This is a genomic window from Leptospira adleri, from assembly GCF_002811985.1.
Taxonomy (GTDB): domain Bacteria; phylum Spirochaetota; class Leptospiria; order Leptospirales; family Leptospiraceae; genus Leptospira; species Leptospira adleri.
Genome location: NZ_NPDU01000029.1, coordinates 1 through 54992, shown reverse-complemented (window position 1 = coordinate 54992; position 54992 = coordinate 1). Strand labels below are relative to the sequence as shown.

The window sequence follows — 54992 nt, the reverse complement described above, 5'->3', positions numbered from 1 at the left end:
GGAACTAAAAAGTATGTTGACATGGAGAAATTAAAAGAGTTAAAAACTTTAAAGCTCATGGCTTGATCGTGTGAGGAGAGCTCTTCTCAAGTTCTCATTTGTGCGAAACTTTAAGGACACTATCTATTTTAAACTTAGAACAAGTAACCTTTGTTTCCTTATTCCTGTATTCTTTTGGTGTCATTATTTTATTGGTTTTACAGAAGGTCAGATGAATAGACATTATATGAAATTAAAGGCCGTCGAATTGAAAGAGAGCGATTTAGATGAGCATGAGAAATTATTTGGAATCGAACTTACCCCTTTAGATAGAGAAGCAATTCTAAAATATTCAGGCTACAGAACTGCCCTTCGATTTGTTAGTAGTAGGAATTCATTTTCAAGAACGCCCGTAGATGTTGGGACTATACTCTCGAAAGAAGATTAAAATGGCTTTTTCGGGATCCCGTATGACCTCTCCACTAAAACCGAATTGTGAGAGAGCCATTCCTTTTCGGATTCTAAAGATTTGATAAATCCATTTTAAAGAAATATTTTTCAATCTTTTTTCTTTTTAGGATCCGAAAGTTTTAAAACTTCCTTTATCTGAGATAAATCCTTACTTTCGACTCGATTGATAGTAAATCATACAATCCGTAGACTCTCTTAGTACCGAAACGCAAGCATCTCGGCAACTTCCTCTGGAAATATAATTACCCCTTTGCTTGTCGAGAATTGATCATTACAATCCGAAAAACAATTATCCATTTCCGTATAGCATAAGCGTAATTTTCGGTCTTCTTGGCTAACAACGACTCTATGAGACAGTCTTTCTAAATCCATTCTCTTTGGGTTCGCGTTATATTTAGTTGCCCTGCAATAAAATGAAAAACATATCAGCAAGGTGACGAGTGTAAGATTGTATCTCATTCCACAGGCACTATCAACTTTCAAAGACGATCCTTATTCTATTGAAGTTGGATTTGAATATCCGTCGGCGCTGAGGCCGTACTGTCCGGATACTGAAAAAGAATCGTAAGTGGTCCGGAAGCAGTGGAAGAAAACCAGCTTATTTGATTAACTGAAACTGCATTGATCGTAAGGGGAATGTCTTTAATGGAAGTCGGGAAACAAGGATCACTTCCAGGAACCGCCAGCGGATTAAAATTTCCAAGATTAGTCGTTGTCGAGGTCAGAGTAATTTGCTGATTCGGAACGTAATTATCGATCTTTACAATCGCTATGGAGGTGGCACCCTCGAAATCAAAAGGCATTGGCTTTATTGTTCCATTTGCAATGACGGGCGTTTTACAAATTGCCTTAGAATCCAGTGAGATCGAAATATCCGTAGGGAAAACTTTTGGACTAAACTTTGAGGAACTCATGACCATTAAATTCCCAGTCAGTGGAGTAACCGTTGTGTTAATGTTGGTCCCCCTTGCTAAGAAGTAACGATAGGAAGTTACATAGTTATAATAATTTTGGGGAACATCACAAGGACTAGTTGCTTTATAGAAAAGCGGGGAATATTTAGTTGGATCCGAGGTGGTCATTTTTAAATTCACCCTCCTGCCAAATTCTAAATTTTCTACAAACGCCAGCCCACCGACATAAGGTGTTGTTAAAATGGAAAATGATATAAACTTCAAGGGCAAATCGGAAGTCGTTATTTTTGGGGTTGCACAACCCGCGACGTAATTCGATGTAAATAGCAAAGCCAAAAGAGATGTCTTATCATCTCCGTGATTAGGTTTGCAATTTTGAAGACCAACAGAATTCAAAATGCACAGAATGAGGAGAATCTTATTTCTTTTCATAAGCATAAATAGAAACGAAAATGGCTGTATTTGAGCTCATAAAATCAGTTTCTCTTTCTTCAGCACGATACTCGCTTTAAAGTAATTCCTATATCCGATTTGATTTAATATAAACCGGAGCATCACATTTATTTTTATAATCAAGCATACAATAATCTCTGCACCTACTTTGACGGAAATCCCTCCAATGAGGATATTTCCGAAGGCAATCAGATAAACATTGATCCAATTTGTTATTACAAACTTTTGATTTCTCTATGCTTTCAAAATCGACTATTGGCTCATTTGATTTTTTTCCTTTAACTTCCTTTGCAATTATCCAGCTACATGCAAAAAACAAAATAAATAGGATTAGAAATTTTATTAAATTAGAAAAATGGATTAAATGACTAATTTGAGCACCCCAAAACGTAAACTGGCCAGCACGCATCGTAGTAATCCTTTCCATTCGGGAGGGGATTGACTGCAATCCTTCTCTCAACGCACTCAATAAAACATTTTCTGTGTTTGTAATCATCCCCCCTTCCATCGGTTTTTTGATGGATATCAGTAACAATATTACAGTAACTCAATGTAAGGACTAAAAAGAGAAATTTGAAAAATGTAAACTGTTTCATACCTATACCTATTTTTGCGTATTATCGCTATAACTTGGAGTATCGTTTCCAGAATTATGGTAATAAAGCCCATCAAATTCTACACTACCGTCTGCACCAAACCCAGTAAAATTTACTCCGACTTGAGCATCGTTAACTAATTTACTATTCCATCGTCTAGCTTTGTCTGCATAATCTTTAAATGCCCAACCTTGTATTAAAGCACAAGCCAAATCATTTTGAGTTTTACAGATTAAATTCACCCAATATGTTTTTACTTGTTTTCTAACCCAATCTTCTTCATAAGTTACCGGTTCCTGACTATAATTATCTTGAGCTTCGGAAGTGGCATTATTATTTGCTTTAATTACTGGATCTGTTTGCTTCTTAATCCAGTCGAATATTCCTTTCCGCCCTATTGTAGTATCAAAGAAAGTTCCCAATTTTAAATGGTATCGCCCTTTTGGTACGAACGTGGCATTATGGAAAAATCGATTTCCCCCAGTTGAGATACCGTTGGCGGAAAGCTTTTTGTCATTACCTTTGGAATTAAAATCCTTTCCCATTGCATGACCAACGATCCGGTTAAACATGTGGATCAACCCCGGTAGACCAACGTGCCCTGAGGGATCTCTAAACTTCGCAGGATTTCCATCCACATACATATAGCGATTGAGACCATTGACTGCGTTAGGCATCACTTGACTGTCCGCTTGCAAGAATCGTCCCAAAGTCGGCTCGTAATATCTTGCTTTGTAAAAATAAAGCCCAGATTCTTTGTCTTCTATTTGACCCGTGTATTTGTATCGAAAGATATCGGGACCATAAGAATCATTTCTGTTGATGGATCCGTAAGGTTCATACGAAACATAACTCACGCCCGGTTCTGGTCCTGATGCTGGATTTCCATACCCGTCCGTTATCATCGTCACTGATCCCAAATGATCCGGATGATAGAAATACATTCCATTAACGGGAGTTCCTCCGTTAATTCCTCCCCCGGATGCGCCTGAGTTTCCGTTCTGAATACTCGGAACACTTGGGTTTACGTTAGCTCCCATCGCAAGAACCCAAGGCGGGTCGCCTTGCCCACCACCTCCCGGCAATATTCCGCAACCAGGAAGAGAAGTAATCACGAACATTGCAAGAATCAAAGCGGGAGTTCCCACTCCTTTCCAAGACAATTCTTGCAGAAGAGCGTTTCCTCTCAGAAAGTAAGGGTATGCGAGGTAAAGAACTCCCAGCAAGATTAAGAAGTAGAGCGCGTTGTAAAGCTTAGTAGGAATTCCTTCTTGAAAAAAGGAAGAATATCCCAAGAACGAATAAATTTGTTTTCCAATTCGATTCTTCCAATAAATTCCACAATCCGAAGTCACATCTTTGCAAAATGGTTTTGTGAGAGTTCCCACAATCGAAGTTGCAACGTGATTTTCACCTTCTAAGGTCGAATCTGCCAATTGCAAAGTCGCGTCTTCCCTCGTCCACTGAGCGACAATTTCACCTTCTAACCCTTTGACATAGATTGTGTGCTTTTCGGGCAAACCGGAAGACCTTACGATTTCGTAACTGTCTCCAAACGAATACGTCGTTGTAAGTGCGGTGTCGGATACCGTCTTGATTCGACTTCCTGAATAGTCGTAGTTGTAATTGATCGAAGCGGTTCCACCGTTCGGTGTGATTTCGATCAGTTTTCCAAAACTGTCATAACGAAGAACATCGCCATTTCTGGAAACCATGTTCCCACTCGCGTCGTAAGAGTAGTTCATCGTCCCCGTGCTCGAACTGGTAGCCGTCGTCACTGCGTTTGCGTGGCTTCCGTCTCCGTAGTTGAGTGTGAAGTTGCCTTTTTGCAAAAGATTCCCATTTGCAGAGTAAGAGTAATTCTGCGTTCCGTATCTTCCCGTCGCAGAAATCACTCGATCCAGATTGTCCAACGTGAAAGTTTGCGTCCTTCCCGGATTCAATCTGTCGTCAATCCTTGTAATATTTCTTTTTCCGTCATACGTATATTCCGTATTTCCGATCACGCTTCCATCCGGTTTCTTCGTTACGATCGCGATTGGTTTTCTTTCGATCGGTTCGTATGCGATTTCCATCGTCACACCGTTCCCGGTTACTCGCTTGATCGATGGGTTGCCGTTCGTATCCAGATACGGGCCCTGATAGCTCACAACAGAGTGGCCAATGCTCGTTCCGTCCGCTGAATCCATCGTAATATTCCCGATCGTTCCGCTGATCGTGTATTGGTTGTGAGTTTTCGTTCCATCCGGAAAGGTTTTTGTTAGCGGTCGACTAAGTGAATCATAGTCGGCTTTGAATATAGCGATGATATCATCGATGTATTTTTTCTGCTGAATCACCTCTCCTTTTTGGCTGTAAAAGAATTCCGCCTTCCCCGTCCCGTCCGTCACCTGCGTTATGCGTCCTTTTGAAAACGGAACACTCCCGTCGTCATACACATACTGGATCGGAGCTTCCGGGCCGTTTGTGCTTTGTGTGAGAATTCTTCCCAAACCGTCGTATGTAAAACTGATCGTCTTTCCTCTTGCGTCGGTTTGACTTGCAATTCTCCAATTGGAATCATAGGAAAGCGTAATAGTTCCCGAATTCGGATCTTGGGTCGAAACTTTTCGTCCCAGCGAATCGTATCCGAACGTCGTGGTCAATCCACCCGGATCGGTGATGCTTGCAATCCCTCCAAAGGGAGAATAAGAATACTGAGTGGTTCTTCCCTGATTCGTTCGACTTACCACTTGACCTATTTCGTTTTTTGTCTCACTCAAAGTAGAAGTCAAGCCGTCAGGACACAATATCGATTTCGTTTCCGTAAATCCTGAACGGGTAATATTCGTTTGAATCGTTCCGTTTGCGCTCGGCTCTAAGATCGTAGTCAAATTCCCGTCAGGGTCATTGTATTGATATCTCGTTTGTTGCGGAGTTTGAATACTCAGATAAGAATTGGATTGTTGAATCAAATGGCCTTGCGTATAATCATAAATGCTGTCCTGAATTTGATTCACACCGGAAAGAGATGTATTGCTCACAGACCGAATTACATTTCCCATCGGATCTTCGAAGGTTTGGGTGGTGCTCGTATTCCCGCTCACTGAATCCGTGATGTTCTTCGTAACCGACTCGTTGTTCGACAAATTGTTGAGATCAAAAAGACCTGTGTTCAAATAGGAATACGTTTCATTCGGACTGCTATTCCCCGGATACGTGACACTCAAAATTCTACCATAAGCGTCATACGTCATCGTAGTCGTCGCACCGTTCGGATCCGTTTTGGTTAATTCCAATCCGAGTTCTGGATCATAGACACAAGTGGAACTGTGGCCCAGAGCGTTTGTCTTCGTAATTGGAAAAAGATTCAAAGAAGAATCGTAAACGATCGAACTCACACCACCGCTCGGATCTGTAACCGAAGTCACATTTCCAAAAGAATCATAACCGAAAGTTGAAGTCAAAGGAGACGCACTCGAAGGAAATTGAGTTTGTGTAAGAATCTTGTCTCCCGAATAGCTCAGTTGCGTATCGGAAACCCAGGTTCCATCTACATTCTTCCTGGTTCGGAGAACTCTTCCAATTCTCCAAGAAGTCGTATCATGAATATATTGAGTGGTGTTTGTAACCGTATGCGACCCTAAGGAATCCGCTTCGCTTGTCGCAAAACCAAAGGAATCGTAAGTGATTGATTTCAAAGAAGTAGTGACCAAGCTTCCGTTTTGGTAAACGTTCGAAGTAACTGCACCCGCGACTGCAATCTCCGTTCCAAACGGATTTGGAAAACTAAAAGAAGAATTACTGGAAGAACTGAGGAGATTATTCAGAGCGTTGTAACTTCTCGTGGTTTGCGGAACTCCTGCCAATCGATAGTCGTTTTGAAAATAATCCGTGATGGAATAAAATCCTGTATCCACATCGGTTTCTTTTACCGAAGCAAATCCCAAACCTCTACCGATTCCTCTCACGCCTAGGAAAACTCGATCATTTGAATATTGATAATTGGTTCTTTTGACGATTCCAGCCGAAAGCTCTTGCGTTGTTTGAACTGCGAGATAGCTCGGAGAAGTATTCGGAAGATTCGGATAATTCCCGGAACCCGAAACGACCGCGCCGGTATGCAAATTTGCAAGTCCGTATTGAACCAAGGATCTCTGACCACCGGAGTTATTCGAAACCACTTGGAGCATATCCTCCCCGGAATTTCGAGCCGCGTTGTAACGATAGGAAACCTGTCCAACGGTTTTGTCCGCTGAAATATACGCAACACTCAAGTCAGAGATCCCGTCGTTATTCATATCTTGAAGCCAGATTTGATATGAGTCCGAACGTTTAATTCCGGCAGGATCGTTGAATTCATTAAAGGAAAAACTTCCGAAAGAATAGGAAGAATTCAGTACAAAACTTCCATCACCTTTAGAAAGATACGTTTCGTATTGATTGTTTCCTAAGTTCATCAAAACCAGATCCGGAAAACCGTCCCCGTTCACTTCTCCGAAGTTAAACTGAATTAGTTTTGTAGGATCTCCTGAGTTTAAGGAAGTATAGATCGGACTGGAAAATCCGTTTCCAGTAAAAAGAGAAACGACTGCTTGCGTCCCTGAGAAACTAACGAAGTCAAGATTTCCGTCTCCGTTTGCATCCGTAAGCGTGCTCTTAAAAGGATCAATCGAACCACTGAGCGGATACGTTCTTACTTGAGAAGTTCCGTTATTTGTATTAAAGGACCGAACTTGAATTGCATACGTCGCGGTTCCTGCTGTCCCTGCGGCAAGGATCGCTCCAATCTGAGTTCCTATCGTCTGGCTTTGTTGTGCGATAGGACCGATTTCATTTGCTACGATGTTTTGAAGATCATTGGTAAGGCTTGCGGCATTGGCAGGAGTTAAAGTCGTTCCTCCACTGGAACCTTGCAAAGCCGCAACAGTTAAAACGCATCCAAAACCACAGTGAATGTTAAAGTAGTCGATCAGGTATTGAAATTCAGTTGGATTGATGGAAGCCGCATTGCCGGAACCGATCAAGTCTACAACATCCTGCGCCCTTTGATTTTGTTGTTGAAGAATGCTCATCTGATTATTCAGAGCATCTCTTTGTGCACTGAGTCCGATTAAAACCGAGTTGTCAAAAGATTGAACCAACTGTATGTGATCCGCCTTTCCGTCTCCGGTCATGTCAATCATCGCGTTGATAAAAAAGTCAGAAGAACCGGAGACAGAAATCGGGTTATCAAAATAGGTTTTACGGTTGATATAGATTTGGAATGATCCACCAGAGTAGTGTGCAAAATCAGCCAATCCGTCTCCATTAAAATCTGCAAAATAATCTTTTAACGCTCTGTCGTTTGTAACCGGTGTTGGGTTCTGAGGAGAGTATTGATATTGATATTCATACGGACTGAAAACCGTCATATTCCGAACGGCCCCGTCCATGTTTACATTGCTAAACTGAGTCGGAGAGGAAAAAGAATTCCCATTCGAATAAATGACCCAGAGATTTCCGTTGTATTCGTATGCGAAATCAGTCTTACCATCTCCGTTTAAATCGACGGCTTGGTAGAATGTGTTGTAATAGATCGGAAGATTTGCGCTATCAGCAAAAGCAACGGAAGTTCCATTTGCTTGAATCAAATTTCCGGATAGATGAATGCTCCCGTTATTTTGATCCCCGTTTAAGGTTGCAAAATCGCTGATATTATCCCCGTTTACGTCCATCGACACCCAAGCAACCAAAGCCGAATCGATACCGTTCAAGCATCCATTCACCCCACCCCATCCTTGGAAGGCCGCGCAATTTGTGGCTACATAATTGAAGAATGCAGGATTACCGCCGGTACACATGGGAATGATTGCACACAAACAAGAAGCAAGACCCGCGTTACAAGCATTCCGATCGGGAACCGGCATCTTGACTATAAACTGCATAGCAAGATCTACATTGGAATCTAAGTAGGAAGGATGATACGGAAGCTCTTGGTTAAAAAATACATTCGCTATATCCAATAAAAAGTCCGGAACAAACACAGGCATCGTACCAAGATTCGAGCGATTTGCGGTTCCAACTCCAATAATAGAAAACTGCCCCGCGTGATCGGAATAGGAAAATGTAAGATCATCATAGTTTTCCACTCCGAAGTTATTACTTCCCGACCGTTTCAGGGTTTGCAAAATCGAACGACCAGTTACGGGACCGGTGGTATAATCCAGATCGTATTTTCTAAAAGAACTTCCTGCAATAAAAACCTCGATCGTATCGAGTCTCTTTTGCATTTTTACAATCGAGCCTTGCGAATAATTTGGAAACTTGTCGGTTCGATTTTCATACGAAAACTGAATCTGACGATTGTTGTAAGAAATCGTAGAAGGATAATAGTCTCCGTTTGTATTGTCCATCGGAGTATAAGTTACGTTATATCCGTTTCCGAAAGAATCTTCTTCCCGACTGAGAGCCCATTCTCGAATCGAACCGGCGGCTCTTCCAATCGCTCCGATTCTTGAGTCTGGAGTACCGCCAAAAGTAAACTTCTTTCCATCTTTGTCAGTGGCGACCCAAGAACAAGGTCCGTCCCCACAACTTCCTTGGGGAACAAATTGGATCCAAGATTCTTTCCGAGAGTGAAAAGCAGATCGATTTCCGCTAACATCGATTAGTTCTCCAGCTAACGAGGAAGAGTAAGAATCGGTACCGTTGTAATTAATTCCAAAAGAAGGATTTCTGGAAATTGTGTGAATACCTGAAAGATCCCAGCCTACCCCGACCACTCCATTCCCACCTCGTGAGTTGTAGGAAAGGGCAAGGGACGGAATCACTCCCTTCGTTCCTTGAGGAACTTCTATCGAAATCGATGTGGAAGCAGAACCATCGTGATTTGCTTCAATGACTGGAAGTTTTTGTGGAATTCCTGTTGTGACAGCCGCGGCCATCGAGCTAAAAAAATTTCTAACGGATCGAATCAGAGAAAAATTAAGAACAAAAAGGATAACAAAACTTAAAGTAATAATGCGAAGTCCGCGTGATTTCATCCAAAAACTCCAGTTCTATTTGTATCAAAGGAACCATTTCACTAAGAATTCTCCAAAAACAGAATCGCCTAGGCAATGATACTATTTTGACACTTTTTAAAACTTCCGACAAACTAGGAAATATTTTTTGTATTTCCGCTCTCTAAAGAAAATTTTGAATTATAAAAAACCTAGTAATAAGGAACAAGCGACAACCCTTAGTACAATAAATCTTCACTGTGATTTATTGTACTAAGGGTAAATGTCTTGAAACAAAATCGTTAATTAATTTACAAAAATGATGCACTTCCAACTTGCTGATCGAAGGAAAAATTGGCAAAGTCACAGTGAAAATTTTTAGATACGTTATTGTCTCCTTACACTTGTTAGCAACTCCGCTATTCTCTTCCGAACTTCTTCTCAAATCAGGCAACGCATTCTTAGTGGATGAAATCAACGAAAGCGCGGATACCGTTAGTCTCCGTTGGAAAGGAAGATTGTACAGGATTCCAAAGTCTGAGATTCAAAGAATCGACTACGCAAGAAAAGGCCCGGAATCCTCCTATCAGTATTCTGAATTTCAACTAACGGATGGAAGCACGGTTCGCGGAATCATCGTAGAGCGAAAGAAAGACCGACTAACCTTTAAAACAGAGCTCGGTTTTGTAGAAATCGAAAAAGCGAAGATTCAAAATTCAAATTCCAAATCTTTAGAATCGGATAACGAAAACCCTGATTTACCTGACAAATATCTTTCAGGCCGATCGGGCGAAAATCAGCTCTTTGTGGGTGGAAGTTTTTTTACACAAGCAAATCACGGAGCTTGGTTTCATACAAATCCAGTTACCGGCGGAGCTGGACTTTTTTTAGAAAAAGGATTTCTAAGCCGTCCTCTTTGGTTTTTTGGATTTCTCTCGGAATATGCTACCGCCCCTTCCACAACGCAAGGTTCTGTGAACCTTTGGAATCAATCCTTCTATCTCGGAAAACAATTCGGATCCTCTGCACCCTACTTTCTCTTTGGCGGAGGTGTTACTGCGATCCAGTGGAAGAGCAATTCCAGATCCGTAAACGGAACCGATCCGGAATTGTTAAGCGAAGTCGGTTGGGCCTGGGACCTAAACAACGGTTCTCGACTTAGGCTTGGTGTTCGTTCACAATGCACGATAGAATCCGGTGATTCTCTTTGTAGAACTGGTTTAAGAATCTCTTGGGGTCTTCTTTTATGAAACATTCTTTCAAAATTACTTTCATCTTGTTACTTTCCTTTTTCCAGAATTGCCAAAATTCTCCTCTTTCAAATATTCATGAGGCAGAGACCGCAAAAGTCACGCTTGTCCTTGTCACACAACTGGGTCCAAGATCAGCTACGATAAGCTGGGAATGTTCTTCCTCTCAACCTGGATCCGTTGTTTATGGACGAGGTGGAATTGAATCGGCGAGTATCAGTTTAGAAAATGCAAAGATTCATTCCATGACTCTTCAAAACCTAGAATCAAACACCGATTATATCGCTTCTGTCTTTTGTTCTTCGGATATTAGCAACCTCCAAGGGGTTCCGATTGCGTTCAAAACTTGGGTAAGCGATTTTCCAAATAGAACCCGTGGACTTTGGGTCGTAGGCGGGATTGGAGCTGATGCAAATCCCGTTTCGCAGATTGATTTCTATGATCCGGTAACTTCCACTTGGTTTCCAGCCGCAACTTCGATTCCAACTCCCCGCGCATTTGCAAACGTAGTCTCCCACAAAGAAAAAATCTATGTAATCGGTGGTTTAGAAAAACAAGCCGGTGTGTATGTGGCTTCCAAGAAAACCGAAGTCTACGATCCTTATTTGGATCAGTGGAAAACGTTAGCCGACATGCCTACCGCAAATCAAGGCGGGGTCATCGCTTCCGTAGGCGAAGAAATCTTTATCATTGCAGGAACGACAACGACCGACATGACAACGGGTACCGTTTTGAATACGGTTTCCAGATTCTTTCCCGGAATCGGACCAAGCGGCGTTTGGCAAAGTTATGTGTCACTCACAGCAATCTTTGCAAGAGTCGATATGTCCGGTTGCGGATTAAACGGTTCAATACTATTCACGGGCGGAAGATTCAACGCAGATGGTTCGGCTCAAGTCACTTCGGATGGATATGTTCCCTCTGTAAATTCAACCACAAGTGCGGGAGAACCTTCTATCAACCTCGCAAGACATGGCTCCGGTTCTGCATGCGTAAAACCTTTGAACTCGGATTTGTTTCCGACGGATCCGGAATGGTTTGCGGTTATCGGTGGCTCCACTGGAACAAGCACCTTACAACCGGTTGGCTCCATTACTCCTTCCAACAGAACTGACTTCTCTCAAATTGGATCGGGAGCGTTTACCATTGGCCCTATTCTTCCTACTTCCGTTTATTATCCAGGAACTCAAGCATCGTATGAAACAAGAAAGTTATTTGTTTTTGGTGGTGCTACAGCTTTGAATATTCCAAGCGATGTCGTTTATTCGATCGGTCTACAAAATCCGATCGCAAGTACATGGACGACGGAAACTCAGAAGATGCCAAGAGCGCGTTATGCTCACAAAGTCATTCGAATCGACAGGTAACTTTAATGAAATCGATCTTTCAAATCATTCTCTATACCCTACTCTTTCTCTCGTTCGGCTTATTTTCCGAGGAAAACGTAATGGCCGGAAGCCATGAAGACGGCGAACGTCTCCTCGAAGAAAGTCAATACTCGAAAGCGGAGAGTCTCGCAATCTCTCTTCTCACAAACAATCCATCAGATCCAAAAGCAGAGTTCATTCTTACAAGAGCCTGGATCGGAATCGCACGAGAAGAAAAGAAGCGGGGGAATTACGACAGAGCAAAACAGTTCTTTCAAAAGGCATATCTCAAATGGCCTTTGAACCAAGAACTGAAATCGGAAATTGAGAATCTACGAAAAATGCCAAGCCAGAGAGGATTTGGGCAGGCTTCCTTGGGAAAAGGTTCAGGATCGAATACAGTGATTCTTTTGGACTCTGAGATATATCGTTCGGTGGCGGATATTAAAGAAGAGCTGAATTCGATTCTATTGCAAACGAGGACCTACCATCAAGAAAACGAAAAGGTCAATTCGAAAGAAAAATACTATCAAGCGGCCCTTGTTACGCTCGCGATCATTTCTTTTTTGAATTTCATACTCACGATTTTTATCTGGAGAAAAAAATGACCAAGACAATTAAATTCTCCGTAATCGGAATCATGTTTATTTCTTTCGGGATAATCGCAGAAAACAAAAGAGGTCCGCTCTTCTTCGAAGCCACCTATGGAGAAGGACTTAAATATTTGAATGCGACCCCAAATAAAATCGACGGTAGCTCTATGGACCGGGAAGTAAAATACGACAATATCGAAATCATCGGGCCTTATGCGAATGAACTTGGAACACCAGGAGACAAGATTGCGAGTGTTTATGCTTTCGACAAAGCTCCGAAACCTAAAGTGGCCGGGCAAAATGCTTCCTTTCTTTTTGAATATTTAATTCAATCCAAATTTGGATTAGGCTTCAGCTTGAACAACGCTCAGTTTCAAGCCTCTAATCTTTCCTATCCAAAACTTGACTATCTCTTTGGTATCGGGATTCTTCGATACGCTTCTCCGGAATCTCAAAATATACCCACTGATTCACTCATCAAGTTAGAAAATGCTCTACCCTATATTACCTACCACGATAATTCATTTCTACGAATTCGAACTTTTAACTTTCATCTCTCGTATCACTTTCTTGAAAACTCAATATTTGATCCATATATTCGCCTTTCCGTCGGTTACGGGAGAGAAGCGATTTACAACACCAAAATAGTTCAATCGAGTATTATCATCGGTTCACGTTTCTTTATCAGCGAAAAAGTCTATTTATTAGGAGAAGCAGTCGGGAACAATTACGACGCTTATGCTGAAACAACCGGAAGCTTTCATAATTTACTCGATGTTAAACAAAGACATATCTGGTCGTTTCAGGAATATTCTGCAAAGTTTGGAATTGGATTTAATCTTTAATAAAATAGTTGGTTATAGCTTTTTGAATAGTTGGACAAATATAAAAATGATTAGGATGGCAATTGTATTCCTCGTCTGTTCGCAACTAAATTGCTTCTACCGCTATCAACACGAAAAACTTGAGAATATCGAGTTGCGCGAGAAGAAAGAATTAAAAACAATAAGCCTCAAATTTGAAAAGAATCCGGATGATTCCTTCCGAATCAATGCGATGTTTCTTGCGTTTCTCCCCCTTGTTTTATCAGCACCAAATGAAAATTATTCTCCTTTCGATGATGTTGGCGAGGAACGAATCCCGGCTGAAACCTTGCTAAAAAAACACTTAAAGATTAACTTGAAAAAACGATTCAATATAAATGAAATCAATGATTCCGATCCAGGGAAAGATTTTAGCTCGGATTTACTAATTACCGGCAAAACGAAACACTATTTTTGTCAAGAAACCCTGCATACATTTGCCATAAGCTTTGCGGCTCTGTTTTTAGGGTTTTTCGGAGTTCCTTTGATTCATCAAAAATGCACCGTAGAAGTGAATTTTAGCATCAGGGAAAACAAATCCAATACGGAAATTTTTCAAAAAGATTATTTCGGGTATTTTTCAATTCATAGAGGATTGTATTACAATAATTCCAATGAGGAGGTTTTACGAATTCACAATCGTATGATCATAAAACTCGTTAGAAGGTTTATCTTAGATTCGGAAAACTACTTAATTAAGAATTAATTCGGAATTGATATTAATTTCGCGAAACGTATTAAAGTTCTATCTCGATTTGGCCTCTGCTCTATCCCTCATTTCAAAATTCGATAAAGCCCTAAATTTTTCTCAAGTATAAAAATCAAATGAGATTGTACCATTTATATATAAAAAAAGAAGCCTCAGAGAAGGCATAAAATAGAAATTGTGAATCGGCGAAAAATGTTAATATAAAGAGGATTTCGGAATAGATCTTTTACAAAAAATCTAGAATCGAATACCGCAAAACCCTAGTGCCTTAAAATCTGTCGTTTAATGAACGAAATATTTAAAAGAACACAGTTCCAATTTACCTACAATCAAAGGCGAACAACGTAGAAAACAAGCCTTTAAATTGCAGAATTTACCAAATAGCATTGATTTTTATCGAGGCCATTTCTCTTTAGAAATTAATCATGAATTTTTTAATTTGGAGAAGGATGTGAACTGGAAAGAATTTCAAAACGAATCCCCGACAATAAAGTCAGGGGAACAGATTTTACTGCGCTCAATCTCGGGTGAATTTTTTGTAGGAGAGGTTACGGAAGACGGAATTATTAAGCGACCTGGAACAGGCTACAGATATTCCATTCGTGACGCCACTCTTTCACATTGGTGCGAAATTCTAAATCCAGGTATTTTTGAATTTTCAAAGAATCTCAATTAGTCCAAGTTATAGCGATACACCCTACGACAAAACTACATTAAGTTTCTATTAAATTCATAGTTTGCTCTATTTTTATTCAAAATATCCCGTTTTAGAATATTTGATTTTCCCCCTGTAGAACATACAGGGAAGAGCAAACCACCCCGATTGAGGCGACTTTTTCTATCAATCGCTTCTTTGTATTATGATTTTGATAATTTTTCACGATAATCTTTGCATTCAGAAAGTGAAAGCTCTTTCGTCATTTCGCATAAACGAGAATATACTCTTCCTTCGGCTTGGCTTTTGAAAGTTAATAAAGGAAAGTTAGAAGTAATGATTGTTACTCGGCTTTGTTCGTAACGAGCGTCGATCAAATCGTACAACTTCGAATTTGTCCAATCAGTATCTTTTTGGACTCCGAAATCATCTAAAACGAGTATTGGTACGCTTGCAAACTCCGTTTCGATTGATTTCTCCTTCCCATGTATATCGGATCCCTTTTGATATGAGTCTTTAATCCTATCAAAGAAATCTCTATTTATTTTAGCGTATTTGCAACTTTCCTGATGTCGAAATATCATCTCGTTAATTATCCCACATGCTAACAAAGTTTTTCCGGTGCCTGGATTCCCCCAAAGATACAATCCTTCATTTTCTATATTCGGATTGTTCCAATTTTTTACAAGTTCCGAACTCCAGTCGTGGGCTATCGTAAATTGGATTCCTATGCTTGAATCTTGGTCCATTTGATCGAATGTTCGAAATTTATATTTAGGCGGAACTCCCGACTTGTTAAACAAAGTTTCAAATTTTCCGAGTTCCATCCTTGCGCCGTGACAAACACAAGATATCATCTTTCTCTGTGCTGAATCAAATACCATCCAAGGCTGTTTTCCATCGCAGGGACAATTTTCGGAAATGCACGTACAAAGTGTTAAAACACTAAATGAATCTCTTGCTGTTTTTTCAGTTAAATAAAATCCGACTCCTCTACAAATGGGGCAGTCGGTTTTTCCTTCCCGTTTCGAAATAATTTTATCTAAAACCATTTTCTTATCTCAAAAACATCTCTAAATGAAGCCTTGTAAATCCGACTCTTCTTATCGACCTCATGGTTCTTTAACCTTTGAAGGAGGCCTGAGAATGGTTCTCGTTCCCCGTTGATTCATTCACTCTATGCCGCTGTATGAAAATGGATTATATTTTCAACAAAGACTGGCACGATTACCGTTTTTGTTTTATTTAGAAAATAGTCTCTAATGTGATTTTTGAGTTTTCCGGGAATCGAATCAAAAAACGTGATCTTTTCCAAATCATACCATATCCTAACGTTTCTTAAAGTTTCCAGATCTTGCTTTTCTAACTTTAAGTTCGAATAGTCTAAAAAGCCTCTGATTGCTTCGTCTCGGAATCGGATATTGTAGAAATATTCATGTTCCATTTTTATCTCCGAAATTGATTTCTGTGGAACAATTGTTGTAACAGAATTTTTCTTATCTTCGATTTGAGTATCAGGAACAGATGGCTGTTCTATTTTCTTTCCCAACTCAATATTGGAATCCACTTCCTCCCCTACCAAAGTATCCTGAGTTTGAATTTTAACCGTAAGATTTAGATTTACTTCCTGACTAAAATATTTCGTAATTAAATTTAAAAGTGAACTTGAAACTTCTTTTGAAAGCGTAATTGTTTTACCGTCCGAGTTTACTTTTAACCCATGCAAGGCTTCTTTACTGCTTTTTGTTAGCCTTTCATCTGAATATGATAAGAAGTTTTTCCATATATCTCCATTTTCATCAAATGTAAGATGTACAGAAGTTGGTACAGAAGTCTCTAGGGAAGTACAACGAGAAGGTGACTGGGTGTACGGGTCTGCTCCGTACGCTTTTCCGGGGGGGCGGTTAGCTTTTGAGCTAGGTGTGTTGGGCTGACTAGGATTTATGTACGAGCCGTTCTTTTTATTTGCCTGCTCTACTCTCCAGGCTTTTTCATCCATAAGTTTAGCATACAATTCATCCGAAATCCTCAGGATTCTATAATGCCCATGGAATTCAGTTTGAGTTACTAGGCCGTCTTTTTTAAACTCTCTGATATATTTTGAAACTGTCGTTTCAGCTAGTCTCACGTATATTCCGAGATCCCTGTTCTTAGTAATGCAACCGCCGTATTTTTGCCTTCCGTTGATATCCAACTCTGCAATTTTAGCGAGAAGGATTTGTTTGCTTCTCGCATACGGCATGTCGTCTATTACCCCTGGACAAAATTTGCCAGGGTTCCTATTCAAAGGAGCTTCCATTGCTACGCTCTTTTTTACCGATGCGGACATACTTCGGGCTCGCATGGTAAATTGTATTACCCTACTCTATTCAAAACGGGGAGCATAGATTAGGCATGGAGCCTTTTGGATGGTCCTCGATTCGAGATCGTTTTCGGCCGTTAGTCAGAGGGGCCGTATCTTAGTTATGTCTCCTAAGATGGGTACAGATATAGATAAAGATTATGAAACCTGTCAAGCTATTTAAAGAGACATAGTAAAATTATTTGATAAAAACACAAGAAGAGTGGTAGAAAACCTTTGGGGCCTCTGACCTCCCCGCAGGTTATTGATCTCGAATCTCGGGTTAGGAGATATGCTGGTACGATAATATACCCGTACGGTTTTTGGTACTACTTTTTTATTTAGAGCATTAAAAAATTTTGGGCAGTTAATATAAATGCCCAAAGAGAGCATAAATCTACTTTTTGGGCATTTTTTCAAGCTGGTCTTTTAACTCTTTTTTCTTCTTTTTAAGAGTAGAAATTTTTTTATCAATAACTTCGATTTCGGCCAGAATCTCTTCACTGTTAGCAAAAGAATGCTTCTTTTTCTCTATAAAGGCTTCCTTGGGCTTAAAGGTTTTTGCAAATTGACGTGCCTCGGATTGTTTGGGGAGATCTCCGCTTTCAATTTTAGGTAGCAACCAATCAAAAACTTCTTTGCTGTTTGTCTTCAATACAGGAAGGATCTCCATAAGCAAGGAGGTAGGTATTTTTCCTAAAAGATTGGTCTCTTCAGGGGTTTCTGATTCAGTCAGATCATTGATAGCGGAAGCGTGCATTAATTTTTGCTTCACCCATGATAGTGATTTGTGAAATTTTTCGGCTAACTGCGCGGCTGATAGGTCATTTCTTATTTTTATAACTGTAATACTGAGGGCAATTTCAAGATCACTTAAGTCTTCTCGCTGAATGTTCTCAATAAGTTTATATTCAGGAATCAATTCAGGATCGATCTGATTGACGTTTTTTACGATAGCTGTAATGTATTCTTCGCCATTAATTTTTACTGCGCGAAACCTTCTTTCGCCAGCGATAAGGTGATATTCGTTCCCTTTTTTTCGCACCGTAATTGGTTGAATTAGTCCATATTTCTTTATGCTTTCCGCTAATTCATTGAGTGATTTTTCGTCAAAATTGGTTCTTGGATTCCCTTCGCTAATAATTTGGCTTACTGGAATATTTTCCAGTCCCGAAGCGATTGCAGGTTGCCTCCCCCGAGCGGCAAGTTCTCGCAGAAGGGCGCTACTCTGATTGACTCCACCTGTTTCCATCTTGGGGGTAGTTGATGATTTTCCGAAAGAATCCTTTACGCTAAATAATTTTTTGGGATTTGCCTTGGTGGACATCGCTATTCCTTATATCTAATTATTACTAAACAAACAAATAGTTCAGTTGACTGAACTATTTGTTTGTGATAACCGCTCCGGTTTTTTCAATTATAAGATCGGCTAATAAATCATACGCCAACCATCCTTCTGTCCCTTCTTTTAACGGCTCACCGAATTCGGTCCTGTCTCTAATTGTACTGGATTGTGGAATGGGAGGAAGTATAATAGGGACGGGTACTTTCTCAAAACCAATCTCCGTTGACTGAAGGAACTTCAATAATTGCGGGATCTGTTGCAATTGGTCAAAAATTTGTTCGCTACGACCAGATTTCCCCCAGATTGTGGGAAGGATACTAACAGAGGTTAGATGAGAACCAGGGAAGTTGCAAGCTTCGTTAATTTTTCGAAAAACTTTCTTAATTGTTCGGACTGCCCATTTTGAAGGATTGACGGGAATGATAACAGCGTCTGTAGCTAAAAGCGCCGAAAGCATTTCTGAAGAGCCGGAGCCAGGGGTGTCTATTACAACGAAATCATATTCGGACTTTCTTAAGACTTCATTCAATCTTGTGACAAGTGATACATCCTTTCCAACGTAGTATTGAAAATCCTCAAGCTCCAAGGCTGAAAGCAGAAGATCTACGCCGTATTTACTTTTAATTGCTTCTTTTAATGTGCTTTCGGATCTGATTACAGTAAATGTATTAGCTTGGTCAAAAAATTCAGGGGATTCATCAGGGAAGAAGACATCTGACATATCTGCTTGGGGGTCATGATCAACACCAAGTGTCTTTCCTCGACGAGCTAGCGCCATTGATAGATGGGAGGCGCTAGTAGATTTCGAAACCCCACCCTTTACGTTTGCAAAAGTGTAAACTTTCATAATTCTTATTCTTTCAGTATATTTTTTAAGGAAAGCCGATTTTAAACTTTCTATATATTTTTTGAATTTTTAGGTTAGAAAGAGCTATCCGAAAATAAACTGGATAATCGACAAGCTTGTTGACGAAAGTTCTTGTAGTTTTTGGAATGGTTTGCTTAACATATATATAGTTCTTAAATGAAAAAAACTAAAGGTTTTAAAATTGAAAACTTAACTTTCCTAAAAACTCCAAAATCCTCTCTTTTCCGATATTTCTCCCTGTGCTACCTACAGGAAGTCGATAGGGGGGAGGAGAAATTTCACTTTTTGCAAGTTCATTAGTCCGATTGAAAATTTTGAATCAAAACAAATGTCGAAAAAATATTAACTCAGAGTTCTTTTTAAGAACTGTGATAAGAATTGAACCTTTAAATATACCTGGCTTTCGTTAAAATAAATTCGCATTATCATGTCTGATCCCTGAAACCGAAAGAATAGAATAAAGGTCGAATCGGGATGAGACGCGAAATTTGAGATTGCAAATCTCTCCTAGTCCTTAAGAAAATTTGGTTTTTTAAGCCATAAGGAAAATGCTGAATTGACTCTGTAGACCGATAGAATTTAAGACGGTTAAAAATGGGTGCAGTGTGAACGACGAAAATTTGAAGAATGAACTCGTGTTAGTATTGCGGAAAATGGTTGGAGCGATTAACAAGGGGGGGCCTTCTGATTTAGTCGCCCAAAATACAGCGAAAGAATTGCTCGCTACTTTTCATCGTCAGAAAGACGAGAGAGAAAAAAGCGAAGAAATTCTTGAAGAGTCGTCTTCTTTGATTTGGGAAGGTTCGCGGGTAAGGACTCAAGGTAAGTCAAAATTCCAAAGGACTCTAGCTTCTTAACTAATTTTATCTTTTTGTCTAATTCGCTAAATTCATTAGTGATATACTTCTCGCCTTTTCCTTCCTTAATCCATTCTCTGCGGACATTAAATTTAGATTCAATTTTGTCCAGCCTGTGTTCCGGAATTTCAAGCTCCCCCTTCTTGTAAGAATAATACTGCCTTCTAGACGATCCAATTTCATTTGCAAACTGGTCGTGTGTTAGGTCGTTTTCCTTTTCAATGCTCTCGAGGCGTTCTTTTATATTCATATTTAAAAAAGTGCATAACCCGCAATTTATTTTGTTTACAATGTGCGGCATCCGCACAGAATGAGACAAGCCATTTCGTTCCGATTAAACGAATCTGGGGAGAAAATTTTTGGAGTTACTCCATGACGATGGGACAAGCAGCCACTTTTCAGCCTTACCGCGATGCGGTTTGCACGGACAGCCGAATCATTTCTCGTATTTTGGGCATGGATCATTTTAAAATTCTCAACCTACTACGCTCCCACCCTGAATTTAAAAACGTATGGTTCGAGGGAGAAAGACGGAAGGACTCCGAATCCAATGTGAGTAACTCGGAATATAGTGAGATGTATGCGATGCTTACGATAAGGCAAGCATATATTTTAGCGGAACAAATACCTTTAAGGGAAAGGGATTTTAATTCCGTACATAGTTTTCTTGAAGAACTTAGATTGGAATTAGAAAAACAAGAGAACCTAAATCGGAAGCCTGAATATAATCCGGAAAGGAATTTTAATCCCGCCTTTCAGTCGGAAATAAAACCAAACAATAAAGAATATGAAAGGTTACTTAAATCGGAAGGAGATCTCACCCTCCAAGAGGCATCCGCGATTTTGGCGATTCCGAGGCTCGGAAGAAATAACCTTTTACGACTTTTGAGAGAAAGAGGAATTTTTGGAAAAAACAATATTCCCGGAAGGTATCATGTGGAAAGAGGAAGGTTTCGAGTCGTCCAGGTTCCGTATGAAACCACTCTCCATGGTAAACCTGTAAATCGTTATTATAAAGAGACGGTCGTAACTCAGAAAGGGATGAAATTTCTTCTTAAAGAACTCACCCAGTGTGATTTCGAAAACGACAAACTAATTCAAAATGAACAAAATCTTGAGGCCGATCGAGCAGTATAGATTTCGTGAAGTCGAGAACCAAGAAAATGGAATTATCTACTTTGAAGTATATGATCGATATACGGATGAAGTCGTATTTCAAGACGAATCCTTTGCTTGGTGTATCCATTGGATTATCGAAGAAGAGGTCGGATATGAAACAAGACCGAACTCTAAAGATAAAGAACCTAAACTGTAATAAAAAACCTAATTTCTGGAATCTTCGTCTAAATCGAATTTCAGACCAAAATCAAAAAGGATTCGAGTCAAGGAGGTCTGGAAAATGGGAACAATCATAATTGTAGTTTGCGTTTTTCTTCTGATCGCGGGGATAGGGGGCATTGTATTTCAATATCTACCCCGTAAGCGAACAGACGAAGACATTTTACGAAGCTTAAATAAGATATATTTCAAAAAATAGAATCTCCACAAGGAATCAACACTTGGAAAATTTCTTTTCTTTTTCTTCTTCCGCGTTGAGTGAAAACAAAAACACGGATTCTTCTCCCTTAGAAAATCTCCTAAACGAATATCGTTTTCTAAAAAGCCCACTTTCTCCATCCGTCTACAAATGTTCTTTTATTCCGGGACTTAGTGTGGAAGTAGGGGAGGTCGTATTATTTAAAGAGCGGGACTTGCTCTTTTACTTCACGGACTCTCTTGAGATTGTCGAGAAAGTTTTGGCGACTCTTTTAGACGCTTGGGAGAGGCGACTTGAATGCGACAAACAAAGTCCTCTCTCTTGCTTTGATTCAGTCTCGGAAATGTTTCAAAACGAAAGGGAATTGGAAGTATGATTCTGTTTTCCAAAGAACAAAGGATCTTCCACGCAGAAAGACCCGAACGAGATTTTACGATCGTAACAAACGTTTGGATACGGGATTCAAGGCTTAGCTGGAAGGCGCGGGGTATTTTGATATTTCTTTTACAACTTCCTCCGGATTGGGCGGTAAATAGTGAAGAATTGCAAACTCATGCTTCGGACAAAAAAGAAAGCACCATAGCAGGTCTACGGGAACTTGTCCATTTCGGATATGCGGAGCTTGTTCGCGAGAGAGATCCGGAAACCGGAAGGATCAAACAGGTTTGGAACTTTTTTGAGACCTCGAGAAAACCTTTTGTCATGGCGGCAAAGGTAAGTAATAAAAAAGCTAAATCTCAAGACATACAACCAACCCTTTTTGATTCAATTTCTGGAGGAGTGGAGAATTCACCAGGACTGGATTTTCCGGTCCCGGTGGATCCGGCCTCGGCTTCCCCGGAGCTGGAAATCCCGGCCCCGGTAAAAAAGCCTCTACTAAGTACTAAAGACAAAGTACGAATGGACCAATTCCTAAAAAACCAAATACTAAATACTTCTAGAGAGAAGGAGCCACCTGAACGCTCACCGAAAGAAAACCGGAACCGGGAAAACCAAAATTGGAACTTTCCGGTTCTTTGGCTTGAATCCTTTCAAAAGGTGTATAACGAAGAGCACGGTATTGCAATGGGTAAGCCGCTTTCAGAACTGAAAAGTCTAGAATGGATATACAATACGACAAACGGAGATTGGAGCCAAGTTCATATTAAATTGCAGATTTTAATGCAATTGAGAAACGAAGATTCAAAGTTTTGGGGAAGGCAAGCGGTTAGCCCTGAAACTCTTTCAAAATTCTGGGCGCGTCTTTTCCCGCAAGACCGCACAAAGCAAATTTCAAAAGAGAAAATTCAGAATAAAGAAAAAATTAGGAAAGAGAGCTTTAAAAAAGAAAATCAAACTTCTAATCCTCCGACCACAGTTTTTAAAACAAGTCGAACGCTTCCTAAAAGCCGACATGAATGTTTTTTGCTTTGGGCAAAGGAAAATAAACTTCATAGCGCATCAATCCAGTTCTATCAAGAAAACTTGGATCCTCAAACCTATACTGGCGGTAAAAAGATTCTTTATGAAAAATTCTTTAATGAAGTTGCGCCAACTCTATACGAAGATTTTGAGGATAGAGTAGAGGAGTTGTATCAGAAGGAAGATCCTCATTACGGCGCGGGTCGTAAAACGACATGTGTCGTTTTACATTCCAATAAAGATGCAAAAATTGAAAAATTTCCATTAAAGGATCGGTCTTACTCAAAATGCAATAATGAAAACGGACTCGTTTTAGTGAAACAGCAAGAAGGTGTATCATGAACGGAATTTTGAAAGAAGAGTTTCATATTTACAAGCACTTACCTCCGACTTCTCAAACACCCAGGCTTTGGGGTGCAATCGGGAAGTGGTTTGATGGACCTGAGGGTGCGAAAATTGCAATATCAACTGCCGCCTTACTGCAAACATCGGCTCCCGAAGGGGTGGAATATTCGGTTCAAAGATACGAATACGGAATCCATCGAAAAAATAGACCGAGCAAAACCATGATCTGGCGAAACGGAAGATTGATCGATGTATAAGGTTCGAAACAAAAAGAGCAAATAAAATGAAAGAAGGTCTTCGAATCGTTTTTTTGGATCTGGAGACAACGGGTCTGGATATTTCTCGGGACCGAATTGTTGAAATTGGGATGATTGTCCTTTTGTGGGACGGATGGGGCTTTAGAATTTCAAAAATCTTTACTTCACTTGTAAATCCAGAGATGCCGATCCCTCTTTCTGCTACAAAAATTCATGGAATTACTGACGTTATGGTCAAGAACGCTCCAAGGCTTTCAGATATTCAGGACAAAATTACAAATACAATTTCAGACTTACCATTGAGCGGATATAATATTATCAAGTATGATATTCCACTTTTGAAAAACGAATTCGCTAGAATTGGAGCTTTGTGTCCTTTGTCTTCACAAGAGATCATCGATCCGTACAGAATTTTCAAGAAACGTGAATCCGGAAAACACGATTTAAGTTCCGCGGTCCGGTTTTATGCGAGTACTAAGCCAAGAAAAGTTCATCGAGCCATCTACGACTGTACTAGCGCGATTCGAGTATTTAAAGCCCAATTCCTTTTCTATGATGAATTTCATTTAGCCAAGGATCCGTTTCAAGCGATGGTAGAAGCGTCCGGAGTAGAATTTTAACCATGTTTAGACCTTGGAGAGTGGAAAGACGGGGGAGGAGTCGCCTCCCGCGAGAATCTAAAGAAAAATTTGCAAAAGGAAACAAGAGTGAATTTGAAATCCTTGTTAAAAAACTCATCGAACAGTTTAGATTGTCTCAAGTTTCAGAGAGTTTTCCTGCGGATCACTGGGAAGAATACAATATAGTAAAAGAGCAACTTCCGAATTTGCAGTTAAAACGTATGTGGAAGAGATTAGAAAACGACTTCTACTTTGCAGACCTTTTAAAATTTGAAGCAGAATGGAAAAAATATAAAACCTTAAATTCTTAAAAAATCGGCCTCTTTTCCGATACTTTAATCTTCGTTACATTCTTCCTTGCGTGATTTCGCAAGTTTAAAGAATGGAAGAAAATCTAAGAAACAAGATTTTTATAGGGGATGCTTTAGAGCGTCTTCGAACATTCCCATCTGATTATTTCCATACAGTAATAAGCTCCCCGCCGTATTTTCGTCTTAGGGACTACGGACATCCCGGTCAAATTGGACTTGAAGATGCTCCAAAGGATTATATAAAACGAATCGTTGAGGTATTTCGGGAAGTCAGAAGAGTGATGCACCCGGAAGGGACGGCCTGGGTAAACATAGGAGACTCATATAATACCGGAGAAAGAAAAGAAAAAGAAAAAAAGAGGGAGGTTTCTAAACATAAGTCCTTACTTCAAACTGCTACGCGTGTCTGCGGCCTGAAAAAGAAAGATCTAATCGGTATTCCTTGGAAAGTGGCCTTTGCCTTACAAGAAGACGGATGGATTTTGAGACAGGATATTATTTGGAGTAAGCCAAATCCTATGCCTTCGGCTGTAAAAGATAGGTGTACTACTTCCCACGAGTATATCTTTCTATTAACTAAAAGTCCAAAATACTATTACGATTCCGATGCAATTTCAGAACCGGCGGTGAGCCTCATGCCGGGCCATCCGAGTTTTAGACCTCATTTGTTAGAAAGTTCAAATCAAACAAGGACAGAATCGCAGAGCAAAAGAGGTAAAACTTTTCAGGTCATAAAAGAAAAAAGAAACAAAAGGTCTGTTTGGACCGTGCCGACAGCGCCTTCGAAAACCTCACATACGGCGACTTTTCCCCGGGAATTAATCTCACTTTGTATTCAGGCAGGAACCAGTAAAATTGGAGCTTGTAGAATTTGCGGGATGCAATATAGAAAAAAAATGGTCTCGGAATGTGATCATCCGTATGATCCGGTGCCTCCAAGGGTCTTTGATCCTTTTTTTGGATCAGGGACTACAGGAGTTGTCTCTTTAGATTTGGGTTGTGAATATACGGGAATCGAAATTGTTCCTAAGTTTGCAGAAGAAGCAGAACGTCGAATCGGACTCAGGCTCTTCTAAGTTATTTAATTGAGGTTTTGGAAGGAAAAATGACTTTACTAAACTTTATCCTTAAACAAAAAATATAGTCCGTATGAAAATAGACTACTCAGACTCTTTTAGAATCAATCAATCCGACCTAATAAAACATCCTAACTTAGTATCTCGAGATATTCCCAAAGAGGAAGAAGACGCATTTAATGAGAAAATTAAAAATATCGGAGTAACTGAAGCCGTAATCGTCGTTAAACACCCAACTCAAAATGGGAAATATTGGCTCTTAAACGGAGATCGTCGATCAAGAGGAAATAAAAAAGCTAAACACCCAACGATTTTGGCTAAAATGGTTGTTTCTGAGCTAACAGAAGAGGTCCGCCAGTATGTAATGTACTCAGTCAATAATGACGGTACTCCGATGGGCGATGAAGATACCGTAAAAGCAATCATCAAAGAGTTTGGAAAAGAGAGAATACTCAAAGAGTTTCGAGGAAATATTTCACCGGAAGAAAGAAAGAAGTTAGGGCCTCCTTTGTCCGAAGTGATTACAAAGACTTTTGGTAGATCTTTAAGGACGAATCAAAGATACCTAAAAGAAGCAAAAGCAATTCTTTCCGGAAATGAACCTACTCCGATTCAGCTCAAAGATCTTGATAAAAAGAAACTTACGACGATTCACAAGATTGTAAAACAAGTCCAAAGTATCGACACTCAAACTAAAAAACTGCTAATCGAAAAAAGTAAATTGGCAAAACAGCTAAAGCCATTTGGGGGGTTAAGGCGCGCAATAGAACTTGATTTAGAAAATCAAAAAAAGCAAAAGAAACTAAAAACAAAAAAGTAGACAGTCCTTAATTTTTTCTAAAATGATTCGCTTCTCGAATGGACTCTTTCGGGGTAAAAAAGTTACGCATAGGGTGTGAAAAGCTCTGTCAAACTAAACCTAAATTTAAACGCGGGACGTGAAGACTCGCCTTCCATCTCACAAATTCCCTTGGATGGAATCCGATTCCATCCAAGAAACTCAGACCTTTTTAAAACAAAGTCTGAATCATACATTAAAAATCTTTCAAAAGACATTTCAAAGTTCGGTTTACACGAGCCGATATCCGTACGCTATATTGAGGATGAAAACATTTATCTTTGTTTGTCCGGGGAAAACAGGGTAAAAGCCGTTAAACTTCTTGGATGGACGACTATTTCAGGATACGTTGTTTCTCCAAAGAACGAACTCTCCTTTATGATTTCTCGAAATGTAAGGAGACGTCATTTCGGGCATCGAGATAGAATTCTAATTTTGCAAGTATATTGTCCTGACTTTTTTACTGGGTCAAAAATAACAATTCGTAGACTCGAAACGATTTCAGATGAAACGGGAATCCCTACATCGACTCTGAAAGCTGATTTAAAAAAGATACGAACTGGAAGTAGTAAAGAGGTCACACTAGAAGAACTAAGGAGTCTTTGGGAGAAAAAAAAGATACGCGGCCTAAGAGTGAGTATCTCAGACCTTTCGGACGGAAATTTTCTACTTCAGGTGAACGGAAAAAATCTCAATTATGAATGGAAAGGCAAATTTAAAGACGTGATTCGAGATTCTGCCGAAGCGGCACGGTCAAAGTCATTTAATAAGAATTTTAAATTTGAGAATTCAGAATTAGCCTCACGAATTCGGGAACTGCGTAAGGATGCACGTATGACTCAGTTTGAGCTCGCGCAATTACTTGGATATTCTCAATCCTATATCGCGGAACTAGAGGGCGGTAAGTGGGAATGTTCGATTTCCCTGTTCGAAGAAATCGCGATACTTTGTGAGGAAAGAATAAAATGAATTACAAAGTATCTATCGGAGCTTCGGACCGGATTCTAAAATGGTCATTTTCAAAAGAAAAACATGAAAATAGTATAGATTGTATCGTAACTTCTCCACCCTACTTCCAGAAACGAATCTATCTTCCAGAGGGCCATCCATATTCGAACTTAGAGATTGGTCGGGAAGCAAGTCCTTGGGAATATTATTTCCATCTCAGTCAGGTTTTTCGAGAAGCAAAAAGAAGACTAAAAAAATCTGCAACCGTATTTGTAAATATTGGCGATTCATTTAGGCACGGATGCGCTCTTCGCATACCTTCCGGATTTATCGATATGATGCAAGAAGAAGGATATATTTTTGTTCAAGAGATTGTCTGGGCAAAGTCAATTTCGACGGATGATGGAAATATAGGATCTTGCAAACCCGAATCCGTAAGCCGAAGATTTACAAACTCTCACGAATATGTACTTCTGTTTGTTCTGGATATCGAGAATTACTATTTCGATTCTCGGTCTGTTGCTGTGCCACTTGGAGGAATTCATAACCCAAAACCTACGCTACCAGCCATATTGAAGTCGATGGGGGCAAGCGAACACGGGCAGTATGAAGGGACTGGGCTAAAAGATTATTCAGACCACAAGGCCGAAAATCCGTCTGAAATCAAAAAGCGAATTTTAAATAATAAAATTCGATCCAATGATTTTACGGCAAGACGAAGATCCGTTTGGCAGATACCAACGCCTAATTCAAAAGGACGACATACAGCCGTCGGACCTGAAAGACTATTTGAAATCTGTGTTCTTGCAGGTTGTCCGGAGGGAGGAACAGTTTTGGATCCGTTTATGGGAGAGGGGACTGTAGGCAAGGTAGCATTAGAAAACAGTAGGAATTTCTATGGAATCGAACTTAACGAAATCAGCGGTTTGGATGCTGATCTTCTCCTTTCAATAGTTCGATCTAAACCGAAGGAGGAGGTATAAAAGAGTGCTTCAATTCGTGATTATGATAAAACCTATTCTGTTATAGTACTACCAATGGTAGCCAAAAAGAAAGTGATCACCCGAAGAAAATCAATGGGTGAGAAGGAGAAAGCTTTATCAACTCGCGCACCTACTAAAGAAAAACTTTCCAAAAAAGACCAACAAAAGATTCGATTTGCTTACTTACGGGGTTCTTCCAGAGAAGAGATTTGTCGAAAGTATAAAATCGATTACAAACAACTCGACAATCTGATTCACAGAAACGGTTGGAAGGATGATTTTGAGGAAATAGAAGGAAAAGTGAGGGAAAAAACGGCACTTTCCATTATTTCAAACGCATCAACAACTCTTGCCCGTATGAATACCGAGGCGACCGAACTTCTCGATCTTATCAAAAAACGAATCTATGATCCTGAGATTTCCAACGAGGATCTTTCTTACCTAATCAAATCGAGAAATACTCTACTTCGGGAACTTCTCCGATCCTTGGGTTTACCTGATACTATCCGAAACGAATCCGGATCTCCGGACGAAAAAAGCCAATTCAATCTTCAAATCATCACCGGAGTAGGAGAACTACCCGGATCGATCGAGAAGCTCATTGGCGGGAAAGCCATAGGTGTCGGCAAGGAAGAAACTTCTCACATTAGATCCAAGAAAAGTCAAAACGGAGACGATCCAAAGAAGTAAGTATTTTTCTCCGAAACAATCCTTAGCTCTCGATGAAGATTGGAGCGACCACTTTATACAAGAGATATGCTACGACGGCGGTGCACGTAGCGGAAAAACCTACCTAATCATAAAGGCAATTATATCCCGCGCTTGGATATCCGCCGGATCCAGACATTTAATAGCAAGATACAGACTCAATCATCTTCGAATGAGTGTTTGGAGACAAACCCTTCTTCCTTGCCTGAAGGAAATGGGATTTGTAAAGGATCGAGATTATTCAATTAACGAAAGCGACCACGTAATCACGTTTACGAACGGAGCCGAGATCTATGGAGCTGGTCTTGATGATTCTGATCGTGTTGAGAAGATCATGGGGACTGAGTTCAATACCATATTTTTAAATGAATCGACTCAAGTCTCGTATCCCACATTTCAAAAAATTAAAACAAGACTTTCGTATGTAAGAGAAGAACTCACAAACAAACTCATAGTCGATTGTAATCCGAGGAACCGGTTTCACTGGATATACAAATACTTTGTTCTTAGACAAGACCCAGAAACGGGAGAAGCACTATCAACCAAAAGACAAAGTAGAATGTCCCGTCGTCACTGGACGCCTCTCGACAATCCTTTTATCACAGACGAATACAAACAAATGCTTTCGGAACTTACGGGAGTCGAAAGAGACCGGTTGTATCTAGGGTTGTGGATAGACGTTGAAGGTCTTGTCTATCCTAAATTTGAATCGGCGATCGTTGAGCCATTCAAAATTCCAGAATCCTGGGACTGTGCGGGTGCGGTAGATTTTGGATATACAAATCCGTTCGTCTTCCTGTGGCTTTATTTCGACAAAGCAAACGAAACCTGGTATTTAGCCGATGAACATTATCTTACCGAACATACTGTCAGAAGGCACTGCGAACTTATCAGTGATAGAAGAAAGCCGAATCTTTGGATAATAGCCGATCATGACGCAGAAGATCGCGCAACGATGGCTGAATGCGGATACGTTACATTTGCAGCTGATAAAGACGTCTCAACTGGAATTCAGGCATTAATTAAACTCCTTGAATCTACCCGGGGGCTAAAACTAAGAATTTTTCGAACTTGTGTTCATACAATTGAGGAATTTTCAATTTATTCTTGGGAACCTCAAAAGGATGGAAGAAATGCTAAAGAGATTCCAATCAAGAATCACGATCATGCGATGGATGCTCTACGTTATTGGGCGTTGAAAATAATCGGAGGTAAAAGAGATATAATAACGAGATCATATTCTAAGGTAAAAAAAGAATTAGAAAATAGACCAAAAACCGTATCAGATATTCGAAATAAAAGGTTGGAGCGGTTTGGGATAGATCCAAATAAATTTTCAAAAAGGTAGAGGAGAGAATTTTTTTAGTGCAATAAAAATAGTTCTCGCCAATTGTATTTGTCGCGACCGTCCTGCAAATATGAAACCGAGCCACGAAAACCCATATCCTTTGTATAAAGCGCAGTTGCTTGCATTGGACGTGTGTTTAGCTCGATCATCGAGTGAATTGCCGCGTAATTCTTTGAATGAATTTAAAAGAAACAAAAAGACGGCTGAGTTAGTTCTTTGGTGGTCGATATTTCTCTCCCATCTGCGCAATTTTCTAGAAAATAGAAATACAAGGTCCGTTATTCCTTGGCTTTATCTTACCTCGTTTCTAACAGGAGCCTTACTCGGATTAATTCCAAGGCTAGACCTGAAAGGACTATTTCTCTATTTGCTGGGGATTTCAGTGGCCATTTTGGTCTGTGTTACCCTTGTTCTTTTTTTCTACGAACTAAATCGGATACAGTTTATGTATAGATTGAATACATTGGAAAAAGAAATCGCTCATTTAGGTTTCAGATTACATCCTGAAAGTTCTTCGATTAAAGCGTATGAAAAAATTATATTTGAACTTCTCTTTGATTCGGATCCCATGCGAATGATTTCACGTTCACTGGAATACGCGAGTATGATCCAATTTTACGGATGGAAATCGCTTCACAAGGTGTCTTTTATTAAACGAATTGTTTTAAAAAAATCGGAAATTGCATAGGCTTAAAAGTAATGAGTTACGAACACATATATCAAATTTTGGCCCTTCCGTCATTTCGTATTATAATTGGAAGAATTAATACGAAATAGGGAAATGCCGTATATTCCGAATTAGGTTATCTAAAAGTACTCCAATATTATAATACGTTTGTGTTTTCTGCAAAAGCCATAGTTTTCTTACTCCTCACATTAAATCAGAAATTTATATTCTTTTATGAAATAAATAGTGGACACAAGTCAAATAACGTTCAAAGGTTTTAAGGAAGATGGATTCACATTTAAGAATATAGAGAATCGTTTATCAATTTCGTATTGTTATAAATGTAGAATCCGTTAAAAAACATATAGGAACGGATATGATTTTTGACGACTATGACTTTAGCAAACGGGCGCGAATCATTGCTGGCCTTATCAAAGATATTGAAGATCGGAAGGCAGAATTTGCAACTCTATCTAGCGAAAAAAAAGAGGATTTAATAGAAGACATTTCCGAACTTTTGAACAGGAAAATAAACTTCAAAATCGGTGATAAAGTAAGGCTTATCGAGTCTTTACGAGGGGGATATGAATATCCAAGGGAAGGCGAATACGGAATTATCCAAGAAATCTATCGTAAACCAAAGAAAAATTCTGCGGGTCCTTTTGGCGGAATGCCTATTGAAACCGATTCGGGCGTGATTCTTGTCTTATCAAGTATAGGAACGCCTTTAGAATTTCCAGTCGACTTGAGGCGATTTGAAATCGCGAATCGAATAAATAATTATTCTGTATTGGAAACAATACGAAAAACAATGCGTTTGCGATTTTTTAAAAAAACCGGCTAAGCTATATTTTGAGCATTTCTTCCAAGCGGACTGAAATAGGATCGAAATTGATTAAAGCCTGTTTGGAAGAATTAAATTCATCTTAAAATTAGAAAAAATCATTAAAATCAGATCGATTCTTTTCCCGATACATCGCGGGAGCACGTAGAATTTGGAAAAATTCAAAATAAGGAATCGATTCCATGTCTACAAATGAAGCTGTCGAAAACGAAATTCCCGAAAGTCTGATTGAAAGTAAAGAAGAGATAAACCTTTCAGAAGACGAAACCCCTTCGGAAAATGTTTCTGCAATTCTTCCGCCGGAAATTCATCCCATATCCGAGGAACTTGAACGAACTGAAATAAAACAAGCCGATAAGGCAGAAGACGAGGACGTGATTCTTGCAAATTTGGTCCTTGAATTGAGTGAGACAGATCGGCAAAACCTCTTTGACAGTCTTTACTCTTCGGTAGTCAATCAGCAATCCCGAGACACCGTTCTCCATATACTTTTTTGGAAAGGATTTCGGTTACTGAACGCATCCGGTTTGATTTCAGGAACGCCTGAGAGCGAAACGGAATTCGCCGAGAAAGTTGGTAAGTTATCGTCTCAGGACAGACAAGTTCTCTACGATAGCGTTTGTTCCTCAATTGAAAATCAAAGAGGAAGAGATACCGTGCTTCACGTCCTATTCTGGAAGGCTTGTAAGCTCATCAGGGAAGCTGGGATCGAATAAATAGATTAAACCTCTCTGCCAAAAGAGAGGTTTGCCTAATGAAACGAGAATCTCCTCTTTCTGAGTATAGAGTTTTGCGGGAACTCACCTACGCCTGGCTCTACTATTTTATATCCTTACAGTATGCTTTTTTAGGAGATCCAAAAAAAGGAATTCATTTCGAAATTCAAAAATCCCTTTGGTCCGATGCGATGGGGATTCTTCGAAAGAAATTTTTTGGGGAACTCCTAGTCCGTCCTACCTTTTATCCAAGAACGATCAATGTAACGCCTGATCCTTCAAAAGATTATTCCAAACTGCCCCGCCAAACAGGAAGAATCATTTTCCCGGAAGGTGTCATATCTCGGGACGAGTTAGAAGAAGCCGATCAAGGAATCTTTGATTTTTTAGCTCAAGACTGGAATCGAATTTATTTAGAAGAAAGAAACAAAGCTACAGTTCTCGGATACATCGCACAGTATATGATCGGAGAGGGTGAAGACCCGGACGAACTTAAAGAAATGACAATCCCTGAATTTTCAGAGCGAGCTATCATCTACAACCTACCGGAACTTGCTGACATCGATGTTCTCATGGAGGAAACAGGATTAACCAGAGAACAAACCTACTCCCTAATCTATGGACAAGCAAAAGGGGCGGAATGGCTCGCAGTATATGACAAGAACGGAGAAAGATCGGGAAAGTCATACGAATTAATCACAAAAATGTACAGACGCCAAATTGCGGAGGCTCTTGCAAGAAACGCGACTGAAGAAGAAATCAGGTCTCTCATGATCTCTCCCGATGATACTGAAATAAAGGAAGCATTGGGATTATTCGAAGATGGAATATCGGACTTAACACGAGCTCGCCGGGAAAAGAAATACGAAAAGCTTCTAACCGATCACCTTAATCGGGACATGACTCGATTTGCATATACGGAAGCTTCAATCAATTTTAATAACGGAAAACTCCTTTTGCTTTCTAATGAAAAACAAAGCGTCCAGTATGTTCAATTTGGTGGTGGTTCGTATTAGTGACCGACTTGAATCCAAATCCGATCGTTTGCGATAAGTGTAAGGAGTTCCTCGGACAGATCGCACGGGTGTTTCCATCCTTGGAAAACCTCCAAGATGAAAAATACATGAAGTCCTTAGACCTCAAGTATTTGGGAGGGGATAAGTTCTCCGGCGATCCGATCACGTCTATTGCAGTTTGGCCTGGAAAAAGTAATGCTCTTCTTCACTTAAATGAGTATCAATTCTGCTGTCCGATGCACCCGAATTGTTCCCATGAATACGAATACGTGAGCGTTGAAGGCATTGATGGAATAGATTTAAGTGAAATTGAGGAAATCTTCAGACAGGGAAAAATCAGGGACGCAAAGGAAAGAATCAGGATCGACGACCGATACGCGGAAAACGTAGAAGCCAATGAGGAAAGAATCCGACTTGAAAGAAAATTTGGTCCGATATGGAAAGCCGATCTATATTCAATCGGGATCTGGGAGGAACCGACGTGTTGCTACGAACCTGAATCTGATTTGTGGCTCGCTGAATATATCGATTGGAAACTTACAAACACACTTTAACTGGAAACGTACGAAAATACATTCCTTGGAATCGCGATACGAATCGCGGAGGTTACGGCTTTATCACCGGGAATGACGGAATAGAATATTTCTTTAACGCAAAGTATTCTTTTCTCCCCGAAACGGAAATCAAGGAAGGAAAAGAAGTTAAATTCTCACTTCGCAAAGGATTCGACAAAAAGCGTGGAGAGTTCGTTTTGCAAGCAACGAAAGTTTCCAAACCGTGAGGAAATCCGGCCAAGGTGGAGTAACACCTTTTTCAATCACAACCAAACCCAATATTCTTACTCCCTTAACGAATGAAGATCTCTTAGAGAGAAGAGGGGAGTCTGCTCTTTGGTACAGACTTTCACCTTGCCCCTGTCCGGCGGAAGAAAGAATTCCGAATTGCAAGTTTTGTTTAGAGGGACTCGTTCGCACATTCCAGGAAGACCTACTAATACAGGAGGAAACGGCTTGGAAAATAGTCGGTAATAAAGTTTTCACTCGCTTTGCCCCAATTACGAAAATTGAAAGTGCAGTTCTATTTTCGAGAGAAACTCAAAAACCGCTCACGGTCAAACGAATACACGAAGAATTCTTTGAAGTCGAGGAGAATCTAAAATATTGGAATTCAGTTTTATTAAAATACAAAGTCTCTCTCGTTGAAGAATTGTATGTGGAAGCAGAGGGAAAAAACGAATACGTTCTTTTCCCAAAAATTCCTTTCGGCGCGATCATTGGAGTCGCTCAAGTTTTTAAAATTCCGGATTCCGAAAAAGAAGAACCCATTTCAGTAGAATTTAGCGGATTTACTCTTAACTCCGTAATTTTTCCGAGAAGAGTCAATGGAAAACACAGACTCAAAGTTTTATTATACAATCCGGTAAAGATCGGATACAAAACGTATCGAGTAGATCCGGATTCGAGGAAAATTTTTGACCGTAGTCAGATCACCTTCCAGGAAGGGGAGCTTATGGGAGTTCTTGGAGGTGGTTACAATATGGGAGAAGGTGATATTATCACACTTCTTATTTCAACACTCAGGCATTCCGAATTTATTTCCTATCAAAACAAAGTTTTTGATGTCGTTTCCTATTCTCCAATCGCCTCCGTTGATCGAATTATCTCTAAAGGAAAGAATGGTTTCGTAACTTACAAAGAGGGGGAAGACTTTTTAATCTTTGGGGACTCAAAAATCCAGTGGTTGTCCGATAAACCAAAAAACGGCTACACTATTATTTACGATTATCATCCAACATTTCGAGTCACAGGCTTTATCGAAGGCGGTAGCGGAGAGGATCGGGACAAACCCAAACTTTTCAAAATGAAGCCTCTCGCAAACTTCAACGGAAGACAGTGAATGAAAATAAGCGATGAAAAAAGGAAGTAATATGGAATCTATTTCGAATATCTTTAGTTGGTTGTCTTCTTCGTTTAGAACGAACCCTTTGACAAAAAAAATAAACGAGTTTCTTTTCTATTTTGAAAGAACGGACCGTTACAAAATTCTTTCATATCGTGCGTCCGTCCTGATTCAGATTATAAAACTCCATCTTGTCCTTTTTAAGTATTTGTTAGGTATGCTTTCCTTGGCTTGGTTCACTTGGAAAAACAAAGTTAAATTTAGAACGGAGCCTGTCGGGCAAATTATTGTATTACACTACAATTCAGAAACTCACAAACCCGAAGACTTCGTATCCAAACTGGAAAGAAACGTAGCAATTCCATTTAAAACCTTACACGGATACATTCCAGTCATTCTGATTTTACCTTTCGGAGCAACGATTCAAGCCGGAAGCTGGGACGGTTTTGTAAAATCACTCGACAGGGACCAAAGAAGAGAAAATCAAGAGGCCCTTTATAAATACCGAGAGGATTATAAAATGTAAAAAAACGTTACGAAGAGGAACTTTTCAAAATGGAGATTCTGACCTCAGAGGATATCACACCTGAAATCGCAGAAACGATCTTAGACAAGATTCATCTGTCGATGACGAAAGCAAATCCTCATTGGCAAGAATGGGTGATGGGAGAGGAGGAACCCTGGTATGAAGGTGAAATAAACTCACTTTCCAGAAAAGGACTAATAACGGTTCTTCGCTCTTCCGAAAAAGAACTCTCTCGTGATGCAATGATTGCTCTTTCAAAAGAGTTTAAGTCCCTTGGAGTTACATTTCTTTCTTCTTACTTAAAAAACCGCGCAGAAATTGTCGAAGTATCCGATCCTTCGGGTCCTGAAGAGAAGGAAGTCGATGAAACTCAAAAATCAAGTCTCGAATTACGAACTTCTAACATTTTAAAATCAGAACCCACCCCGTCACAAATCAAAGCAGGGAACTATAAAAAAACTCACGTAAGGATTCAAGGGATCGAGATATCAATTGAGAACCGGAAAGGTTCCTACAGGTCCGGGGTTGATGAAAATGGAAAGCCTTGGAGAAACCAAATCAAGTTTGATTACGGTTATATCAAAAGAACACAAGGGGCGGACGGGGATCATGTAGACGTATTCATCGGCCCGGACCCGGATTCACAAATTGTATTTGTCGTGAATCAAAAAAACAAGGATGGGTCTTTCGACGAACATAAAGTAATGCTTGGTTTTCACGACGAAAAGTCTGCAAAACAAGGGTATCTTGTAAATTATAAAACGAGCTGGTATGGATTTGGTTCGATCGTCGCTTTAACCCTACCTCAATTTAAGGAGTGGCTTTCAACAAAGGCTACGAAAAAGGAATTAAAAAGTCCGAAGCTTGAATTCTTAAAATCAAAACTTGCAGGGATGCAAAAGCCGAGGGAAGAATTTTCAACACTATCCCAAAAAGCAAATCAGTTACGAACAGTTTTAGTCGGCGGTTCCTTTTTGGAAGAAAAGGGTCTTCATTTTATCCAAAAATCGGGAAATGCGGCCGAGTTAATAAAGAAGCGAATTGTAGTTCATGGAAAACACGGAAACTATGTTTCGACGAGGCGTGTAAGACCGGAAGGAATTTCGGATAATGAATTCAGTTTAAAACAAGAATCGGCGGCAAGATTTAGACCAAAAAAATACTCCGATCGCCCAATTTACAAACTCACGCCCGATGACAGAGATCATGGAAAATTAATCGATCATATAAAGAAAACACTCCTGAGTCAAGGTCTGGATTCGAGGGCTAAAGAATTTGTTGACCTTGCCTATATTTCAGACACCCACCAAGATATTTTAGACATCGCTTCGGATTTCGTGGATCTTCGAGGGGAGTTAAAGGAATCAAAGTTATCCGAAGACGAACAAGGCTTGTTCAAAACAATGCTTCTTTCGGTTCAAGAACCGCTTGAAAAGTTAATATTCATTTTAAAAGGAAGGGGCCGTCCTCCGGCACAGTTAGGAACTAAGGCGGTTTGGAAAGATGGTATCACCCGCGAAAAAACTTCTAATGGTTGGAAGCCTGTAAAAAAAGAAAAGCAAGAGAAAGAAGAGGTCACAACTAAGAAAAGGCGAATCAGGATAACAAATCCTTCTAAAGATAGAGGTTCGGCGCAAAACGGATCACTACCAACAAAACTTCCATTCAACCAAATCCGCACGATTGAACAATACACTGCGAAAAAAGATTTCGATCGAAATCAAATCAATTCTTTAAAACAGAAAATCAAAGACGGCGGTTATGATCCTGGATTTCCCATTATCGTCGATATACAAGACGGGAAATGGACGGTAGTAGCAGGTCATCATAGATACGAAGCCGTAAAAGAACTGATTGAAGAGGGACAGCTTTCTTCCAATTTTGAAATACCGGTTGTTCCTAAAGAGTTTGCATCCAGTAACGATCGTCTTGCTTCACAACTCTCCGAGAATCAAAGAAGAAGCGTATTGCCGACCGATGAAGCCAAAGCCTACGGGAAGATGGTAGAGGACGGCTGGGATGCGAAGAAAATTTCTGAAAAATTAGGAATCACGATCGGAGAAGTAAACAAAAGATTGGCACTGAATAATCTTTCTCCGGATCTTTTTGCACTCGTTCACAAAAAAGACAGATCTCTTCCGTTGGGAGTCGCAGAAGTCATCGGACTTTTTGCAAAGGATGTAAACGACAAGCCGAACGCAACGATGCAAATCAGGGCATACAAATGGTTTGTAGAAAACCGTTCAAAGTATCCAGGTCGAGGACCGTCTGTCGTTCAAAACTACATAAAAGAATTACAATCCGGTCAGTTTGATAATTTTGATTTCGATTCCGTAGCTACGGATATTCAAAGGGAAGCTCTTCGAACTGTCTCTATGGAAACAGCGGCGACAAACCGTAAGATGTTGGAAGTGATGATGGATTCTTTATCCAAAACCTATCAGCGTGTCCTAGGTGACAACGTGACTTCCTTATCTCCTCAAACAATCAAAGAGTTTGCGGCGTCTATCGCTGTTTCGGCGGACAAGGGGGTCGGTTCTTCTTCCGTAATCGGAAGACTGAACGTAATTATTCAAGATTTATCCATCATTAAAGATTCTCTTCAATTAAAACTGAAAGAGATCGAGGACGACTCAAGTATGCCGATGATGTTTGCAAAATCGTTTCTTTTGGATATGGACGAGGCAATTTCTAAGGCAATTCAAATCAAAGAAGCCTACTCTAAAGAGGTGTTGAAATAAAATATGGAAGGTAATTTTGAAAAATCAAGAACCGTTTAGACATCATCCGGAAGTGCTCCAATTTCGAGCATTGATAACAGAAGGTCTATTTTTTCATGCGCTGTCACAGCGATCCTTTGATGAGATCATGACCGCAATTGACAAGGTGTATGTCGATCGGGATAGTCTAGTACGCTTTTTACAAAAGCGAGAATTGGTCGGTGATTTTGAAAGAGAAATCCAATTCGGGGATCTGGATTAAGAATTGGGCTTTAGATCATATTTTGTATCTCTTAATCCCAAAAACGCATATATAAACGAGAAGAGCCAAAATCGCGAAGACCACCCAACCGGAAACGGTTCCAATTACAGTATAAATCAAGATCAGAAATATCAGGTCTGTTTCCAAACTTTCTTACCTTGGGAACCAATTGAAGATTTGGAGTAAATAAACAATACAAATACAAACCCAATGAAACCGGCGTTTAGAACCAAAACAGATCCATTGCCGGTTCCTCTTTCAAAAGAAAGAGCAAAGAATGGGAATCCGTTAAACCAGTGCGACCAATGATTTCGAATCACAAGCCGCCAACCTTCGTTATCAATCAAAGTCTTTGAAGAAAATCGCGAAGCCTTAATTCGCCAAAAAAAGAGGTCTATTCGATTTCGGATTCTAGATTTCATTTTCTTTAGCCTGTGAGTTGACTTTCCAGAGCCTTAGCTTTTGACAGAAGGTCGGCAACGATATTCGATACGATCTCCACAACTTTTGGAATATCTGATTCAACACTGAATTTTCCATACGCGTATTGAGTGAGTTGGTGAAAGATCAATTCCTTGTTACTTTCCGGAAAGTTTTTCGCCATTTCATTTGATTTTACAAGCAATGCCTTAATCAAAATATTTGCTTCGTTTGCCGCTTCGCTTGGCTCTTTCCCTTTGTTTATACCTAAGCCAGTGAGTTGGCTCAATTGTTGAAAAATAAGTTGTTGGTTCATACTGCTTCCTCCGCAACATCCAGACATTTTTTAATTTACCATTTTCCGACAGGACATGATTCCCGTTTTAACTTCGTTTTCAGCCTAACAAAACAATGACATACTGAGCATCGTTCTCCAAAAAATTCTTTTAACAATAAGGGACACGTAAGACAGGTTCCCATTCTTTTTTCTGAAAAATCAGCATTTTTCTTCTCAACCATAATTGACTAACTCCAGAATCTTCCGTGAACGGTATATTGAGATACCAAGGTCCAAGTAAAGAATTCATATTTATAAATTTTATAACGAGTAAACCAATTCGAAATATGACAAGTGTTGCAAGTATTGATACAGCATGTACTCGTACAGCACGGTTTAAAAACGCTTCCACCAACCCAACATAGCCCTATTGCATTGCTTTGAGAATATCCTGCCGGACACTTAGGACAATCAAACCAGGGTCCAAGATTGTAACAGCTATTGTTCCCACCGCATTGACCGCAATCGGTAACGTTTCCACCTTGATCGATATGTGCATCTACTACGTGCCAAACGTCGCCGATCGAATAGGAACCTTTTGGAAAAACATCGTAACGATCCTGTCCTAAATTCCCCACCCAGTGACCACCAGCTCCAGAAACGGGAGAAGATGGGCCACTGGGTGGGGTTATGCGAAAGGGAGCCAGGTACCTCCTCCATCCTTACTCCAATAGGCAAAGTTTCCTTGCGTCCTGACTTGAAACTTTGCGTTGTCAAATCCAGGTGAGGAAGTAGTCCTTAAAAAATCTTTCGATTCTAAATGTTGAAATAGCCAATTGATTGCATCGGCAAGGGAGGTTCGGTCTCCAATGCCGGGATCTAACTGAACTTCCACTCCAATTAAACCGGGATCATAGACCGGTAAAATCCGGTTGAGGTTTGTAATGGGTTCTCCGATGCTATTTTTCTTAAAAGATAAAAGTCCGATTCTTCCCGTGGTCGGAGTCGGAAGTCCTTGAGTATTTACCCACTGTTCAAAGAGACTAGTTCGGTATGTTTTACGAGTCGGTCTTACTTGTGGTTGAAATCTTTGAGTCGTTGTATTCCAAAGAGGAACAGCCGAAGAATCGGTAAGAGCTTCTTCGAGTTCGATTTCATAAATTCCTTCTAAAGAACCGGAATTAGGGGTTAAGGTTACGGGCGGAAAGATATAGACTGCGTGGGGTCGAATGTAAAGACCGCTTCCAACCTGAATCGTTTGATTATCAAGTGTAGAAACTGAAAAACCAATCGCGGTATCTGAATTTCTTCCGATAGTCGCAAGTATCGCACTTAAAACGGCTGGAATTGCAGAATGTTCTGATTCGGCCCCCGAAAGTCGATTGAAATCGTTTGCCGTAACTTTTTGAAGTAAACTCTGATAATATACTTTTACTTCGTTATCCGTTAAAGGAATTTTTAATTCGTTAGCCATCTGTTTCCCCTGCAAACGCGGCAACGCCCGCCGCAAGAATTCGATTGAGTTCGGTGAGTTGTAAGTCGGATAACTTGCTTATATCATTGGTGAGAACGTACGTCGCGCCCCTGTCCGGCGTGACAATTGATGAAACGGCTTTGGTATCGGGTCCGGGAAGAATGAGGCCGAGATCGCTTGCGGATACATCGGTTGCAAAACCTAACTCATCTGGGCGAAGAATTGAAAAATCCGGTTTGGGAAATATCTCTGCAATTTTTGGAATTGTAGGTTCATTTGAAAGAACGTAACCGATGATATATCCGACAAATTCGGAATCATCCATTCCCGCAGGTCGTGGAATTCCAAGTAACGCAGACCACTTTTCTAAAAAGTGTTGTTCGGCTCCTGAAAGAACGGCGCTCTTGACTGCAAGATCTTGAAACCTAAGATGCCACTCTACTGAATTGTAAATTGCTCCGACATTGATATCGTTTATATTCGAAACGGGACTTAGTTCAGGTCTGGAAGGATCTCCGAACAATTCTTTAAAGATTGGATCGGTTTCATTAAATTGAGGGAGTCCATCCAGTAATTTGTTTTCATGTGGCATACTAAGACGGCTCCACACGAGTCACGGTCCCTGAAGTGATTCCTCCGGAAGATCCTCCGGTTCTTGGAAGATCAATGGAAGGAACGGAAATATCACTTGGAGTGGGAAGTGGGAAAGGAACTGGATCGGATGCGAGTTTCCCATAAAACTCGATTATGCTTACTTTGTAAAAGTCCGGATGCGCTTTTAGAATTGTTCCTTCTACTTGTTTTAGTAAAACATCAAATCCTACGGGTAAGGTGTTTAAGTAAAGGGTGAGTTGATTCTTCGCTATATCTAAGGCTTGTTCGTTCGAAAGTTGGGATCCGTTTTGAATTTGAAGATCGAATTTAACTGTAATTCCGAGAACTGGAATTCTAAATACTGCAACAAAGGTACCTGCGGCCGCAAATCCAGGAAAGTTTTCAGGATCGTTTAAATCTCCTTCAATGGTCTTTTGAACAAGATTAAGAAGGCTCTCTGGAGGATTTGATGTACCATCTGAGATATACAGATTGATCCAACCGATTTCAAAAGCACCGGAATACGGATTCACGTTAGTCGTTAATTGAATTCCTGCAACACCTGGGATAGAAGTTGCGGCGGTATAGATCCCAAGAGGAGTAGAGCGACCTAGAGAAACGATAAAGTTACGAAAACGACGAAGCCTATTTTCTTCGCTTTCAATGTTTGTTCCACCTGCGAAATCACTCGGATTCCAGATCCTTGTATTCGGTGGAACTTGAACATTTAAAGTACCAAGACCTTCTTGGGTATCAATGGAAAGCCTCGTTATGTTATAATCTTTTCCGGGGTTCTTTGCTCTGATTTCGATTTCAACGGAAGTTTCACCAACGGGAAGCGTAACGGGTGCGATTGACTCATAAAGAAGACCAAAGAGATCGAGTGTAAAGACTGGGATCGTTACGGGAGTTGTGTGACCCGAATGTTCGATTCGAAGAACTCCGATTGATTTTAGGCCGGGTAACCTCGTAAAACCAAAGGCGTTATAGACCCCTTCTCTGATTGAGTATTCAAATCCGTTAAGAGTTCTTAAATCTCCCTCTGCAAGAACGGAAGCAATCGTCGCTATCCAGGTTGAGATCCTGGATCCGGGACTAAAGTTTGAAAGTCTAGAACCGCTAGCAAGTAAGCTATTTTGTTGAGCTGTCTTGTATTCGAGTGCCGTTTTTGGAATGTAAGGAGCGGGAGAACCCATTCCTGAAAACGTAACTCGAATTCAAAAATCGGAAATCCGATAGGCTGAAAGATTCTATTATCTCAATCGATGGGAGTGATAGATTCGATTTCTGGCTTTGGCGGGAGCGTTGTAGACGGTGCGAAATCAGCGTTTAATTCAGTTACAGGAGGATCATTTTCCGGAAGTTTAGCTCCAACTTACCAACCGCAGAACGTATTCTCTCTTTCCTTCTATGAAAAGAAAAACAACGGTTCCTACAATCTGGCCGGTGCAAACGTTGATTCGAATGAATACTTTTTTGTAAATGGTCCGCTCCAATACACAGAGAATTTTAAATACCGCGTCGGAATTGAAAAAACTTTTGGTGGAGTTGTGGTTGTTGATTATGGACCCGATAATCATGAAATAAAATTAGAAGGTGAATTCCATATCTACCATTTAGGTTTACCTGCAAAGCCGAAGTCTGCAATTCCGGGTGATACAGGCGCAGGTTTTATCCAATCCGCGTTCTCGGCCGCAAAGAGCATTGTTTCAAATTCTGTAAGTAGCTACTATGATAAAATCAGAAGTAGTTATCTAAGTTTTGGAGGAGGGGAATTTAGGTCGGGACTCCAAGAATTCCAGGATTTTATGTTTATCCTTCACTATTCGAGAAGTCTTGATCCGGTCCAATATACCTCTAACGATCCTCAAGGATCTAAGATTGCAAAACTTTTCAGAGAAAGACGTCTCACTTGGAAGAGTCACGCAATGGTTTTTCGGGACTATGACAGAAACCGAACCGTAGAGGTAGTCATTCCGTCCAGTGGTTTTGCGATAACTCGTTCCGTATCTGACACGAATACTTACAAATATTCTTTGAATCTGGTTGTTGTACGCGAACTTGATTCTTCCATAACGAGCCAACTCATACGAAGTAACTTTAATCCGTTTCGAACCATTTCAGGACTCATGAATGAATTAGAAAATATCATAAATCTTCCCTTGCAGTTATCAGGTGCGCTTCTTGGAGTCGCGAGAGGGGTTCAAGTATTTGCTAGTTCTACTAAGAGACTTCTTTCCTCCTGGGATCGAATGAAGGACCAATTCAATGCTCAAGGGAAATTAGCGAGAAAAACTTTTGAGAGTGCTAAAGCTGATCTTGGAATCAAATCAAAGAAACGGGGATTTAATGCGGAAGAAATCTCGCAGAGAATTGACGATGCTTATCGAAAATCGAGATCGAACGAGGCAGATTTTAGACAAAATTTAGAAAAAGCCTCCTCGGATTGTAGTGCCTTAATTTTACTTATTGCTCAATTTACGATTCCGGTTCAAACGGGGGGATCGTATGAATCTATGTCTCTCCTACCGAACGCCGATTTGAGTGCTTGGATTGATAACGACGTTTACCAGTTTGCTTTGACTGCAAATCAGATTCTTTTAGAAACTCAAAGCGCAATTAACGAAGCGGCTGTTGATAATGAATATTCCATTCATTATGTGTCGTCTGGGGATACCTGGGAGTCGATTGCAGAAAAAAAATTAGGGGATGTGAATTTAGGACAAGCACTAGCGCTGTATAACGGACAACATGAGACTACCATTCTTGCAAGACGCGCAATTAAAATCCCTTACGGAACTAAAACAAATGTTTTTACGGTTTTGCCGGACAATCCAACTCCAAAGGATTTAGAAATCGGTCTTTTAGGCTGTGATATAAAACTCACTGAAAACCGAGGGATTGCGATTTCGCCAACTGGCGATTTGGAAATTGTGGAGGGTGATGAGGCTCTCGTAAATGAAAAGCTGGATCATATTGATATAGTGATCGGATCGATTCCGGGAAGTCCGGATATTGGGAATCCGATTGCTTGGGGAGAAACCCCGGATGAGATTTACAGTAAGGGATATATTAAGGAATTATTACGACAATTCAAGTCCGATCCAAGAGTAAATGACGCTCGTTTTCTTGGAGTGATTCAAGACGGGGATAAGATTCTATTTCGCTTTTATTTGGAATCGATTTCAGGCGGGAGTAATATCATTTCGATATGAGAGGGTCATTTTCGAACGATCCTTTTGATTGGCAGGAAAAACCGCAGTCCCCGGATGCGAGATTGACTCCTGTGATGATCGCGACCGTTACTGAAGTTCTTCCCCGTTTCCGCGCAAATGTTCTGACAACTTTTGGGGAACCATTTCAAAAGGTCAGGTATTTTGGACCTTTTTTAAAACAAGGAGGCGATGCTCACGGTCGAGCGTTTGGTCTTAAAAAAGATCAACTTGTATTACTTGAGTTTATAGGAGGTTCTTTTCGCGCTCCTCTCATTACTCAAGTTTTTCCATTTTCAACAAAGGATTCCGATTTATCAAACATTCAAGACTTCTGGAATAAATTTTCTTTTATCGACCCGGAGACCGACATCATTGATTTTCACGAGTCAGGCTACGCGGTTCGTCAAACGACGAATAAAATTGAGGTATATAACGAATCGCAAGAAGTCGTTTTGAAACTTGATTTTACAGTCAAAAAAGCAACCCTCACGTTTGAAAATGTTGAGATAAATTCTAAAGTTCAAATAAACGGCGATACGAAAATCGTAGGGAAAACGACCTTCGAGGGAGATTTGGACATCACCGGAAAAATTGAAGCAACAGAAAAAATCATATCCGATGTCGATGTAATCGCGGCGGGAACTTCTTTAAAAGAACACGACCATCTTTATAACCCAGGACCATTGCCCCCCACAAAGACAAGTCCTCCGATATGACCTAATCCTTTAAAATTTGCTTTGTGCCGAATCCGCAATCCGATTCTGACAAAGTAGAAAAAAAAAGAGAGCGAATAGACATTGGACTTCCACCAAAGTCGTTTGCGATCGAGGTCCATTTACCAGGATCGTCCAGTAATATTTTCTTTCCGGTAGAATACGTAACAACGATCAAATCTCATCGTTCCATTTCCGCGCAAAGAGGAGGAATCTCTCTAACAATTCCGTACCAAGAAAGTTACTTCGTACAACGTAATACTGAAACTCCGCTTCCTTTGTCTCAAATTAAAGAAGGAGAATTTTTAAGATTCAGAGATATATTTCCGGTCCGAAGTATCGTTTTTATTTATTATGATAATGGATCAGGCAATTCAAAGGAAAGTAGCTTTAACAAATTAAATGTCGGAAAGGTAAAATCTACGTCCAGAGAATATTCAGCAGAGGGAAAAAGTTTTGTAAGCGTGACCATTTCACCAATTGAAACCCTTCTTTCGGATACCGATTTTTTTATCGATTATCAAAGAACGGAAGGAGTGCCACCTACACGAACCCAAGAATCTTACGCAGGCGTCATCACAAAAGCTACGAAAGTATTTTTGCAGGGACAGCTATCCGATTTAATTAAAAATTTTTGGGATGAATTTTTTTGTTCACTTATGAACGTTTCAAGATACGCAGATCATCCAGTACTTTCACCGACTTCACAAAACGATCCAGATTCTATTTTAACGATCCTTCTTCCCAAAAAAGCATACACGGAATTTTTCACTTACGAATCACAAGTATTGTCTAGCTTTTCGATCGGCTCTTATGTTAATTTTTGGGAGATTCTAAGATCGTATGTTTCTGAACCCCTCTATGAATTGTTCGTGGATCCACTTCAATCGTTTCAAATCGACGGATTATTTGGGAAAGGAGTTTCATTAGGAGAGATTGGATCGAATGTGATCGAGGAATACGAGGTAGGAAGAAAGGAGGCAAAGGTCGTTTTTCGGCCAACTCCGTTTTACATGTTCGGAAAGGATGGAAAATACAGGGATTTAAAAACCTCAAATATCGACGCTTGTTATTATTTTGCCTTTGATGACCTCAAGAATTACCGTATCGAGGATTCGGAAGATTCTGTAATTGCCGGAGTTCACGTAATTCAAAGCACATTTCAACAATTTGGCACCGTCCTCTCCGAACCGAAATACGAAGACAAACTCCGTTCTATTTTTGGCCCTAAATTACTTCACGTAAAAATGGCGGGACTCGTTTTTAAAGAAGAAAATCTAAACGAAAAAAACAAAGAAAACTACAAAAGCGAACTCGCAAAAATTCGAGATAGGCTCTTTAGTATTTTCTGCGATATAGAAGAATTAAAAATTGCCAGTGGCTCATTTGATCTACCCTTTATCCCTTTACGTCCGGGAATACCATATCGAATCGAAATGGACTCTTCTAAAAAATATCCGATGCCGGATGACGAGATCAGTGAGTTTGGATATATCACAGACGTAATCGATGAATTCTCTCCCGGTCAAGCGAAAGCAAATACAACCATTTCTTTTAAATGGAGTCCTACGTCTTCAAGAGCCTATACAGATTAAAGAAAAATCGGTCCGTTTCGAATTCTCTGTCTTTAAAAAACAAACTCCGATAGACGCTTTTGTTTTATTTTTTCGGGCAGAATGTCTTCTATCCGTGAAGTCGTAAAATCCACTTTACTAATTCTAAAATCGAATGAAAAGCCGGTAGGCTGGCCTTCAACTCATGCTGACGGCTCTGTTTGGCGAAAGGTAAAACCTTCCGGTGAGAAGGGAGCTTGGGCTATGATTAAAGCTCCCTCGAGATCTCGCGCATCCAAACTAATTGCAGATACGGTAAAAAACACCGAATTTAATTCAAAATCTTCGAATAAAGATAAGGAATCCCCTCTAACTGAAGAAAAGAAATTCAACCGAAGTTCTGAAAGTAAACAAAAACGCGAAAAACAACTAAGTCCATCAGAGCCGAGTCTTTTCGATATTGCGCCTAAGACAGTAAAAAAATTCGCAAATCAAAATTACAAACCCAGCTACTTCCCTGTATCGATTCGAAGTTTAGAGGATTTCATTTTACAGGTAAAAAATTCCCTCATAGATGCGGGACTTAATAACCGTGCAATTGAGTTCGAGGAATTTGCTAATAGGGAAGGGAATAATCTAAATAGCCTCTTAAACATTTCCTACAAGTTTGTTAGCATCACTTCGGAAAACGTAAATAAAATTATTCGTTCTCTGATTACAGCAAAAGTCCATGAGTCAAAACGATCTCTCTCCGAGGCCATGCTTGGAAATGATAATGCCGCAGGGAAACATGACGTAGAGACAACTTCAAATTCAATTCTAACCGCGAACACTTTGTCCGGAGTGGTAAGCCATTTACAAGATTCGAATTTAACGATAGAGGAAAGTCGATTTGTAGAGCGCCTAAAAGAATCGGTAGATAAAAAACAAATCGCCCCATCCATATCGGTAAAAATCAATGACGCACTTTCCAAACTGGTTCAAAAAGAACCGTCCATCGTTTTAAAAATTATTCGTAACTATATTTCAGAATCCTTACTCAAATATAACGAAAAAAACAATCCTAAACCGATCGAAGATGATACTCCGATTAAACGAGCGGTAGTTTCTGCAAAATTTAGAAACCTTGCCGATGCTATGGAAGAATCGATTCGTAACAAAGAAAGTCCTCCTATATCAAAACAAAACCCAACCTATCGCAGAGCAAGAATCGCGGATTCAATGTATGAAGATGCAAAGAAGATGCGGGACATTCAATCTGCTCTACGAGGAATAGCAGAGGAAGTGGACTTAGGGGCATTCCCTGAAAATCTCAAAAGAATAAAAAGTAAAAAAGACATTGAAGAAATTCTCAATGTTTCTAGGTCCCTAAACAATAACAGAACCCAGCAACACTCACAAGATCAAAAAACCCTGACTGAAAAAATATCAATATGGTTTCGAAAACTTGATTCTCGGTTCATTTCAGAGAAATCATCGGATCGTATTTCGGTTTCAGGTAGTAATAAAATATACGGTCATAACCTTACTTGGGCTTATGAAAACGGACTGATTACAAAGTCAGAATTGGAAGGAGCAAGTAAGCTCCAAAAAACGATTCCTTCCCGTGAAGCAGAATTTATCGATACTTCAAATCTTGATGAGGCTGAATCTTTGAAACGCCTCATGGATAAGTTTAATAAAATCGAGCAGTGTTTATACGCGCGTCCAGCTAAACCTGATACTAAAAAACCAGTAATCATAGAAGGAAAGCCTTATGAATTATATTTCAGAGGAAATCCCTATCCAAACTACAACGAAAGGACTTTGGCAGTTTTACGACTTGGACTTAGCACATTTGAACAAGTCCATGAAGCTGGTCAGTATCTTCGCACACTCATTGCAAAAAGCAAGAGCGCCGGACTCGATCCGAAAAAAGTAGAAATTCGAAATCTGGAACGAGATTTGATTGGGAATAAAATTCCAGGGTTTTTCCCAACTCCAAAACCCTTGGCTCAAAGACTTATCCTGGAAGCGGATATAAAACCTGGAATGGACGTTCTCGAACCTTCCGCCGGAAAAGGGGATTTAGCCGAAACGATTTCGGAAGAAACAGGGATTCATCCGGATACAATCGAACCAGTGTATTCATTAAAAAACATATTGCAAGCCAAAGGATATACGGTAGTCGCAGATGATTTTTTAGATTTTGTTGATAAGAGGTATGACCGAATTCTTATGAATCCTCCTTTTGAGAATGGCAACGATATCCGCCATGTCAGGCACGCATATTCACTTCTAAAACCCGGTGGTAAACTAGTTGCGATCATGTCTGAAGGTTCATTCTTTCGCCAGGATCATAGATCGCAGGAATTTCGTAAATGGCTTACAGAAAAAGGAGGAGTTTCCGAAAAGTTACCCGAGGGATCTTTTAAAGGTAAAGATTCTTTCAGACAAACCGGAGTTTCTACGAGATTAGTCACTCTAACAAAACAGTCAGACGATATTCGTTATGAAAAAAAGATGGAAGAGGGAATTTCACGTAACTTACTATTAGCGACATTGTGAAAAAGGTTAAGAAATGAAGTGATATGACCAGAAATAAAAATCCCCTTCTCCGATTCACACAGGCATAATAATTTATTTCAATGCCAACTTTCCTTGGTCCATTTACTTTTGACGATTTTCCGGAGGATAACCGATTGAAAAAGTTGAACGTAGCAGAAGCTGAAATCGATTTTTCAAACGCGGCCGGCACAATTAACTTAGGAGATATTTTACAGGTTAATTCCATCGTTGTTCAAGTATTTGTAAGAGTTTTAATCCCTTTTAACGGCTCACCAAACTTAACTGTAGGAGATACAATTCTTGCAGACAAGTGGCTCGATCCTGGGGGCACGGATTTAACCGTTCCAGGAATATTTTTAGGACTTGCATTTGATACAATTACTGCACTTACGCAGGCCCGAGTCTATTGGAATCCCAACGGTTCTTCTGTGGGAAAATTGAGAGTCTATCTTTTAGTCTCGGATCCATAAGTTATGATAATTAAAAGATTTCGTTCGGGATATTCAGAAAATACAAACTTGACAATATTAGAAAAATGAAAAATCTATACCACCTGAATAGGTGCAAAATTGAATTCAGATAAAGAAATCAAAAAGCTTTTTTATATGGGGTTCCCGATGTACGGTTGGCAAGAGAACGGAGAATGGTTTGTGACGGGATTTTTTCGATATATTCCTATCCTTTTTCCCGTAAGCGAGGAAGGTTGGCTTTTTATTGAATATAAGTGTTGCTACTTACGGGTTCTTTATAAATTTTTGCGTGGTGATTTCGTAAAAAATAAGTAATCAATGTCTCGATGTACATATCTTACAATTGCATGTTTGAGAAGTAAAATGTCTAACGCCGACAACGGCATTATTTATTCTGTCCGCTCTTTGAAAAATTATATTAAAAAGAGTGTCTTCAGAATTTTCTAGATATCTTCTTAATGAATAAGAACATAAATCAGCAATTTGAATCATGCTAGTAAGTTTAGAATCAACAAAGAGCGGAGTTTCAATAATCTTTGTTATATTGCCCCAAAATGTACCATGATTATGAAAATGACGCATCAAATCCGTATGTCTTTTTTCTACAGTATCATTATTATCATGAATTAATAAACCATAGCTTTCAGGTACTTGTGCAGATCTATCCATGATTTCTAAATATTTATGAAATCGATTTACAATTTGCTCAAGAGCATGCTCATCTAAAGGCCTTGCAGAAATAGTCGGGTTGAAATGAAGTTTATCAATACATTCAGCGAATAGTCTGGCGTAGCTCCAATTTGCAATTGTATGTGCTAATTCAGTAATAAAGTTAAGACGTTCCGAATGTGTGAGGTGGATATATGGGGTGGTTTCTCTATAATTTTTTTTTGTTTGCTTTAATCTTTTAGAATTACCTAATCTTTGAAGTCTGTGTATTTCCGATATTCGGAGTTTTTCCACTTCTTGCCTACGACTTATATAATTCAAAGATTCAAAATTCGGAATATTCTGTTGTTCAATATACGATCTTAAAATCCAACCGGTATGAATTTCGGACCCTTCAAGATTAAATTTTCGTTTAATTATATCGATTTGTCGTTCACTATTGCTCCAATATTTTACAGGTATTGATATTCCTGCCAAAACGTAATGACTAGTATTTCCAGGAATACTTGGAGTTCCGGATTCATCCAGATAGCAAAGATACATAAATTTTATGAGGACGGCGACTGGCGATGGGGCTGAAAGCCCCTCGTTGAGACGCTAGGCGACTCATTCCAGACGCATTTGGAAGGCTACATTAAATAGACTAATTACACAAGCGATTTTCTTTATTAATTTTTCACTTTTTTTCATTATAATAATCGGTTTTTTATAATAAAAACATTATTCATCTTTTGCTTGTTCTGAGCGTTCTACATTAAAAATTTGCAAGATTCTTTAATCAAACATTTGATATTCTAATCTAAGATAATTTCAAAGATAGAGTCAGTAATCGAATCTACCCACTTCCGATTTTTAATTTTCAAATACAAGGGTCTCTATGTCAGAGACTCAATTTCTTCATCCATTCCAAATAATGAAAGCCACTCCGGAGGATCGGACTGGCGCAATCAAGATTCTTGTCAAAGCGTCTTCGGAACGAGAAGACAGACAAGGGGAAGTCATCCTTAAATCTGCTTACGCGGATCCTTCGATGCGTTCGGAGTTTACTTCCCAAGGATACTTCGACTTTAACCATCTAACCGATCATATCGATAAAGAGATTCGAGATCTAAAAAACGAGGGGAAGCTAACCGGATCTCTCCTCGTCGATTTACAAAAATCAAAAGCGGAAGCGATCATCGGCGCCCCTGAACAAATCGGGTTAAAAGAAGATTTTCCGACTCACTACGGAATCAAAGACGACGGACTATATATCCTAGGGAGACTTTTTCCAGGAAACAAATTCGCAGAGGAAATTCGAAAAGGGTTACAAGCCGGGTTCCAAGGTTGGGGAGCTTCCGTTTCCGGATTCGCCCGACCACAAGACTATCAAGGAAAGACGATTCGCAAAATTCTTCTTCGTAAATGCGCGATCGCTCCACTCCAAGAAGTAATCAATCCAGATACCTCGGTTCAATTGATAAAGGGTGCGATTTTTCTTCGAGATATCGAGAAGAGTATTTTAGACGGATCTGACGAATTAGAACGCCTCTTACGAATCGAACGTAAACTCAACTTCTTAACAAAACTCTTTCAATCGGATCCCGAAGCGCAAGACCGCTTTGTCGAACTCATCATCTCCGATATTTCAGATCGTGTTAGAAATCAGGGAATGGAACTTCGGTCCGCCCTGATTCGCTCGGTTCTCCAGACAGAATACAGCATCGAAGGCGAGGATTTAGAAAATCTCACCGACGCGATATTCCTAAAACTGAGTGGAGAATAATCGATGATACAAGATGCGATCAATCGTCTGAAGGAGCGTGTAAAATCAAAACCCGTAAAAAAATCAGACGGACCAACCGGAGAAGACGCTCCTGATTTACAAACCTTAGCCTCGCAGGTAACGACGTTACTTGATTCGGGAAGTGTGGTCCCTGAAACGGATAAAGTAAAGGAGTGGGCGATTGCTCAAGGGATTTCGGAAGGAGAAGCTGCCTCCTTTGCAGACGATGTGATCGATGCGTATTTTGACGACAATGACGGAAACGAAATTGCAAAGTCCGAACTCACGGAATCCGAAAAGAAGAGCAAAGAAGGAGAAGCAGAGAAAGAAGAAAAGGACAAGAAAAAGAAAAAAAGCGAAGAAGAATCCGAGAAAGAAAAAGAGGTCGAGAAAGCTCGCCTTGAATTTATCTCAGAAATTCAAAACACCTTAGAAGTTTTAAAAAGCGGACAAGAAACATTAGCGGCCGCAATCGAGCATCTCTTAGATACTGCGGAAGATAATTCACAGCTTTCTAAAGAAGTTCAAACTCTAAAATCCGAAATCGGTGCGCTTGCAAATCGTCCAGCGAACGAGAAAACCCCAGTCACTTCTAAAATTCAAAAAACAAACGATCCCATAAAGGGAGGGGGGTTAGTCACGGGTAAGGACCGAGATCATATCGGAAATCTTATCATCAAAGGAATCGAAGCAGGTCATTGCCAGTTAGAAGATATCGCGTACTTCGAGTCTACCTGGAAACTTTCCGACCGAGCTCAAGCATTCATAAACGAATACAAAGAGGTTCAAAAATAAATGACCGGTCCTCACACGCTCGATCAATTGATCGAAATTAAAAAAGCGTTCGAAGCAAACACGGCGTTAAACGGCGCAACTCCTTTTGTGGATATCAACTCCTCGGGTGCTGTTTTGTCTATGCAGTCACTTGACAAAGTGTTTGTCGCAACCGTTTCGACTGACAAAGATTTTAAGTTTTTAAAAGAAGTTCCGAGAAGAACCACAAACCAGGTGATCGTGGAATACAACCGAAATCGTTCTCACGGTGGAGGATGGTATAATTCTTCCTATATCGGACAGTCCGATGAACCTTCTTTTAGAGATCCTCAACTCGATCGTTTGTATAACGAGATCAACTACATTGCGGAAGGATATTCTTTTAACAAAGTTGTCGATACCGTAAACAACTCACAAGATCCCGAACTTACACAATCCAATGCCGCACTTAGGCGCGGTATGGAAAACCAAATGAGAAAAATTTGGTTTGGAAAAAAGGATTTAAACAAACTCGAACAAGACGGATTTGAAACGCAAGTTAAATCATTAGGTAAGAATTTCTATACCGATTGTCGCGGCGCGTTACCCGCAGTCGATGAAATGAAATACTATAGTTCTCAAGTGAGAACCAAACAGTTCGGTCAGGTGAACTATGCAAAAATGCACCCGGCGACAAAAGCACTCTACGACCAAAATTATGACAGAGTAGGCGGAGCTATTGTAATTCAAAATAACAATCAGTCCCCTGGAAATACTTCTCTCAGCAATATCGTTCACGGCGTCGCGGATTCAAACGCCAAAGACAACATTATCCTTTTTGACGACGATATCTGGCTCGATCGCCATGAATGGGGAGTCCCGATGAAACACGACCAAGTTGGGACTTGGGTGGAAGGGGCAACAAGCGATACAGATGCACCCGCGACTCCTTCGTTTTCTATCGCGTCCTTACCGTCTGTTCCAGGTTCACTTTTTACCGGATCGTATGTAGGAACCTACAAATACAGGATCTCTGCCGGAGACTTTAGACATTGGTCCAAAGCGTGTAACGAACAAAGTATTGCGATTCCAAACGGAGGAGCCGCAGTGTTTTTCTTTACCTCTCTCATGTAACGGATGAGAGAAGAATTCGGTCCCGTTTCACGAAAGATCACATATCTGGTTTCAGGAACTCCACCAGTTCCCGGAGTGATCGTAAGTTCTGCGGCTCCTCCGTTTGGAATCGCAATACTTTGTTCGTTACACGCTTTGGACCAATGTCTAAAGTCTCCGGCAG

Annotated in this window: 49 protein-coding genes and 1 pseudogene; 36 read left to right on the top strand and 14 right to left on the bottom strand. The window is 40.1% G+C overall.

Annotated elements, in window-relative coordinates; all coding sequences use genetic code 11:
- Nucleotides 1-211: 211 nt before the first annotated feature.
- Nucleotides 212-427, top strand: a complete 216-nt coding sequence (locus CH376_RS24870; protein ID WP_100788119.1) for an LIMLP_19325 family protein — start codon at nucleotides 212-214, stop codon at nucleotides 425-427.
- A 520-nt stretch (nucleotides 428-947) separates the two neighbouring features.
- Here the strand turns inward: CH376_RS24870 and CH376_RS12605 are convergent.
- The 3 genes from CH376_RS12605 to CH376_RS12595 all read right to left on the bottom strand — a co-directional run bounded on the left by CH376_RS12605 (nucleotide 948) and on the right by CH376_RS12595 (nucleotide 9417).
- Nucleotides 948-1628, bottom strand: a complete 681-nt coding sequence (locus tag CH376_RS12605) for a hypothetical protein (protein WP_125231994.1) — start codon at nucleotides 1626-1628, stop codon at nucleotides 948-950.
- Between the two features lie 256 nt (nucleotides 1629-1884).
- The gene (locus CH376_RS12600) at nucleotides 1885-2313 is read right to left on the bottom strand and encodes a hypothetical protein (protein WP_125231995.1); all 429 of its coding nucleotides are present in this window, start codon (nucleotides 2311-2313) and stop codon (nucleotides 1885-1887) included.
- 108 nt (nucleotides 2314-2421) lie between these two features.
- Nucleotides 2422-9417, bottom strand: coding sequence for an RHS repeat-associated core domain-containing protein (locus tag CH376_RS12595; RefSeq protein WP_100787761.1), 6996 nt, complete (start codon nucleotides 9415-9417; stop codon nucleotides 2422-2424).
- A gap of 326 nt (nucleotides 9418-9743) precedes the next feature.
- Between CH376_RS12595 and CH376_RS12590 the strand changes: the two genes are divergently transcribed.
- The 6 genes from CH376_RS12590 (at nucleotide 9744) to CH376_RS12565 (ending at nucleotide 14833) form a co-directional block, all read left to right on the top strand.
- Nucleotides 9744-10625 (top strand): LA_3334 family protein, encoded by an 882-nt coding sequence (locus CH376_RS12590; protein WP_100787796.1) that lies wholly within the window; start codon nucleotides 9744-9746, stop codon nucleotides 10623-10625.
- A complete protein-coding gene (locus tag CH376_RS12585; RefSeq protein WP_100788116.1) occupies nucleotides 10622-11992 on the top strand; it encodes a Kelch repeat-containing protein in 1371 nt (456 codons plus the stop codon). The genes CH376_RS12590 and CH376_RS12585 overlap by 4 nt, the downstream gene beginning before the upstream one ends.
- Before the next feature lie 5 nt (nucleotides 11993-11997).
- On the top strand, nucleotides 11998-12600 hold the full coding sequence (locus tag CH376_RS12580; protein ID WP_100787442.1) for a Tom20 family protein: 603 nt from the start codon (nucleotides 11998-12000) through the stop codon (nucleotides 12598-12600).
- Entirely contained in the window at nucleotides 12597-13430 is an 834-nt protein-coding gene (locus tag CH376_RS12575) for a hypothetical protein (RefSeq protein ID WP_100787443.1), read from the top strand. Before CH376_RS12580 ends, CH376_RS12575 begins: the two co-directional genes overlap by 4 nt.
- A complete protein-coding gene (locus tag CH376_RS24435; RefSeq protein ID WP_207767208.1) occupies nucleotides 13408-14154 on the top strand; it encodes a hypothetical protein in 747 nt (248 codons plus the stop codon). The genes CH376_RS12575 and CH376_RS24435 overlap by 23 nt, the downstream gene beginning before the upstream one ends.
- A gap of 367 nt (nucleotides 14155-14521) precedes the next feature.
- A complete protein-coding gene (locus CH376_RS12565) occupies nucleotides 14522-14833 on the top strand; it encodes a hypothetical protein (protein ID WP_100787444.1) in 312 nt (103 codons plus the stop codon).
- Between the two features lie 182 nt (nucleotides 14834-15015).
- On the opposite strand, the gene CH376_RS12560 is transcribed toward CH376_RS12565, so the two are convergent.
- The 5 genes from CH376_RS12560 to CH376_RS12540 form a co-directional block, all read right to left on the bottom strand.
- A complete protein-coding gene (locus tag CH376_RS12560; RefSeq protein WP_100787445.1) occupies nucleotides 15016-15864 on the bottom strand; it encodes an ATP-binding protein in 849 nt (282 codons plus the stop codon).
- A gap of 125 nt (nucleotides 15865-15989) precedes the next feature.
- Complete coding sequence (locus tag CH376_RS12555; protein WP_243394835.1) at nucleotides 15990-17141, bottom strand: hypothetical protein; 1152 nt, start codon at nucleotides 17139-17141, stop codon at nucleotides 15990-15992.
- Between the two features lie 409 nt (nucleotides 17142-17550).
- On the bottom strand, nucleotides 17551-18480 hold the full coding sequence (locus CH376_RS12550; RefSeq protein ID WP_100787446.1) for a ParB/RepB/Spo0J family partition protein: 930 nt from the start codon (nucleotides 18478-18480) through the stop codon (nucleotides 17551-17553).
- Between the two features lie 55 nt (nucleotides 18481-18535).
- Nucleotides 18536-19345, bottom strand: coding sequence for a ParA family protein (locus CH376_RS12545; protein WP_100787447.1), 810 nt, complete (start codon nucleotides 19343-19345; stop codon nucleotides 18536-18538).
- Between the two features lie 744 nt (nucleotides 19346-20089).
- On the bottom strand, nucleotides 20090-20473 hold the full coding sequence (locus CH376_RS12540; protein WP_100788114.1) for a helix-turn-helix domain-containing protein: 384 nt from the start codon (nucleotides 20471-20473) through the stop codon (nucleotides 20090-20092).
- A gap of 122 nt (nucleotides 20474-20595) precedes the next feature.
- On the opposite strand from CH376_RS12540, the gene CH376_RS12535 reads away from it, so the two are divergent.
- From CH376_RS12535 to CH376_RS12425, 21 genes are all read left to right on the top strand, one after another.
- The gene (locus CH376_RS12535; protein WP_100787449.1) at nucleotides 20596-21360 is read left to right on the top strand and encodes a phage antirepressor KilAC domain-containing protein; all 765 of its coding nucleotides are present in this window, start codon (nucleotides 20596-20598) and stop codon (nucleotides 21358-21360) included.
- A 422-nt stretch (nucleotides 21361-21782) separates the two neighbouring features.
- A complete protein-coding gene (locus CH376_RS12525; protein WP_100787450.1) occupies nucleotides 21783-22136 on the top strand; it encodes a hypothetical protein in 354 nt (117 codons plus the stop codon).
- Complete coding sequence (locus CH376_RS12520) at nucleotides 22133-23503, top strand: hypothetical protein (RefSeq protein WP_100787451.1); 1371 nt, start codon at nucleotides 22133-22135, stop codon at nucleotides 23501-23503. Before CH376_RS12525 ends, CH376_RS12520 begins: the two co-directional genes overlap by 4 nt.
- Nucleotides 23500-23763 (top strand): hypothetical protein, encoded by a 264-nt coding sequence (locus CH376_RS12515; protein WP_100787452.1) that lies wholly within the window; start codon nucleotides 23500-23502, stop codon nucleotides 23761-23763. Before CH376_RS12520 ends, CH376_RS12515 begins: the two co-directional genes overlap by 4 nt.
- Before the next feature lie 26 nt (nucleotides 23764-23789).
- A complete protein-coding gene (locus CH376_RS12510) occupies nucleotides 23790-24383 on the top strand; it encodes a 3'-5' exonuclease (RefSeq protein ID WP_100787453.1) in 594 nt (197 codons plus the stop codon).
- Nucleotides 24384-24385: 2 nt separating this feature from the next.
- A complete protein-coding gene (locus CH376_RS12505) occupies nucleotides 24386-24694 on the top strand; it encodes a hypothetical protein (protein ID WP_100787454.1) in 309 nt (102 codons plus the stop codon).
- A gap of 71 nt (nucleotides 24695-24765) precedes the next feature.
- Nucleotides 24766-25770 (top strand): DNA-methyltransferase, encoded by a 1005-nt coding sequence (locus tag CH376_RS12500; protein WP_100787455.1) that lies wholly within the window; start codon nucleotides 24766-24768, stop codon nucleotides 25768-25770.
- 73 nt (nucleotides 25771-25843) lie between these two features.
- Nucleotides 25844-26590: a ParB N-terminal domain-containing protein gene (locus tag CH376_RS12495; protein ID WP_100787456.1), complete on the top strand. Its 747-nt coding sequence runs from the start codon at nucleotides 25844-25846 to the stop codon at nucleotides 26588-26590.
- Between the two features lie 150 nt (nucleotides 26591-26740).
- Nucleotides 26741-27577 carry a helix-turn-helix domain-containing protein gene (locus CH376_RS12490; RefSeq protein WP_243398267.1) on the top strand — a complete coding sequence of 279 codons (837 nt, stop codon included), beginning with the start codon at nucleotides 26741-26743 and terminating at the stop codon, nucleotides 27575-27577.
- Nucleotides 27574-28539 (top strand): DNA-methyltransferase, encoded by a 966-nt coding sequence (locus CH376_RS12485; RefSeq protein WP_100787458.1) that lies wholly within the window; start codon nucleotides 27574-27576, stop codon nucleotides 28537-28539. Before CH376_RS12490 ends, CH376_RS12485 begins: the two co-directional genes overlap by 4 nt.
- A gap of 54 nt (nucleotides 28540-28593) precedes the next feature.
- A complete protein-coding gene (locus CH376_RS12480; protein WP_100787459.1) occupies nucleotides 28594-29229 on the top strand; it encodes a hypothetical protein in 636 nt (211 codons plus the stop codon).
- Nucleotides 29216-30595, top strand: a complete 1380-nt coding sequence (locus tag CH376_RS12475) for a PBSX family phage terminase large subunit (protein ID WP_243394845.1) — start codon at nucleotides 29216-29218, stop codon at nucleotides 30593-30595. The genes CH376_RS12480 and CH376_RS12475 overlap by 14 nt, the downstream gene beginning before the upstream one ends.
- Before the next feature lie 1043 nt (nucleotides 30596-31638).
- A complete protein-coding gene (locus CH376_RS12465) occupies nucleotides 31639-32106 on the top strand; it encodes a hypothetical protein (protein WP_100787462.1) in 468 nt (155 codons plus the stop codon).
- A gap of 182 nt (nucleotides 32107-32288) precedes the next feature.
- The gene (locus CH376_RS12460; RefSeq protein WP_243394838.1) at nucleotides 32289-32822 is read left to right on the top strand and encodes a hypothetical protein; all 534 of its coding nucleotides are present in this window, start codon (nucleotides 32289-32291) and stop codon (nucleotides 32820-32822) included.
- 38 nt (nucleotides 32823-32860) lie between these two features.
- Nucleotides 32861-33838: a hypothetical protein gene (locus CH376_RS12455; RefSeq protein WP_100787463.1), complete on the top strand. Its 978-nt coding sequence runs from the start codon at nucleotides 32861-32863 to the stop codon at nucleotides 33836-33838.
- Entirely contained in the window at nucleotides 33838-34392 is a 555-nt protein-coding gene (locus CH376_RS12450) for a hypothetical protein (protein ID WP_100787464.1), read from the top strand. The genes CH376_RS12455 and CH376_RS12450 overlap by 1 nt, the downstream gene beginning before the upstream one ends.
- Nucleotides 34368-34619 carry a cold-shock protein gene (locus tag CH376_RS24605; protein WP_100787465.1) on the top strand — a complete coding sequence of 84 codons (252 nt, stop codon included), beginning with the start codon at nucleotides 34368-34370 and terminating at the stop codon, nucleotides 34617-34619. The genes CH376_RS12450 and CH376_RS24605 overlap by 25 nt, the downstream gene beginning before the upstream one ends.
- A complete protein-coding gene (locus CH376_RS12440; RefSeq protein WP_100787466.1) occupies nucleotides 34616-35734 on the top strand; it encodes a hypothetical protein in 1119 nt (372 codons plus the stop codon). The genes CH376_RS24605 and CH376_RS12440 overlap by 4 nt, the downstream gene beginning before the upstream one ends.
- A 31-nt stretch (nucleotides 35735-35765) precedes the next feature.
- Nucleotides 35766-36263, top strand: coding sequence for a hypothetical protein (locus tag CH376_RS12435; RefSeq protein ID WP_243394840.1), 498 nt, complete (start codon nucleotides 35766-35768; stop codon nucleotides 36261-36263).
- Between the two features lie 29 nt (nucleotides 36264-36292).
- Nucleotides 36293-39004 (top strand): ParB N-terminal domain-containing protein, encoded by a 2712-nt coding sequence (locus tag CH376_RS12430; RefSeq protein WP_100787468.1) that lies wholly within the window; start codon nucleotides 36293-36295, stop codon nucleotides 39002-39004.
- A 16-nt stretch (nucleotides 39005-39020) separates the two neighbouring features.
- On the top strand, nucleotides 39021-39245 hold the full coding sequence (locus tag CH376_RS12425) for a hypothetical protein (protein WP_100787469.1): 225 nt from the start codon (nucleotides 39021-39023) through the stop codon (nucleotides 39243-39245).
- Between the two features lie 427 nt (nucleotides 39246-39672).
- On the opposite strand, the gene CH376_RS12415 is transcribed toward CH376_RS12425, so the two are convergent.
- From CH376_RS12415 to CH376_RS12395, 5 genes are all read right to left on the bottom strand, one after another.
- The gene (locus CH376_RS12415; RefSeq protein ID WP_100787471.1) at nucleotides 39673-39981 is read right to left on the bottom strand and encodes a hypothetical protein; all 309 of its coding nucleotides are present in this window, start codon (nucleotides 39979-39981) and stop codon (nucleotides 39673-39675) included.
- A gap of 35 nt (nucleotides 39982-40016) precedes the next feature.
- Entirely contained in the window at nucleotides 40017-40184 is a 168-nt protein-coding gene (locus CH376_RS24600; protein WP_338063576.1) for a DUF6171 family protein, read from the bottom strand.
- Between the two features lie 446 nt (nucleotides 40185-40630).
- The gene (locus CH376_RS12405; protein ID WP_100787473.1) at nucleotides 40631-41416 is read right to left on the bottom strand and encodes a hypothetical protein; all 786 of its coding nucleotides are present in this window, start codon (nucleotides 41414-41416) and stop codon (nucleotides 40631-40633) included.
- On the bottom strand, nucleotides 41409-42008 hold the full coding sequence (locus CH376_RS12400; RefSeq protein WP_100787474.1) for a hypothetical protein: 600 nt from the start codon (nucleotides 42006-42008) through the stop codon (nucleotides 41409-41411). Before CH376_RS12400 ends, CH376_RS12405 begins: the two co-directional genes overlap by 8 nt.
- Nucleotide 42009: 1 nt before the next feature.
- Nucleotides 42010-43206 carry a baseplate J/gp47 family protein gene (locus tag CH376_RS12395; protein ID WP_100787475.1) on the bottom strand — a complete coding sequence of 399 codons (1197 nt, stop codon included), beginning with the start codon at nucleotides 43204-43206 and terminating at the stop codon, nucleotides 42010-42012.
- 69 nt (nucleotides 43207-43275) lie between these two features.
- Here CH376_RS12395 and CH376_RS12390 point away from each other — a divergent pair, with 69 nt between their 5' ends.
- From CH376_RS12390 to CH376_RS12370, 5 genes are all read left to right on the top strand, one after another.
- Nucleotides 43276-45225 (top strand): hypothetical protein, encoded by a 1950-nt coding sequence (locus CH376_RS12390; protein WP_100787476.1) that lies wholly within the window; start codon nucleotides 43276-43278, stop codon nucleotides 45223-45225.
- Nucleotides 45222-45941, top strand: a complete 720-nt coding sequence (locus tag CH376_RS12385) for a baseplate assembly protein (RefSeq protein ID WP_100787477.1) — start codon at nucleotides 45222-45224, stop codon at nucleotides 45939-45941. Before CH376_RS12390 ends, CH376_RS12385 begins: the two co-directional genes overlap by 4 nt.
- A 23-nt stretch (nucleotides 45942-45964) precedes the next feature.
- Nucleotides 45965-47533: a hypothetical protein gene (locus tag CH376_RS12380; protein ID WP_100787478.1), complete on the top strand. Its 1569-nt coding sequence runs from the start codon at nucleotides 45965-45967 to the stop codon at nucleotides 47531-47533.
- Between the two features lie 81 nt (nucleotides 47534-47614).
- Nucleotides 47615-50038, top strand: a complete 2424-nt coding sequence (locus CH376_RS12375) for a methyltransferase (protein ID WP_100787479.1) — start codon at nucleotides 47615-47617, stop codon at nucleotides 50036-50038.
- Nucleotides 50039-50172: 134 nt separating this feature from the next.
- Nucleotides 50173-50508 (top strand): hypothetical protein, encoded by a 336-nt coding sequence (locus CH376_RS12370; RefSeq protein WP_243394841.1) that lies wholly within the window; start codon nucleotides 50173-50175, stop codon nucleotides 50506-50508.
- 315 nt (nucleotides 50509-50823) lie between these two features.
- Here the strand turns inward: CH376_RS12370 and CH376_RS12360 are convergent, their stop codons facing one another.
- Nucleotides 50824-51720, bottom strand: coding sequence for a DUF3800 domain-containing protein (locus CH376_RS12360; RefSeq protein ID WP_100787482.1), 897 nt, complete (start codon nucleotides 51718-51720; stop codon nucleotides 50824-50826).
- A gap of 334 nt (nucleotides 51721-52054) precedes the next feature.
- On the opposite strand from CH376_RS12360, the gene CH376_RS12355 reads away from it, so the two are divergent.
- From CH376_RS12355 to CH376_RS12345, 3 genes and pseudogenes are all read left to right on the top strand, one after another.
- Entirely contained in the window at nucleotides 52055-52942 is an 888-nt protein-coding gene (locus CH376_RS12355; RefSeq protein WP_100787483.1) for a hypothetical protein, read from the top strand.
- 3 nt (nucleotides 52943-52945) lie between these two features.
- The gene (locus CH376_RS12350) at nucleotides 52946-53737 is read left to right on the top strand and encodes a hypothetical protein (RefSeq protein ID WP_100787484.1); all 792 of its coding nucleotides are present in this window, start codon (nucleotides 52946-52948) and stop codon (nucleotides 53735-53737) included.
- Nucleotides 53738-54817: pseudogene (locus CH376_RS12345) on the top strand (capsid protein); the annotation flags it as partial.
- Nucleotides 54818-54992 lie beyond the last annotated feature (175 nt).

Bases quoted from the DNA above. Each gene is read 5' to 3' on its own strand.
- CH376_RS12485 (WP_100787458.1), top strand. From the start codon at position 27,574: ATGAATTACAAAGTATCTATCGGAGCTTCGGACCGGATTCTAAAATGG.
- CH376_RS12385 (WP_100787477.1), top strand. From the start codon at position 45,222: ATGAGAGGGTCATTTTCGAACGATCCTTTTGATTGGCAGGAAAAACCG.
- CH376_RS12395 (WP_100787475.1), bottom strand. From the start codon at position 43,206: ATGGGTTCTCCCGCTCCTTACATTCCAAAAACGGCACTCGAATACAAG.
- CH376_RS12435 (WP_243394840.1), top strand. From the start codon at position 35,766: ATGGAATCTATTTCGAATATCTTTAGTTGGTTGTCTTCTTCGTTTAGA.
- CH376_RS12455 (WP_100787463.1), top strand. From the start codon at position 32,861: ATGAAACGAGAATCTCCTCTTTCTGAGTATAGAGTTTTGCGGGAACTC.
- CH376_RS12595 (WP_100787761.1), bottom strand. From the start codon at position 9,417: ATGAAATCACGCGGACTTCGCATTATTACTTTAAGTTTTGTTATCCTT.
- CH376_RS12465 (WP_100787462.1), top strand. From the start codon at position 31,639: ATGATTTTTGACGACTATGACTTTAGCAAACGGGCGCGAATCATTGCT.
- CH376_RS12510 (WP_100787453.1), top strand. From the start codon at position 23,790: ATGAAAGAAGGTCTTCGAATCGTTTTTTTGGATCTGGAGACAACGGGT.
- CH376_RS24600 (WP_338063576.1), bottom strand. From the start codon at position 40,184: ATGGTTGAGAAGAAAAATGCTGATTTTTCAGAAAAAAGAATGGGAACC.
- CH376_RS12500 (WP_100787455.1), top strand. From the start codon at position 24,766: ATGGAAGAAAATCTAAGAAACAAGATTTTTATAGGGGATGCTTTAGAG.
- CH376_RS12540 (WP_100788114.1), bottom strand. From the start codon at position 20,473: ATGAATATAAAAGAACGCCTCGAGAGCATTGAAAAGGAAAACGACCTA.
- CH376_RS12400 (WP_100787474.1), bottom strand. From the start codon at position 42,008: ATGCCACATGAAAACAAATTACTGGATGGACTCCCTCAATTTAATGAA.
- CH376_RS12535 (WP_100787449.1), top strand. From the start codon at position 20,596: ATGACGATGGGACAAGCAGCCACTTTTCAGCCTTACCGCGATGCGGTT.
- CH376_RS12600 (WP_125231995.1), bottom strand. From the start codon at position 2,313: ATGATTACAAACACAGAAAATGTTTTATTGAGTGCGTTGAGAGAAGGA.
- CH376_RS12560 (WP_100787445.1), bottom strand. From the start codon at position 15,864: ATGGTTTTAGATAAAATTATTTCGAAACGGGAAGGAAAAACCGACTGC.
- CH376_RS12480 (WP_100787459.1), top strand. From the start codon at position 28,594: ATGGTAGCCAAAAAGAAAGTGATCACCCGAAGAAAATCAATGGGTGAG.
- CH376_RS12430 (WP_100787468.1), top strand. From the start codon at position 36,293: ATGGAGATTCTGACCTCAGAGGATATCACACCTGAAATCGCAGAAACG.
- CH376_RS12415 (WP_100787471.1), bottom strand. From the start codon at position 39,981: ATGAACCAACAACTTATTTTTCAACAATTGAGCCAACTCACTGGCTTA.
- CH376_RS12585 (WP_100788116.1), top strand. From the start codon at position 10,622: ATGAAACATTCTTTCAAAATTACTTTCATCTTGTTACTTTCCTTTTTC.
- CH376_RS24870 (WP_100788119.1), top strand. From the start codon at position 212: ATGAATAGACATTATATGAAATTAAAGGCCGTCGAATTGAAAGAGAGC.
- CH376_RS12550 (WP_100787446.1), bottom strand. From the start codon at position 18,480: ATGTCCACCAAGGCAAATCCCAAAAAATTATTTAGCGTAAAGGATTCT.
- CH376_RS12355 (WP_100787483.1), top strand. From the start codon at position 52,055: ATGTCAGAGACTCAATTTCTTCATCCATTCCAAATAATGAAAGCCACT.
- CH376_RS12460 (WP_243394838.1), top strand. From the start codon at position 32,289: ATGTCTACAAATGAAGCTGTCGAAAACGAAATTCCCGAAAGTCTGATT.
- CH376_RS12350 (WP_100787484.1), top strand. From the start codon at position 52,946: ATGATACAAGATGCGATCAATCGTCTGAAGGAGCGTGTAAAATCAAAA.
- CH376_RS12405 (WP_100787473.1), bottom strand. From the start codon at position 41,416: ATGGCTAACGAATTAAAAATTCCTTTAACGGATAACGAAGTAAAAGTA.
- CH376_RS12555 (WP_243394835.1), bottom strand. From the start codon at position 17,141: ATGTCCGCATCGGTAAAAAAGAGCGTAGCAATGGAAGCTCCTTTGAAT.
- CH376_RS12545 (WP_100787447.1), bottom strand. From the start codon at position 19,345: ATGAAAGTTTACACTTTTGCAAACGTAAAGGGTGGGGTTTCGAAATCT.
- CH376_RS12515 (WP_100787452.1), top strand. From the start codon at position 23,500: ATGAACGGAATTTTGAAAGAAGAGTTTCATATTTACAAGCACTTACCT.
- CH376_RS12360 (WP_100787482.1), bottom strand. From the start codon at position 51,720: ATGTATCTTTGCTATCTGGATGAATCCGGAACTCCAAGTATTCCTGGA.
- CH376_RS12495 (WP_100787456.1), top strand. From the start codon at position 25,844: ATGAAAATAGACTACTCAGACTCTTTTAGAATCAATCAATCCGACCTA.
- CH376_RS12580 (WP_100787442.1), top strand. From the start codon at position 11,998: ATGAAATCGATCTTTCAAATCATTCTCTATACCCTACTCTTTCTCTCG.
- CH376_RS12520 (WP_100787451.1), top strand. From the start codon at position 22,133: ATGATTCTGTTTTCCAAAGAACAAAGGATCTTCCACGCAGAAAGACCC.
- CH376_RS12390 (WP_100787476.1), top strand. From the start codon at position 43,276: ATGGGAGTGATAGATTCGATTTCTGGCTTTGGCGGGAGCGTTGTAGAC.
- CH376_RS12375 (WP_100787479.1), top strand. From the start codon at position 47,615: ATGTCTTCTATCCGTGAAGTCGTAAAATCCACTTTACTAATTCTAAAA.
- CH376_RS12505 (WP_100787454.1), top strand. From the start codon at position 24,386: ATGTTTAGACCTTGGAGAGTGGAAAGACGGGGGAGGAGTCGCCTCCCG.
- CH376_RS12575 (WP_100787443.1), top strand. From the start codon at position 12,597: ATGACCAAGACAATTAAATTCTCCGTAATCGGAATCATGTTTATTTCT.